This is a genomic window from Ramlibacter sp. (genome assembly GCF_035554825.1).
Lineage (GTDB): Bacteria > Pseudomonadota > Gammaproteobacteria > Burkholderiales > Burkholderiaceae_C > Ramlibacter.
In genome coordinates this window covers 1-54,080 of sequence record NZ_DATMHS010000072.1, presented here as the reverse complement: position 1 = coordinate 54,080, position 54,080 = coordinate 1, and the positions used below count along the sequence as shown (strand labels likewise).

General features: G+C 70.5%; 57 protein-coding genes and 1 tRNA gene (1 of these 58 running past the window's edge). 18 read left to right on the top strand and 40 right to left on the bottom strand.

Features of this window, described 5'->3' with window-relative positions; all coding sequences use genetic code 11:
- Window positions 1–364: the 3' portion of an NUDIX hydrolase gene (locus VNT59_RS08530; RefSeq protein ID WP_325497897.1), read on the top strand. Its footprint begins 182 nt before the window's first position; 364 of the gene's 546 nt are visible here — the last part of the coding sequence; its start codon lies off the left edge, out of view; the stop codon is at window positions 362–364.
- Between the two features lie 18 nt (window positions 365–382).
- On the opposite strand, the gene VNT59_RS08525 is transcribed toward VNT59_RS08530, so the two are convergent.
- The 12 genes from VNT59_RS08525 to aceA all read right to left on the bottom strand — a co-directional run bounded on the left by VNT59_RS08525 (window position 383) and on the right by aceA (window position 13,223).
- On the bottom strand, window positions 383–2,386 hold the full coding sequence (locus VNT59_RS08525; protein WP_325497896.1) for a serine/threonine-protein kinase: 2,004 nt from the start codon (window positions 2,384–2,386) through the stop codon (window positions 383–385).
- Window positions 2,387–2,515: 129 nt separating this feature from the next.
- Window positions 2,516–3,403 carry an adenylate/guanylate cyclase domain-containing protein gene (locus VNT59_RS08520; RefSeq protein WP_325497895.1) on the bottom strand — a complete coding sequence of 296 codons (888 nt, stop codon included), beginning with the start codon at window positions 3,401–3,403 and terminating at the stop codon, window positions 2,516–2,518.
- A 203-nt stretch (window positions 3,404–3,606) separates the two neighbouring features.
- Window positions 3,607–3,683, bottom strand: a tRNA-Pro gene (locus tag VNT59_RS08515).
- A gap of 45 nt (window positions 3,684–3,728) precedes the next feature.
- Window positions 3,729–4,178, bottom strand: coding sequence for a MerR family transcriptional regulator (locus VNT59_RS08510; protein WP_325497894.1), 450 nt, complete (start codon window positions 4,176–4,178; stop codon window positions 3,729–3,731).
- Between the two features lie 100 nt (window positions 4,179–4,278).
- Window positions 4,279–4,608: an integration host factor subunit alpha gene (locus VNT59_RS08505; RefSeq protein ID WP_325497893.1), complete on the bottom strand. Its 330-nt coding sequence runs from the start codon at window positions 4,606–4,608 to the stop codon at window positions 4,279–4,281.
- Window positions 4,609–4,650: 42 nt separating this feature from the next.
- On the bottom strand, window positions 4,651–7,068 hold the full coding sequence (gene pheT, locus VNT59_RS08500; protein ID WP_325497892.1) for a phenylalanine--tRNA ligase subunit beta: 2,418 nt from the start codon (window positions 7,066–7,068) through the stop codon (window positions 4,651–4,653).
- Window positions 7,069–7,086: 18 nt separating this feature from the next.
- Window positions 7,087–8,232, bottom strand: coding sequence for a phenylalanine--tRNA ligase subunit alpha (locus VNT59_RS08495; protein ID WP_325497891.1), 1,146 nt, complete (start codon window positions 8,230–8,232; stop codon window positions 7,087–7,089).
- Window positions 8,233–8,336: 104 nt separating this feature from the next.
- Window positions 8,337–8,696, bottom strand: a complete 360-nt coding sequence (gene rplT / locus VNT59_RS08490; protein WP_141511532.1) for a 50S ribosomal protein L20 — start codon at window positions 8,694–8,696, stop codon at window positions 8,337–8,339.
- A 26-nt stretch (window positions 8,697–8,722) separates the two neighbouring features.
- Window positions 8,723–8,926 (bottom strand): 50S ribosomal protein L35, encoded by a 204-nt coding sequence (rpmI, locus tag VNT59_RS08485; protein ID WP_325497890.1) that lies wholly within the window; start codon window positions 8,924–8,926, stop codon window positions 8,723–8,725.
- 135 nt (window positions 8,927–9,061) lie between these two features.
- Window positions 9,062–9,661 carry a translation initiation factor IF-3 gene (gene infC / locus VNT59_RS08480; RefSeq protein ID WP_325497939.1) on the bottom strand — a complete coding sequence of 200 codons (600 nt, stop codon included), beginning with the start codon at window positions 9,659–9,661 and terminating at the stop codon, window positions 9,062–9,064.
- A 111-nt stretch (window positions 9,662–9,772) separates the two neighbouring features.
- Window positions 9,773–11,680 (bottom strand): threonine--tRNA ligase, encoded by a 1,908-nt coding sequence (gene thrS, locus VNT59_RS08475; protein ID WP_325497889.1) that lies wholly within the window; start codon window positions 11,678–11,680, stop codon window positions 9,773–9,775.
- A gap of 217 nt (window positions 11,681–11,897) precedes the next feature.
- Window positions 11,898–13,223: an isocitrate lyase gene (gene aceA / locus VNT59_RS08470; RefSeq protein ID WP_325497888.1), complete on the bottom strand. Its 1,326-nt coding sequence runs from the start codon at window positions 13,221–13,223 to the stop codon at window positions 11,898–11,900.
- 414 nt (window positions 13,224–13,637) lie between these two features.
- On the opposite strand from aceA, the gene VNT59_RS08465 reads away from it, so the two are divergent.
- A complete protein-coding gene (locus tag VNT59_RS08465; protein WP_325497887.1) occupies window positions 13,638–14,537 on the top strand; it encodes a DMT family transporter in 900 nt (299 codons plus the stop codon).
- A gap of 351 nt (window positions 14,538–14,888) precedes the next feature.
- Complete coding sequence (locus VNT59_RS08460) at window positions 14,889–15,329, top strand: SWIB/MDM2 domain-containing protein (RefSeq protein WP_325497938.1); 441 nt, start codon at window positions 14,889–14,891, stop codon at window positions 15,327–15,329.
- 111 nt (window positions 15,330–15,440) lie between these two features.
- Here the strand turns inward: VNT59_RS08460 and VNT59_RS08455 are convergent, their stop codons facing one another.
- On the bottom strand, window positions 15,441–17,162 hold the full coding sequence (locus tag VNT59_RS08455; protein ID WP_325497886.1) for a thiamine pyrophosphate-binding protein: 1,722 nt from the start codon (window positions 17,160–17,162) through the stop codon (window positions 15,441–15,443).
- A gap of 40 nt (window positions 17,163–17,202) precedes the next feature.
- On the opposite strand from VNT59_RS08455, the gene VNT59_RS08450 reads away from it, so the two are divergent.
- The 4 genes from VNT59_RS08450 (at window position 17,203) to VNT59_RS08435 (ending at window position 21,212) form a co-directional block, all read left to right on the top strand.
- Window positions 17,203–17,853 carry a TetR/AcrR family transcriptional regulator gene (locus tag VNT59_RS08450; protein ID WP_325497885.1) on the top strand — a complete coding sequence of 217 codons (651 nt, stop codon included), beginning with the start codon at window positions 17,203–17,205 and terminating at the stop codon, window positions 17,851–17,853.
- A gap of 113 nt (window positions 17,854–17,966) precedes the next feature.
- The gene (locus VNT59_RS08445; protein WP_325497884.1) at window positions 17,967–19,130 is read left to right on the top strand and encodes a Gfo/Idh/MocA family oxidoreductase; all 1,164 of its coding nucleotides are present in this window, start codon (window positions 17,967–17,969) and stop codon (window positions 19,128–19,130) included.
- 7 nt (window positions 19,131–19,137) lie between these two features.
- Entirely contained in the window at window positions 19,138–20,322 is a 1,185-nt protein-coding gene (locus tag VNT59_RS08440; protein ID WP_325497883.1) for a dihydrodipicolinate synthase family protein, read from the top strand.
- A complete protein-coding gene (locus VNT59_RS08435) occupies window positions 20,322–21,212 on the top strand; it encodes a sugar phosphate isomerase/epimerase family protein (protein WP_325497882.1) in 891 nt (296 codons plus the stop codon). Before VNT59_RS08440 ends, VNT59_RS08435 begins: the two co-directional genes overlap by 1 nt.
- Window positions 21,213–21,248: 36 nt before the next feature.
- On the opposite strand, the gene VNT59_RS08430 is transcribed toward VNT59_RS08435, so the two are convergent.
- Window positions 21,249–21,776 carry a polymer-forming cytoskeletal protein gene (locus VNT59_RS08430; protein ID WP_325497881.1) on the bottom strand — a complete coding sequence of 176 codons (528 nt, stop codon included), beginning with the start codon at window positions 21,774–21,776 and terminating at the stop codon, window positions 21,249–21,251.
- A 222-nt stretch (window positions 21,777–21,998) separates the two neighbouring features.
- On the opposite strand from VNT59_RS08430, the gene VNT59_RS08425 reads away from it, so the two are divergent.
- A complete protein-coding gene (locus VNT59_RS08425) occupies window positions 21,999–22,709 on the top strand; it encodes a hypothetical protein (RefSeq protein WP_325497880.1) in 711 nt (236 codons plus the stop codon).
- A gap of 10 nt (window positions 22,710–22,719) precedes the next feature.
- Here VNT59_RS08425 and VNT59_RS08420 read toward each other — a convergent pair whose 3' ends face one another.
- The 13 genes from VNT59_RS08420 to hutG form a co-directional block, all read right to left on the bottom strand.
- Entirely contained in the window at window positions 22,720–23,721 is a 1,002-nt protein-coding gene (locus VNT59_RS08420; protein WP_325497879.1) for a tripartite tricarboxylate transporter substrate binding protein, read from the bottom strand.
- 124 nt (window positions 23,722–23,845) lie between these two features.
- Window positions 23,846–24,715, bottom strand: coding sequence for a general secretion pathway protein GspB (locus VNT59_RS08415; RefSeq protein WP_325497878.1), 870 nt, complete (start codon window positions 24,713–24,715; stop codon window positions 23,846–23,848).
- Window positions 24,716–24,717: 2 nt separating this feature from the next.
- Window positions 24,718–26,406: an ExeA family protein gene (locus VNT59_RS08410; RefSeq protein WP_325497877.1), complete on the bottom strand. Its 1,689-nt coding sequence runs from the start codon at window positions 26,404–26,406 to the stop codon at window positions 24,718–24,720.
- A gap of 57 nt (window positions 26,407–26,463) precedes the next feature.
- Window positions 26,464–27,693, bottom strand: coding sequence for an MFS transporter (locus VNT59_RS08405; protein ID WP_325497876.1), 1,230 nt, complete (start codon window positions 27,691–27,693; stop codon window positions 26,464–26,466).
- A gap of 63 nt (window positions 27,694–27,756) precedes the next feature.
- Window positions 27,757–28,539: a sulfite exporter TauE/SafE family protein gene (locus VNT59_RS08400; RefSeq protein ID WP_325497937.1), complete on the bottom strand. Its 783-nt coding sequence runs from the start codon at window positions 28,537–28,539 to the stop codon at window positions 27,757–27,759.
- 30 nt (window positions 28,540–28,569) lie between these two features.
- Window positions 28,570–29,007: a YeeE/YedE family protein gene (locus VNT59_RS08395; RefSeq protein ID WP_325497875.1), complete on the bottom strand. Its 438-nt coding sequence runs from the start codon at window positions 29,005–29,007 to the stop codon at window positions 28,570–28,572.
- A 10-nt stretch (window positions 29,008–29,017) separates the two neighbouring features.
- Window positions 29,018–29,449: a YeeE/YedE family protein gene (locus VNT59_RS08390; protein ID WP_325497874.1), complete on the bottom strand. Its 432-nt coding sequence runs from the start codon at window positions 29,447–29,449 to the stop codon at window positions 29,018–29,020.
- Window positions 29,446–29,784: a metalloregulator ArsR/SmtB family transcription factor gene (locus VNT59_RS08385; RefSeq protein WP_325497873.1), complete on the bottom strand. Its 339-nt coding sequence runs from the start codon at window positions 29,782–29,784 to the stop codon at window positions 29,446–29,448. Before VNT59_RS08385 ends, VNT59_RS08390 begins: the two co-directional genes overlap by 4 nt.
- A 200-nt stretch (window positions 29,785–29,984) precedes the next feature.
- The gene (locus VNT59_RS08380) at window positions 29,985–30,275 is read right to left on the bottom strand and encodes a metal-sensing transcriptional repressor (RefSeq protein ID WP_325497872.1); all 291 of its coding nucleotides are present in this window, start codon (window positions 30,273–30,275) and stop codon (window positions 29,985–29,987) included.
- 124 nt (window positions 30,276–30,399) lie between these two features.
- Window positions 30,400–30,624: a DUF2892 domain-containing protein gene (locus VNT59_RS08375; protein ID WP_325497871.1), complete on the bottom strand. Its 225-nt coding sequence runs from the start codon at window positions 30,622–30,624 to the stop codon at window positions 30,400–30,402.
- Window positions 30,625–30,667: 43 nt separating this feature from the next.
- Window positions 30,668–33,949: an efflux RND transporter permease subunit gene (locus VNT59_RS08370; RefSeq protein WP_325497870.1), complete on the bottom strand. Its 3,282-nt coding sequence runs from the start codon at window positions 33,947–33,949 to the stop codon at window positions 30,668–30,670.
- A 13-nt stretch (window positions 33,950–33,962) separates the two neighbouring features.
- The gene (locus VNT59_RS08365) at window positions 33,963–35,057 is read right to left on the bottom strand and encodes an efflux RND transporter periplasmic adaptor subunit (RefSeq protein WP_325497869.1); all 1,095 of its coding nucleotides are present in this window, start codon (window positions 35,055–35,057) and stop codon (window positions 33,963–33,965) included.
- Window positions 35,058–35,217: 160 nt separating this feature from the next.
- Complete coding sequence (hutG, locus tag VNT59_RS08360; RefSeq protein ID WP_325497868.1) at window positions 35,218–36,021, bottom strand: N-formylglutamate deformylase; 804 nt, start codon at window positions 36,019–36,021, stop codon at window positions 35,218–35,220.
- Between the two features lie 210 nt (window positions 36,022–36,231).
- Between hutG and VNT59_RS08355 the strand changes: the two genes are divergently transcribed.
- Genes VNT59_RS08355 through VNT59_RS08345 form a run of 3 tightly spaced genes read left to right on the top strand, consistent with a single transcriptional unit; the run spans window position 36,232 to window position 37,089 of the window.
- Window positions 36,232–36,417, top strand: a complete 186-nt coding sequence (locus tag VNT59_RS08355) for a hypothetical protein (protein WP_325497867.1) — start codon at window positions 36,232–36,234, stop codon at window positions 36,415–36,417.
- Window positions 36,414–36,602, top strand: coding sequence for a hypothetical protein (locus VNT59_RS08350; protein WP_325497866.1), 189 nt, complete (start codon window positions 36,414–36,416; stop codon window positions 36,600–36,602). Before VNT59_RS08355 ends, VNT59_RS08350 begins: the two co-directional genes overlap by 4 nt.
- Window positions 36,603–36,624: 22 nt before the next feature.
- Window positions 36,625–37,089 (top strand): NUDIX domain-containing protein, encoded by a 465-nt coding sequence (locus VNT59_RS08345; RefSeq protein ID WP_325497865.1) that lies wholly within the window; start codon window positions 36,625–36,627, stop codon window positions 37,087–37,089.
- Here VNT59_RS08345 and VNT59_RS08340 read toward each other — a convergent pair.
- Both VNT59_RS08340 and VNT59_RS08335 read right to left on the bottom strand, forming a co-directional pair.
- A complete protein-coding gene (locus VNT59_RS08340; protein ID WP_325497864.1) occupies window positions 37,086–37,553 on the bottom strand; it encodes a PaaI family thioesterase in 468 nt (155 codons plus the stop codon). The genes VNT59_RS08345 and VNT59_RS08340 overlap by 4 nt on opposite strands.
- Window positions 37,554–37,618: 65 nt before the next feature.
- Window positions 37,619–38,050, bottom strand: a complete 432-nt coding sequence (locus tag VNT59_RS08335) for a hypothetical protein (protein ID WP_325497863.1) — start codon at window positions 38,048–38,050, stop codon at window positions 37,619–37,621.
- 206 nt (window positions 38,051–38,256) lie between these two features.
- On the opposite strand from VNT59_RS08335, the gene VNT59_RS08330 reads away from it, so the two are divergent.
- Window positions 38,257–39,030, top strand: coding sequence for an SDR family oxidoreductase (locus tag VNT59_RS08330; protein WP_325497862.1), 774 nt, complete (start codon window positions 38,257–38,259; stop codon window positions 39,028–39,030).
- A 5-nt stretch (window positions 39,031–39,035) separates the two neighbouring features.
- Here VNT59_RS08330 and VNT59_RS08325 read toward each other — a convergent pair whose 3' ends face one another.
- Window positions 39,036–39,173, bottom strand: a complete 138-nt coding sequence (locus tag VNT59_RS08325; RefSeq protein WP_325497861.1) for a DUF3096 domain-containing protein — start codon at window positions 39,171–39,173, stop codon at window positions 39,036–39,038.
- A gap of 119 nt (window positions 39,174–39,292) precedes the next feature.
- On the opposite strand from VNT59_RS08325, the gene VNT59_RS08320 reads away from it, so the two are divergent.
- A complete protein-coding gene (locus VNT59_RS08320) occupies window positions 39,293–39,556 on the top strand; it encodes a hypothetical protein (protein ID WP_325497860.1) in 264 nt (87 codons plus the stop codon).
- 11 nt (window positions 39,557–39,567) lie between these two features.
- On the opposite strand, the gene VNT59_RS08315 is transcribed toward VNT59_RS08320, so the two are convergent.
- Window positions 39,568–40,548, bottom strand: coding sequence for an MDR family oxidoreductase (locus VNT59_RS08315; RefSeq protein ID WP_325497859.1), 981 nt, complete (start codon window positions 40,546–40,548; stop codon window positions 39,568–39,570).
- A 190-nt stretch (window positions 40,549–40,738) separates the two neighbouring features.
- Between VNT59_RS08315 and VNT59_RS08310 the strand changes: the two genes are divergently transcribed.
- The 3 genes from VNT59_RS08310 to VNT59_RS08300 all read left to right on the top strand — a co-directional run bounded on the left by VNT59_RS08310 (window position 40,739) and on the right by VNT59_RS08300 (window position 44,078).
- Entirely contained in the window at window positions 40,739–41,239 is a 501-nt protein-coding gene (locus VNT59_RS08310) for a hypothetical protein (RefSeq protein WP_325497858.1), read from the top strand.
- A gap of 197 nt (window positions 41,240–41,436) precedes the next feature.
- Entirely contained in the window at window positions 41,437–42,519 is a 1,083-nt protein-coding gene (locus VNT59_RS08305; RefSeq protein ID WP_325497857.1) for a glycosyltransferase family 2 protein, read from the top strand.
- Window positions 42,516–44,078 carry a glycosyltransferase family 39 protein gene (locus VNT59_RS08300; protein ID WP_325497856.1) on the top strand — a complete coding sequence of 521 codons (1,563 nt, stop codon included), beginning with the start codon at window positions 42,516–42,518 and terminating at the stop codon, window positions 44,076–44,078. Before VNT59_RS08305 ends, VNT59_RS08300 begins: the two co-directional genes overlap by 4 nt.
- On the opposite strand, the gene VNT59_RS08295 is transcribed toward VNT59_RS08300, so the two are convergent.
- Window positions 44,026–44,412 carry a GtrA family protein gene (locus tag VNT59_RS08295; RefSeq protein WP_325497855.1) on the bottom strand — a complete coding sequence of 129 codons (387 nt, stop codon included), beginning with the start codon at window positions 44,410–44,412 and terminating at the stop codon, window positions 44,026–44,028. The two genes, VNT59_RS08300 and VNT59_RS08295, sit on opposite strands and share 53 nt — an antisense overlap.
- A 17-nt stretch (window positions 44,413–44,429) precedes the next feature.
- On the opposite strand from VNT59_RS08295, the gene VNT59_RS08290 reads away from it, so the two are divergent.
- Window positions 44,430–45,257, top strand: a complete 828-nt coding sequence (locus VNT59_RS08290) for a ChbG/HpnK family deacetylase (RefSeq protein ID WP_325497854.1) — start codon at window positions 44,430–44,432, stop codon at window positions 45,255–45,257.
- On the opposite strand, the gene VNT59_RS08285 is transcribed toward VNT59_RS08290, so the two are convergent.
- Together VNT59_RS08285 and clpB are read right to left on the bottom strand one after the other, a co-directional pair.
- Window positions 45,254–45,535, bottom strand: a complete 282-nt coding sequence (locus VNT59_RS08285) for a hypothetical protein (RefSeq protein WP_325497853.1) — start codon at window positions 45,533–45,535, stop codon at window positions 45,254–45,256. The genes VNT59_RS08290 and VNT59_RS08285 overlap by 4 nt on opposite strands.
- A gap of 80 nt (window positions 45,536–45,615) precedes the next feature.
- Complete coding sequence (gene clpB, locus VNT59_RS08280) at window positions 45,616–48,249, bottom strand: ATP-dependent chaperone ClpB (protein ID WP_325497852.1); 2,634 nt, start codon at window positions 48,247–48,249, stop codon at window positions 45,616–45,618.
- Between the two features lie 99 nt (window positions 48,250–48,348).
- Between clpB and VNT59_RS08275 the strand changes: the two genes are divergently transcribed.
- Window positions 48,349–48,927 (top strand): hypothetical protein, encoded by a 579-nt coding sequence (locus VNT59_RS08275; protein ID WP_325497851.1) that lies wholly within the window; start codon window positions 48,349–48,351, stop codon window positions 48,925–48,927.
- A gap of 3 nt (window positions 48,928–48,930) precedes the next feature.
- Here the strand turns inward: VNT59_RS08275 and VNT59_RS08270 are convergent, their stop codons facing one another.
- The 6 genes from VNT59_RS08270 to VNT59_RS08245 form a co-directional block, all read right to left on the bottom strand.
- On the bottom strand, window positions 48,931–49,404 hold the full coding sequence (locus tag VNT59_RS08270) for a molybdenum cofactor biosynthesis protein MoaE (RefSeq protein WP_325497850.1): 474 nt from the start codon (window positions 49,402–49,404) through the stop codon (window positions 48,931–48,933).
- A gap of 1 nt (window position 49,405) precedes the next feature.
- Window positions 49,406–49,657 (bottom strand): molybdopterin converting factor subunit 1, encoded by a 252-nt coding sequence (gene moaD / locus VNT59_RS08265; RefSeq protein ID WP_325497849.1) that lies wholly within the window; start codon window positions 49,655–49,657, stop codon window positions 49,406–49,408.
- The gene (gene glp, locus VNT59_RS08260) at window positions 49,654–50,883 is read right to left on the bottom strand and encodes a gephyrin-like molybdotransferase Glp (RefSeq protein ID WP_325497848.1); all 1,230 of its coding nucleotides are present in this window, start codon (window positions 50,881–50,883) and stop codon (window positions 49,654–49,656) included. Before glp ends, moaD begins: the two co-directional genes overlap by 4 nt.
- A 70-nt stretch (window positions 50,884–50,953) precedes the next feature.
- A complete protein-coding gene (mobB, locus tag VNT59_RS08255; protein WP_325497847.1) occupies window positions 50,954–51,487 on the bottom strand; it encodes a molybdopterin-guanine dinucleotide biosynthesis protein B in 534 nt (177 codons plus the stop codon).
- A gap of 7 nt (window positions 51,488–51,494) precedes the next feature.
- Window positions 51,495–52,913, bottom strand: a complete 1,419-nt coding sequence (gene thrC, locus VNT59_RS08250) for a threonine synthase (protein ID WP_325497846.1) — start codon at window positions 52,911–52,913, stop codon at window positions 51,495–51,497.
- Window positions 52,914–52,925: 12 nt separating this feature from the next.
- Window positions 52,926–54,080 (bottom strand): homoserine dehydrogenase (locus VNT59_RS08245; RefSeq protein ID WP_325497845.1); only part of this gene is annotated, 1,155 nt, incomplete at its 5' end.

The window sequence follows — 54,080 nt, the reverse complement described above, 5'->3', positions numbered from 1 at the left end:
GCGCAACATCGAGCCGCGCTGGGGCAAGTGGACGCTGCCGGCCGGCTTCATGGAGCTGGGCGAGTCCACCGCCGAGGGTGCGGCGCGCGAGACGGTCGAGGAAGCCGGGGCGCACATCGCGATGGAGGACCTGTTCACCGTCCTGAGCGTGCCGCGGGTCGGACAAGTGCACCTGTTCTATCGCGCGCGCCTGCTCAGCGACCACTTCGCTCCCGGCCACGAGACGATCGAGGCGCAGCTGTTCACCGAGAGCGAGATCCCCTGGGACGAGATCGCGTTCCGCACCGTGCGCGAGACGCTGCTGTGCTACTTCGCCGACCGGCGCGCCGGCCGCTTCGAGGTGCACAGCCTGGTGATCACCTGAGCGCCGCAGCCGCGGGCCTCAGTTGCGCACGCGGCTTTCTTCCCGCAGCTTGGCGTCCTCGCGCCGTTTCACGCAGAGCGGATGATTGCGCGCGCCGGCCTTGTCGCATTGCTCGGCGAGGCACAGCTCCAGCGCGATGAAGACCTTGTCCTTGCAGACGTCGGCCGGGTTGTTGGCGGGCGGGCGGACCGCGGCGGGTGCCGGGCGCACCGGCTCACGCGCCTCCGGCCCCGGCGCGGATGCCTGCTGGATGGGCCGGAGCGGCTCGGCGGCCGGCGCCGCGGCAGCAGCCTTCGGCAGCGGCCGCCTGGCGGCGCTGGCCGGCGGCCGCGCATGCGGTGCACTGGCCGCCGCCCGGCGGGTGGCATCCGCGGGCCCCGCTGCGGATGCTGCGGCCGGCGAGACGGCTGCGAGCGCAGCGGAGGCGGCGTCGGAAGGGGCAGCGACCGGCGCGGATGCGGCGCCCGAAGGTGATGCCACGGCCACCTCGTTGCCGCCGCGTCCGGCCAGGAACAGGGCGGCGAGCGCGCCGATGGCCACGGCGCCGAGTCCTGCCAGCAGCGGCGCCGGCACGGGCCGGCGTGCCGCTGCCGGCGCCGCAGCGGCGGCCCGCGCCGCGTCGGCCGGCGGGTCGGCCGACGCGTCGAGCGCGGGCGCCGCCGTCCCCACGGGCACCGTCGTTTCGTCGACCGCGGCGGTCGCGGCCCGCTGATTGGCCACCGAGACCGACAGGTCGACCGCCTTCACCGGCGCGTGGCGCGGGTCGGGCATCGTGGGGGTGAAACTTTCTTCGGCCGCCAGCCGTGCCGGGCTCGCGTCGCGGGCGGGCGCCGCGGTGGTCCGTGGCAGCGGCATGGTGTCGGACCCGCCGCGCGCCGCAGCCACGCCAGCGGCGATCGCCCTGGCCGCCTCGGGCAGGCCGCTGAGCACGGTCTGGTCGGGCGCCGGTTCGCTCGCCAGCTTGCGCAGGCGGCGCCGCGCGAGGTCGGCATAGATCCCGGCCGGGAACTTGGCGAGGAACACCTCCAGGTCTTCGCGGTCGGTGGAGTCCTTGACGTCCTTCCAGTAGACCAGTTCCAGCTCCTGCGTCACCGTGGAGTTCCCCATTGGCGAGGTGCCCGGGCTGGTCACGAGGTAGATGCCGCCGGCAGCCGCGCGGGCCGGGTTGGCGGGCGGCACGATCGTCGGGTCCTCGGCCTGCCGCATCGCCGCCCGCAGCGCGGCCGCGAACTCCGCCGCCGTCGGATAGCGCTGCTCCGGCTTCTTGGCCAGCGCGCGCGCCACCACGGCGTCGATGGCTGCCGGCAGCCGCGCATTCACCGCGCTGGGCGGCGGCGGGGTGTGGCCGACGATCTGGTGGATGATCGCGAACTCGTTCTCGCCGTCGAACGGCCGCTGGTCGGTCAGCAACTGATAGAGCAGCACGCCCACCGAGAAGAGGTCGGCCCGCGTGTCGACCTTCTGGCCCTGCACCTGCTCCGGCGACATGTACTTCAAGGTGCCGACCATCGCACCCTGGGTGCGCGTGGCGTCCTGCGAATCCTGGATCCGCGCCACGCCGAAGTCGGTGAGCTTGACGCGCCCGCCGGGCTCCATCAGGAGGTTGGCCGGCTTGATGTCGCGGTGCACGATGCCCTGCCGGTGCGCGTAGTCGAGCGCCGAGAGCAGGTCGTCGATGATCCGCAGCGCCTGCTCGAGGGTGTAGCGCTCGCCGTTGTCCAGGTGGTGCTTCAGGTCGTCGCCGTGGATGTACTCCATGACGAGGTACGCCACGTCCTCGTGCCGGTCCGAGTCGTAGACGCTAACGATGTTCGGATGCTGCAGGCGGGCCGCGGAGCGGGCCTCGGTGCGGAAGCGCCCCTCGTACTCGTCGGCCGCCTCGGGCGAAAGGTTTTCGACCTTCACCGTCTTGATCGCCACCCGGCGATCGAGATTCGGGTCGCGGCCTTCGTAGACGATCCCCATCGCGCCTTTGCCAAGAACGCGAACGATGTCGTAGCGGCCAAGTTTTCGAAGACTCACAACAACAACTCGCGACTCCAGGCGGGGGTGAACGGATTCTAGCGGCGGGGCCAGCCGCCCCGTCGCGCGGCGCCGCGGCGTGGGGTCAGGGATTTTCTGAATGCCCGCCGGCCGGCAGCGGGCGGCGCCTCAGGCCCGCACGGCGAACTGCACGGCCGGTGCGCTGCCCGGTCCCCGTTCGCCGCCGAGCGAGATCTGGCCGTGCCCGACCAGGTAGCACTCGGTGCGGCGCAGCACCAACGGCTCGGGCTGGTCGCCGAAGTACACCCACGACCCGAAGCTGGAGGTGTCGCTGAGCACGAAATGGCCGCCGCGCCATTCGACCGTGGCATGCACCCGCGAGACGCGGGCATCGTGGATCGCCAGCGACGCCGTGGTGGAGCGGCCCAGGGTCACCTTCTCGCCGCGGGGGAGCGCCCGCACCACCTGCCCCGGCGCCGACAGCTCCAGCCAGCCGGCATGCGATCCGGTGAAAAGCGACGCGCCCATGACGGTGGCGTCCGCGTCGGCATCGTCCTGCCACTCGACGCGAAAGACCTCGGTGGCTTCCGACTTGCCGCGCAGGTACATCGGCCCGAGGCTGCGCAAGGGGGCGCGCTGTCCGGGCGGCAGCGCATCGCGCACGTGCTGGGTGGTGAGGATCTGCTCGCCGCCGGCAAGATCGGCGAGCCGGGCCGCGCTGTTCACCGCGTCGCCGTAGCAGTCGCCATCGATCTCCACCACCTCGCCGGATTCCACGCCCATCTGCAGCTGCACGGCGGTGCCGCCGCCGGCGCGCACCGGCTCCTCGCGCAACCGCTGCTGGATCGCGATGCACGCGGCGATCGCATCGCCCTCGGCGGGGAACACCACCAGCAGCCCGTCGCCCAGCAGCTTCACGACGCGGCCGCGGTGCTGCTCGAAGGTCTTGGCGAGCGCCCCGGTGAGCTTCGTGACGAAATGGCCGGCGGTCTCGTCGCCGAGGCGCTCGAAGAGTCCGGTGCTACCGACCAGGTCGGCGAAAACGACGGTGGCCATGGATCGGCGCGCTGTGCAGTGTTGGTGGAGGGCTGCGCCGATTCTATTCGGGGCGACCGCCAGCTCTCTTGCGCCAACTCGTCGGTTGACGACGCCGAGAGGATCCGGGCGGCTCCCATGGCCTCGAGCGCGACCTCAGCCGCAGCGGCTGCCCGAAAAAAGAAAACGGGTTGCACCAGAAGGTGCAACCCGTTGCTTTTTATTGGTCGGCGTGGCGGGATTCGAACTCGCGACCCCTTGCACCCCATGCAAGTGCGCTACCAGGCTGCGCTACACGCCGGACAAGCCGCAGATTATAGCGCGAGCGTCGCCCTCGCCCGACGCATCAATAGGTCGTCGACAGCAATTCGCGGATCTCGAACAGCTCGCGGCGCACCAGCAGCAGTTTCTGCGACACCAGTTCCCGCTCTTCGGGCGGCACGCTGTCCTCGAAATCGGGGAACGCCGAGTCTTCCATTTCGATGACCTCGACGCCTTCGAGCATCACCTCGCCGGCCCGGCGCTTGTCGCGCTCCACCTGGACCAGCTCCTGCAGCTTGTTGCGGGCACCGCTGATCGTGAATCCCTGGTCGTACAGCAGGTCGCGGATGCGGCGGATCATCAGAACCTCGTGGTGCTGGTAGTAGCGCCGGTTGCCGCGCCGCTTCATGGGCCGCAGCTGCGTGAATTCCTGCTCCCAATAGCGGAGCACGTGCGGCTTGACGCCGCACAGGTCGCTGACCTCACCGATCGTGAAGTAGCGCTTCGCCGGGATGGCTGGGAGGGCTTTCTCCATTGAAAATCAACGCTCTGCGGGAGAAAGCTGTTAGGTTACTCTAACTGGGGCGGGGGCGCAAAGCCTGTTCGCGCCGAGCCGCCCCAATGTTTGTTTCAGGTCACCCGGCGTGGCTGCCGTGCGACTGGATCTGTTCCTTGAGCTTGTGGCTGGCGTGGAACGTGACGACCCGCCGCGCCTGGATCGGAATCGCTTCGCCGGTGCGCGGATTGCGGCCGGGCCGGGGCGCCTTGGTGCGGATCTGGAAGTTGCCGAAGCCGGAGATCTTGACGTCCTTGCCTTCGACCAGGCTGTCGGAGATGAGATCGAAGAACGCGTCGATCATGTCCTTCGACTCGCGCTTGTTCAGGCCGATCTGCTCGAACAGCAGCTCCGACAGCTGCGCCTTGGTGAGCGCCGGCGTCTCCAGGCTCTCGACTGCGAAGTCCATGCTCTCCTCGTGCTGCATTGTTCTGGCGAGCGCCGACATCATTCAACCCCTCAATCGTCCGCCGAGCTGGCTGGCAACCCGGTCCAGCACGGCCTGGACGGCCGCCTCGATCTGCTGGTCTGTCAGTGTGGCTTCGCTGCTGGCCAGCGTCAAGCGAACGGCCAGGCTTTTTTCATTGGCCGACAGGCCGGTGACCGGCTGCTTGGGTTTGTAGACGTCGAACAGGAACGCGTCACGCAACAGGCCGCCGGTCGCGGCGGAACGCACCGCGCCGAGCACGGCGTCGTGCGTGACGTGGTCGGCCACGATGATCGCGATATCGCGTTCGGCCGGCTGGAAGCGCGGCACGGCCTGGAAGGCCGGCACCGGCCGGCTCATCACCGCGTCGAGATCGAGTTCGAACAGCACCGGCGCCTGGGCCAGCTCGCGCTGCTGGCGCCACTTGGGATGCAGCTCGCCGACGAAGCCGATCTCGCGGCCGCCGAGCCACACCGAAGCGCAGCGGCCAGGGTGCATGGCCGCATGCGAGGCGGGCTTGAATTCGGGCTTGCCCGGCACCAGCAGCGCCTCGACGTCGCCCTTGACGTCGTAGAAGTCCACGGCGGCGCCCTTGCGGCCCCATTGCAGGCCCTCGGACTCGCCGTAGGCCAGGCCCGCCACCCGCATCGGCTGGCGGATGCCGCGCACGGTGGTGTCGGTGGTGGCCACCGAGGCGTCGCGCATGAACACCCGGCCCAGTTCGAACAGGCGCACGCGCTCGGCCTTGCGGTCGAGGTTGAACCTGAGTGCCTGCAGCAGCGATCCCAGCAGCGACGAACGCATGACGCTCATCTGGCTGGCGATCGGATTGAGCAGCTTGATCGGGTCGGCGTTGCCGGCGAGCTCGCGCTCCCAGCTTTCCTCCACGAAGCTGAAGTTGATCGTCTCCTGGTAGCCCAGCCCCGCCAGCAGGCGGCGCACGGCAAAGCGGCTGCGGCGCGACTCGGGCGGCAGCTTGGCCGTGATCGGCGCGAGCGGCGGCGTCGTGGGCAGACGCTCGTAGCCGATGATCCGGGCGACCTCCTCGATCAGGTCTTCCTCGATCGCGAGGTCGAACCGGTAGGCCGGCGGCCTGACGGTCAGCGTGCCGTCAGTCGCCTGCACCTCCAGGCCCAGGCGCGCCAGCGCGTCGGCGCAGTCCTCGCGCGTGAGCGGCATTCCGATCACCTTCGCGGCGCGGGCGACGCGCAGCGTCACCGGCTCTTGCTCCGGCATGCGCAGCACCTGGTCGTCCATCGGCCCGGCCTCGCCGCCGCAGATCTCCTGGATCAGCCGGGTGAGGTGCTCGATGTGTTCGACGGTCTGGCTCGGGTCGACGCCGCGCTCGAACCGGTGTCCCGCGTCGGTGGCGAAGTTGTAGCGGCGCGACCGGCCCTGGATCGCCTGGGGCCACCAGAAGGCGGCCTCGACATAGACGTTCCTGGTGTCGTCCGACACCGCCGTCGCCTCGCCGCCCATGATGCCGGCGAGCGACTCGACCTGGCGGTCGTCGGCGATCACGCCCACCTTCTCGTCCACCGTGACGGTGGTGCCGTTGAGGAGCTTGAGCTGCTCGCCCGGCTGGCCCCAGCGCACGTCGAGGCCGCCGTGGATCTTGTCGAAGTCGAAGATGTGCGAAGGCCGGCCGAACTCGAACATCACGTAGTTGGAGATGTCGACCAGGGCCGTGACGCTGCGTTGGCCGCAGCGCGCGAGGCGGTCCACCATCCACTGCGGCGTCTTGGCCTTGGTGTTCACGTTGCGCACGACGCGTCCGGAGAAGCGGCCGCAGAGGTCGGGCGCCTGCACCTTCACGCGCAGCCTGGTGTCGTGGGCCGGCTGCACCGCGGCGAAGGTCGGCTCCCGCAGCGGCGCGCCAGTGAGCGCCGACAGCTCGCGCGCCACGCCGTACACGCTCAAGGCGTGTGCCAGGTTGGGCGTGAGCTTGAGCGTGAACACCATGTCGTCGAGCTCGAGCACCTTGCGCACGTCGGCGCCCACCGGCGCGTCGCCGGCGAGTTCGAGCAGTCCCGCGTGGTCATCGCTCAACTGCAGTTCGCGCGCCGAGCACAACATGCCCTGGCTCTCGACGCCGCGCAGCTTGGACAGCTTGATCTGGAACGGCTTGCCGTCCTCGCCCGGCGGCAGTTCGGCGCCCACCAGCGCGCACGGCACCTTGATGCCGACCCGGGCGTTCGGCGCACCGCACACGATGTTGAGCAACGCGCCCTGCCCCACATCCACCTGGCACACGCGCAGGCGGTCGGCTTGCGGGTGCTGCACCGCCTCCTTGATCTCGCCGACGACGATCTTGGCGAAAGGCGGCGCCACCGGCCGCAGCTCCTCGACCTCGAGCCCGCCCATGGTGAGGGTGTCGGCGATCTGTTGCGTGGTCAGCGGCGGGTTGCAGAACGCGCGTAGCCAGGACTCTGGGAATTGCATAGCAGGATTCGATTCGGTTTAGCGGAACTGCTTGAGAAAGCGGATGTCGCCGTCGAAGAACAGGCGCAGGTCGTTCACCCCGTAGCGCAGCATGGTCAGGCGGTCCGGGCCCATCCCGAAGGCAAACCCGATGTAGCGCTCGGGATCGAGCCCCATGTTGCGCACGACCTGGGGATGCACCTGGCCGGAGCCGGCCACTTCGAGCCAGCGGCCGGCCAGCGGCCCGTGCTGGAACTGGATGTCGATCTCGGCGCTGGGCTCGGTGAACGGAAAGAAGCTCGGCCGGAAGCGCAGCGCGAGGTCGTCGCTTTCGAAGAACGTGCGGCAGAAGTCGGTGAAGACGACCTTCAGGTCCTTGAAGCTCACGTTCTCGCCGAGCCACAGCCCTTCGCACTGGTGGAACATCGGCGAGTGGGTCGCGTCGCTGTCGACGCGGTACGTGCGGCCGGGCGCGATCACGCGAATCTCCGGCATCGTATCAGGGCCCCCACGCTGCCCCACTGCCTGTGGGTCGGTGCCCCCCGGGGGGGCGTTCGGCGCCAGGGGCGGCCCGTCGCGCCTCAGGCCGGCCCTGATGGCATCGGCGTGCTTCTTGATGTGCTGGTGGGCGTAGCGCACCTGCATCGGGCTGGTGTGCGGCCGCAGGTTGTAGGGGATGCCGTCGTCGCCGTTGATGTCGACGTAGAACGTATCCTGCATCGACCGCGCCGGGTGGTTGGGCGGATTGTTCAGGGACGTGAAACTGTGCCAGTCGCTCTCGATTTCGGGGCCGTCGGCGACGTCGAAACCCATGCTGGCGAAGATCTGCTCGATCCGCTCCATCGTCAGGCTGACCGGATGCAGCCCGCCCGGCTCGCGCACCCGGCCCGGCAGGGTGACGTCCAGCGCCTCGGCCTCCAGTTGCGCCTCGAGCTCCCGGTCGGCCAGGGCCTGGCGGCGGTTCGCCAGCGCGGCCTCGATCGCCTGCTTGGCGGCGTTGATCGCCGCGCCGCGGGCTTTCTTTTCGTCCACGCCGAGCGCCGCCAGCCCCTTCATCAGCTCGGTGATGCGGCCGGACTTGCCGATGAACTGCGCCTTGGCGTTCTCGAGGTCGGCCGGGGTCGCGGCCCGCGCGAATGCTTCGCGCGCGCCGTCGACAATGGAATCGAGTGTCTTGTCGGTCATAGAAAAACAGGCGGAACAGACGGAAACAGGGGCTAGCGCCTGTCAAGCTCTAGCCCCTGTCCTTTGGTGCACCGCACGCCGCCGGTGGGCGGCGTGTGCCGAACTCAAGCAGCCAGCTTGGCCTTGACTTGCTCCACGATGCCGGCAAAGGCGGCCTTGTCGTGCACGGCGATGTCCGCCAGCACCTTGCGGTCGATCTCGATGCCGGCCTTGCGGATGCCGTTGGCGAACTGGCTGTACGTCAGGCCGCACTCCCGGGCCGCCGCGTTGATACGGGCGATCCAGAGCTGGCGGAAGACGCGCTTCTTGGTGCGGCGGTCACGGTAGGCATATTGCCCGGCCTTCATCACCGCTTCTTTGGCGATGCGGAAGACGTTGCCGCGGCGGCCGCGGAAGCCCTTGGCCAGGGCGAGTACTTTCTTGTGGCGGGCGCGAGCCGTGACACCACGTTTGACGCGAGGCATGTGTTCTCTCCTTGTTCGTCAGTGGATCAGATGCCGGCAAACGGCAACATCTGCGCCATGTGACCCATGTTGGTCTCATGGACGGCCGTGGCACCGCGCAGGTGGCGCTTGTTCTTCGTGCTCTTCTTGGTCAGGATGTGACGCTTGAAGGCCTGGGCGCGCTTGACGGTTCCGCCGGGACGAACGCGGAAGCGCTTCTTGGCCCCGCTCTTGGTCTTCATCTTGGGCATTGCTGCTCCTTCATTTGTGCTCGTGAGGCGCCGCGAAAATGCTTCGCGTCTTGATGGCCCCGAGCCACTTGTGCGGCGGGTCGTGAAACCCGCCTCCATCGCCCCGCCGGCGACCAGCCGGTGGAGCGGTGATTCTTACGCCGAAGCCTGCGAGGCCTCGGCCGGCGCCGGCTGCCGGGGCGCCGCCGGCTTCTTCTTGCCCGGCGCGATCATCATGATCATCTGCCGGCCTTCGAGCTTCGGAAACTGCTCGACGAGGATCAGGTCGCCCAGCTCGTCGCGGATGCGATTGAGCAGGGCCATGCCGATCTCCTGGTGCGTGATCTCGCGGCCGCGGAACCGCAGCGTGATCTTGCACTTGTCGCCTTCCGCCAGGAAGCGCCGGATGTTGCGCATCTTGATGTTGTAGTCACCGTCGTCGGTGCCCGGGCGGAACTTGACTTCCTTGATTTCGATGACCGTCTGCTTGGCCTTCGCCTCCGCCGCCTTCTTCTGCTCCTGGTACTTGAACTTGCCGTAATCCATCAGGCGGCACACGGGTGGATTGGCCGTCGCGGCAATCTCCACCAGATCAACGTCCAGCTCACCGGCCATGCGCAACGCCTCCTGCAGACTCACGATGCCAAGCGGCTCGTTTTCAGGCCCGGAGAGGCGAACTTCCGGGGCCATGATTTCCCGGTTCAGGCGGTGCTTGCGTTCCTCGCGTTGGCGACGGTCGCGAAAATCAGTAGCGATGGTTCAAATCCTTTTCAACGTTGCCGCCTTGCGGCGGCGAAAACTGCCTCGATGCGGCGTCGGGACAAGCTGCCGGAATTCCTGGGGAATCTGGCGGGCCCGTGGCGGCCCTCAGCGCTTGTTGGCGATGTCCGCCGCGATCTTCTGGGAGAACGCCTCGAGGGACATCACGCCGAGGTCCTGGTTGCCCCGCGCACGCACCGCGACAGCACCTGCGGCCTTCTCCTTGTCTCCTACAACCAGGATGTACGGCAGCTTTTGCAGCGAATGCTCCCGTATTTTATACGTAATTTTCTCGTTCCGCAGATCGAGCTCCACCCTAAGCCCTTGATTTTGCAGAGCTTTGGCAACGTCCCTGGCGTAATCGGCCTGGGCGTCGGTGATATTGAGCACCGCGACCTGCACCGGCGCGAGCCAGCTGGGCAATGCGCCGGCGTGCTGTTCGATCAGGATGCCGATGAAGCGTTCCATCGAGCCGACGATGGCCCGGTGCAGCATCACCGGACGATGCCGGGCCCCGTCTTCGCCCACGTACTCGGCGTCCAGCCGCTCGGGCATCGAGAAGTCGACCTGGATCGTGCCGCACTGCCACTGGCGGCCGATCGCGTCCTTGAGCGTGTATTCGATCTTCGGCCCGTAGAAAGCGCCCTCGCCGGGCGAGATCTCGAAGTCGCAGTCCGAGGCGCGCAGGCTCTCCATCAGCGCATGCTCGGCCTTGTCCCAGCTCTCGTCCGAGCCGATCCGCTTCTCCGGCCGGGTCGCGATCTTGTAGATGATGTCGGTGAAGCCGAAGTCGCGATACACCTTCTGCAGCAGCGCCGTGTAGGCCGTGCACTCCGGCAGGATGTGCTCTTCGGTGCAGAAGATGTGGCCGTCGTCCTGGGTGAAGCCGCGCACCCGCATGATGCCGTGCAGGCCGCCGGTCGGCTCGTTGCGGTGGCACGCCCCGAACTCGCCGTAGCGCAGCGGCAGGTCGCGGTAGCTCTTCACGCCCTGCTTGAAGATCAGGATGTGGCCGGGACAGTTCATCGGCTTGAGCGCGTACTCGCGCTTCTCCGATTCGGTCGTGAACATGTTCTCGCGGTACTTGTCCCAGTGGCCGGTCTTCTCCCACAGGGTCTTGTCCAGCAGCTGCGGCCCCTTGACCTCCCGGTAGCCGTTGTCGCGGTAGACGCGGCGCATGTACTGCTCGACTTCCTGCCAGATCGACCAGCCCTTGGGATGCCAGAACACGACGCCGGGCGCGTGATCGTCGATGTGGAACAGGTCGAGCTCGCGGCCGAGCCGGCGGTGGTCGCGCTTTTCGGCCTCCTCCAGCATCCGCAGGTACTGCTGCAGCTCCTCCTTGCTGGCCCAGGCGGTGCCGTAGATGCGCTGCAGCATCTCGTTGCGGTGGTCGCCGCGCCAGTAGGCGCCGGCCACCTTCATCAGCTTGAAGTGCTTCAGCTTGCCGGTGCTCGGCACGTGGGGGCCACGGCACAGGTCCTCGAAGCCGCCTTCGCGATACAGCGACACGTCCTCGTTTTGCGGAATGCTGCCGATGATCTCGGCCTTGTACTGCTCGCCCTGGCCCTTGAAGTACGCCACCGCCTCGTCGCGCGGCAGCACGCGGCGGGTGACCGGCTCGTCCCTGGCCGCGAGCTCCGCCATCCGCTTCTCGATCGCGGCCAGGTCTTCCGGCGTGAAGGGACGCTTGTACGCGAAGTCGTAGTAGAAGCCGTTCTCGATCACCGGGCCGATGGTCACCTGCGCGTCGGGAAACATTTCCTTGACGGCGTAGGCCAGCAGGTGGGCCGTGGAATGGCGGATGACGTCGACGCCCTCCGGGTCCTTGGCCGTCACGATGGCCACCGGCGCGTCGTGGTCGATGGTGAAGCTGGTGTCGACCACCTTGCCGTCGACCTTGCCGGCCAGGGCTGCCTTGGCCAGGCCCGGCCCGATCGAAGCGGCGATGTCGGCGACCGTCACCGGGCCGGGGTATTGACGCTGGGAGCCGTCTGGAAGCGTGACTTGGATCATGTTCTGCGAAGCGTTGAGGCAAGAAAAAAGCGCGGGACAAGCCGCGCTTTTCTGGGGGTCCCGGAAGACTTCAGTGCACGCGCGCGCCGCCCGACCTGCGGGAGGTCTTGGTGGGGTGCGTTCGCGGTGTCATAACCAGGATGCCTTTCTCGCTCTTGTGAGGCCGGGGGAAGGACGCCATTCTACCCGGCCGGCGGTGCGGTCGGAACCGCCCGCCTCACGCGGCCTTGCGCTCGTCCAGGAACTGTGCGTCCTCGGTGGAGCCCTTCAGCGCCGCGGTCGAGGCCTGGGCCTCGATCGTGGTGGTCACCGCATCGAAATAGCCGGTGCCCACCTCGCGCTGGTGCTTGACGGCGGTGAAGCCCTTGGGCGCGGCGTCGAACTCGGCCTGCTGCAGCTCCACGAAGGCGCTCATCTGGTTGCGCGCGTAGCCGTAGGCCAGGTTGAACATCGAGTAGTTGAGGCTGTGGAAGCCGGCCAGCGTGATGAACTGGAACTTGTAGCCCATCGCGCCCAGTTCCTTCTGGAACCGGGCGATGGTGGCATCGTCCAGGTTCTTCTTCCAGTTGAAGGACGGCGAGCAGTTGTAGGCCAGCAGCTTGCCCGGGAACTTGGCGTGGATCGCGTCGGCGAACTGCTTGGCGAACGCCAGGTCGGGCGTGCCGGTCTCGCACCAGATCAGGTCGGCGTACTCGGCATAGGCCAGGCCGCGGCTGATCGCCTGTTCGATGCCGTTGCGGCTGCGGTAGAAGCCTTCCACCGTGCGCTCGCCGGTGAAGAAGGCCTGATCGTTGGCGTCGACGTCGCTGGTCACCAGGTCGGCGGCCTCGGCGTCGGTGCGCGCCAGCAGGATGGTGGGGGTGCCCATGACATCGGCGGCCAGGCGGGCGGCGACCAGCTTGGACACGGCCTCCCGGGTCGGCACCAGCACCTTGCCGCCCATGTGGCCGCACTTCTTGGCGGCGGCCAGCTGGTCCTCGAAGTGGACGCCGGCGGCGCCGGCCTCGATCATCGCCTTCATCAGTTCGAAGGCGTTGAGCACGCCGCCGAAACCCGCTTCGGCATCGGCCACGATCGGCGCGAAGTAGTCGACGAAGCCCTCGTCGCCGGGGTTCTTGCCCTCGGCCCACTGGATCTGGTCGGCGCGGGTGAACGTCGCATTGATCTTCTTGACCACCTTCGGCACCGAATCCACCGAGTACAGCGACTGGTCGGGATACATCTCGCCGTTGCTGTTCGCGTCGCCGGCGACCTGCCAGCCGGAAAGGTACACCGCCTTCAGGCCGGCCTTCACCTGCTGCATCGCCTGGTTGCCGGTGAGCGCGCCCAGCGTGTTGACGAAGGGCTCGGTGTTGATCAGGTTCCACAGCTTCTCGGCGCCGCGCCTGGCGAGGGTGTGCTCCACCTGCAGCGAGCCGCGCAGCCTCACCACGTCGGCGGCACTGTAGCCGCGCTTGATGCCTTTCCAGCGCGGGTTGTCGGCCCAGTCCTGTTCGAGCTGGGCGATCTGCTGTTCGCGCGAGAGTTGGGTGCGAGAGGTCATGAGGCTTGCTCCGAAGGTTGTTGAAAACTGATCCAGCCCGGCGCGTTCGCGCTTCGCTGCGTTGCAACAACTTTAAGTCTTCTAGAAGACCGGGTGCGCCTCTTGTGTCTTATACAAGAGATAAATTTTCTTGTTGTTTTTCAACAGGTTAAATGAGTCATTCCTCGATGCGGAATTTTGTTTCTCATATCGAGAAATTGAACGCATCCACGCACCCCCGCCAATTCACATCGCAAAATGCCGTTTTCGTCAGACGAGACTGCATCCAGCGTCCATTCGGCGCCGGCGTGGGTGCCGCTTCGCCGGGGCCTGGCACGGCGCCGCCCCGCGGCCGCCCGTGCGCGCAGCCGGCCGGGCCAGCGGCGTGAGCGCCGGCGGCTGGGGCATGATCGCCCTTTCACGCATGAACCGTCCATGAGCCCCGGGCCCCAGCGCCTCATCGCCTGCGCCTGTCTTGCGCTGAGCATGTCGCTCGTCGGCAGCTACGTCGCGCTGTCGAAGCCGCTCGTCGCCGCCATCCCCGTGTTCCTGCTGGCCTGGCTGCGCTTCGGCATCGGCGGCCTGGCCATGCTGCACTGGCTGCGCAAGCCCGCCAGCGAGCCGCCGCTGGCGCCGCGGACGCGGCAGTTGCTGTTCCTCGAGTCCTTCCTGGGCAACTTCCTGTTTTCGATCTGCATGCTGTTCGGCGTCAGCCTGACCAGCGCCGTCTCCGCCGGGGTGATCATGGCCGCCATTCCGGCCGTGGTCGCGCTTCTGAGCTGGCTGTTCCTGCGCGAACGCATCGCCCCGCGGACCTGGGCCGCCGTGGCGTGCGCGGCCGGCGGGATTGCGCTGCTGGCGCTGTCCGGTCCGGCACGGGCTGGCGCCGGCGACCGGGCGTGGCTCGGCAATCTGCTGGTGTTCGGCGCCGTCGTCTGCGAGGCCTCCTACGCCGTCATCGGCAAGACGCTGACCGGTGCCCTGGGTCCCAAGCGGATCACGGCGCTGATCAACCTCTGGGGCTTCGCGCTCGTGACGCCCTTGGGCGCCTGGGCCGCGCTGCGCTTCGATTTCGCGGCGGTGGGCACCGGCACCTGGCTGCTGCTGCTGTTCTACTCGCTCGCGGCCAGCGTGTGGACGGTGTGGCTCTGGATGACCGGGCTCAAGGCCATTCCGGCCGCGCAGGCCGGCGTCTTCACCGTGATGCTGCCGGTGTCGGCCGCGCTGGTGGGCGTCTTCGCGCTGGGCGAAGCGCTGGCTCCGCTGCAGCTGGCGGCCTTCGTGCTGGCGCTCTGCGGCGTGCTGCTCGCGACGCTGCCGGCCGGCTCACGCTAGCACCGCATCGCCTGCGGCGGCGGCCGACCGCGGACGCGAATTGCCTGTGGCGACGCGACGTTGATGCGTCTTCCTGCGGCACTGCGTGAGCAGCCGGGCGCGCTCCCCGGCGTGCGCCAGCGAGCGGGCAGCGACGCGCAGCGACTGCCGCCGCGATGCATCGAAGCGCGCGCCGAAGGCCGCTCCAGAGGGAAAACGCCCCTGAAAGCGCGTGCAAAAAACGCACAACCACGAGTGGAAAAAGCGATTTTTCGCTTGGAAACGCGTTTTTTCTCCAGTAGCATCCGCAGTGCCAGTGGGGAATGCAGGTTCCCATTGGTGATTAATCAACTTCTAGAAGGAAAGATCATCATGGCAACTGCGAAAAAAGCCGTCGCGAAGAAGGCACCGGCGAAGAAGGCTGCAGCGAAGAAGGCTGCACCGGCGAAGAAGGCCGCCGCCAAGAAGGCCCCGGCGAAGAAGGCCGCCCCCGCGAAGAAGGTCGTCGCGAAGAAGGCCGCTCCCGCCAAGAAGGCGGCTGCGAAGAAGGCGCCCGCCAAGAAGCGCACGCCGAACGCGGCGTTCATGAAGCCCCTGACCCCCGATACCGTGCTGGGTGCGGTGGTCGGTGCGGCCCCCCTGCCGCGCACGGAAATCGTGAGCAAGCTGTGGGCCTACATCAAGAAGAACAAGCTGCAGGACCAGACCAACAAGCGCATGGTCAACGCCGACGACAAGCTGAAGGTCCTCTTCGGCAAGAACCAGGTCTCGATGTTCGAGATGGCTGGCCTGATCGGCAAGCACGTCAAGTGAGGCGCCGGGCGCGGGCCCTGCGTGCCGCGCCCCCCGCCGTACCGCAAGGGCCGCTCGCGCGGCCCTTTTTCGTTGCTGCCGGCAATCGCTGGGCCGCATCCGCGGCCCCTGTCACTTCTGCAGCGCGTTCTGGCGGATCGCGCTGAGCGTGCCGCGGGTCGAGATCACCTCGGGGTCCAACATGACCTCGATCAGGGTGCCTTGCGGCCGCTCCAGCGCCGCCAGCAGCTGCGCCTCGAACTCTTCGGTCTTCGTGATCCGCACCCCCGCGTAGCCGTAGGCCCGCGCCAGCGCGGCGAAATCGGGATTGGCCAGCGGCGTGCCGCTGACGCGTTCCGGATACTCGCGCTCCTGGTGCATGCGAATGGTCCCGTACATCCCGTTGTTCAGCAGGATGACGATGCTCTTGCCGCCGTACTGCGCCGCCGTCGCGAGCTCCTGGCCGTTCATCAGGAAGTCGCCGTCGCCCGTCATGGTCACCGCGACGCGGCCGCTGGCCAGGCTCGCGGCGATGCCGGCCGGCACCCCGTACCCCATCGCGCCCACGGTGGGCGCCAGCTGCGTGCGATGGCCCTTGGCGAGGCCGTGGTGCCTGAAGAAGCGGTGCATCCAGCTCGCGAAGTTGCCGGCGCCATTGGTGTGCACCGCGTCGGCAGGCAGGTGCTTTTGCAACAGCGCGACGATCGCCGGCATGTCGACGCTGCCCGGCAGCGCCTGCGGCACCAGGTTGGCTTCGTAGTCGGCGTGCGCGGCTTGCGCCCAGTCACGCCACGGCACCTGCGCCGGCGCCTCCAGCGCCTCGAGCGAACGTGCGGCGCACGCCATCGAGGCATTGATCGCCAGGTCGGCGTAGTAGACCCGGTTCAGCTCCTCCGGCCCGGCGTGGATGTGCACCAGCTTCTGGCTGGTGCGCGGCGCCTTCAGCAGCGTGTAGCCGCCGGTCGTCATCTCGCCCAGCCGGGCGCCCAGCGCGATCACGAGATCGCACTCGCGGATCCGGGCGGCCAGCTTCGGGTTGATGCCGATGCCCACGTCGCCGGCGTACAGCGGATGGTGGTTGTCGAAGGTGTCCTGGAAGCGGAAGGCGTTGCCCACCGGCAGCGACCAGTTTTCGGCGAAGCGCTGCAGTGCCTGCGCCGCCTCGACGGTCCAGCCGCCGCCGCCGGCGATCACGAATGGCTTGCGCGCCGCCACCAGCAGCTCGCGCAGCCGGCGCAGCGAGTCGGGATCGGCCCACGCCTGCACCGGCTCGATGCGCGGCAGCGGCCGGGCCCGCGTGGTCCTGGTCAGCATGTCCTCGGGCAGCACCAGCACGACCGGCCCCGGCCGGCCGTTCATGGCGGTGGCGAACGCGCGCGCCACGTATTCCGGGATGCGATCCGGCTCGTCGATGCGCTCGACGCGCTTGGCCAGGCCCTTGGTGCTGGGTCCGAAGAAACTGCTGAAGTCGACTTCCTGGAACGCCTCGCGGTCGCGCTGGTCGCTGGCGACGTCGCCGACGAACAGCACCATGGGCGTCGAGTCCTGGAACGCCGTGTGCACGCCGATCGAGGCGTTGGTGGCCCCGGGGCCGCGCGTCACGAAGCACACGCCGGGGCGGCCGGTCAGCTTGCCGTGCGCCTCGGCCATGAAGGCCGCACCGCCCTCCTGCCGATTGATGACGAAGCGGATGCGGTCGCGGTACGCGTGAAAGCCGTCCAGCACCGCCAGGTAGCTTTCGCCGGGAACGCCGTACACCTGCGGCACTCCTTGCGCCACGAGGCACTCGACGATCAGGTGACCGGCCAGTTGGCCCGGGTCGGCGGCAGGAGCGATGGGCGGCGGTGTAACCATTGGACTTGACTTTATTAACTGATCGGTGAATTATTTGAAGATGCGAAGAGACGCTGTCCCCGCGGTCGAAGAGCGCCAGCGCGATGCCGACCGCTCCCAGAGCACCATCTTAGCGGCGGCCCGCGACGAGTTCGCCCAGCATGGGCTCGGCGGCGCCCGCATGGACCGCATCGCCGAGCGCGCCGGCGTGAACAAGCGGCTGATCTACTACTACTTCGAGGACAAGGACCGCCTGTTCCAGGCGGTGCTGGAGCAGGCGTACCGGCAGATCCGCGACGAGGAGCGGCAGCTGAACCTGCTGGCGCTCAAGCCGGCCGAGGCGGTCCGCCGGCTGGTCGAGTTCACCTGGGACTATTACCTCGCCAACCCCGAGTTCCTGTCGCTCCTGAACAGCGAGAACCTGCAGGCCGCGCGCCACCTGCAGAACTCGCAGCGGGCCCGCGAGATGAATTCGCCACTGATCGCCACCCTGGGCGAAATCCTGGAGCGCGGCCGCAAGGAAGGCAGCTTTCGCGGGGGCGTGGACCCGCTGCAGCTGTACGTGTCGATCGCCGGGCTGGCCTACTTCTACCTGTCGAACCACCACACGCTGTCGGCGATCTTCGGCCGCGACCTGATGACGGCCAAGGCACGCAACGAGCGGCTCACCCACATGTGCGACGTGATCCTGGGCTATGTGCTGCGCAACTGAGGACCGAACCCGCTGGCTTGCGCCGCGCCGGGTGGCCCCGCATAATTCACTATCCAGTTAATTAACGCCGGCGCAGCGCACGCGGGCTCCACCCATTCCCACCGGAGGAACGAATGACCACCCAACGGCTTGGACTCATCATGCACGGCGTCACGGGACGCATGGGCATGAACCAGCACCTGATCCGCTCCATCGTGGCGATCCGCCAGCAGGGCGGCGTGACGCTCGCCAATGGGGACAAGGTGGTGCCCGACCCGATCCTGGTCGGCCGCAATGCGGACAGGATCAGGGCGCTCGCGCAGGCCCACGGCATCGAACGCTGGAGCACTGATCTCGACGCCGCCCTCGCCGACCCGCGGGACACGGTCTTCTTCGACGCCGGCACCACCCAGATGCGCCCGGCGCTGCTGGCCAAGGCGATCCGCGCCGGCAAGCACGTGTACTGCGAAAAACCGGTCGCCACCAACCTCAACGAGGCGGTGGAGATCGCCCGGCTGGCCCGGGGCTCGGGCCTGAAGCACGGGGTCGTGCAGGACAAGCTGTTCCTGCCCGGCCTGCGCAAGCTGGACATGCTGCGCCGCGCCGGCTTCTTCGGCCGCATGCTGTCGGTGCGCCTGGAGTTCGGCTACTGGGTGTTCGAAGGTGACCTGCAGCCGATCCAGCGCCCGAGCTGGAACTACCGCGCGGAAGAAGGCGGCGGGATGATCCTCGACATGATGTGCCACTGGCGCTACGTGTTGGACAATCTGTTCGGCGCGGTGAAGTCGGTGTCCTGCCTGGGCGCCACGCACATTCCGCAGCGCTGGGACGAGGCCGGCAACCCGTACCGGGCCACCGCCGACGATGCCGCGTATGCGATCGCCGAGCTGGTCGGCCACGACGGCGAGCCGGTGATCGCGCAGATGAACATGTCGTGGGCCACCCGGGTGCGGCGCGACGACCTGGCGACCTTCCATGTCGACGGCACGCATGGCTCCGCGGTGGCGGGCCTGCAAACCTGCCGGGCCCAGAGCCGCGTCACGACGCCGCGCCCGGTCTGGAATCCGGACGTCAAGCAGCCGATGAACTTCTACGACCAATGGCAGGAAGTGCCGGACTCACAGTTCTACGACAACGGCTTCAAGATCCAGTGGGAACACTTCATCCGCCACGTCGCCGAGAACGAGCCCTATCGCTGGACGCTCGAGGAAGGCGCCAAGGGCGTGCAGCTGGTCGAGGCCGCGCTGCAAAGCTGGAAGGAGCGGCGCTGGATCGACGTGGCGCCGCTGGCGCTTTGAGGCGGCCATGGCACTGACGCTGCAACTGCCGGCGGCCGACGGCCGGCTCGCGCCCTACACGCTGCGCGGCTCCGCACCCGCGCGCCCCGCCGCCGGGGTTCGGTTCAACCGCGTCGCCTACTCGGCAGCCCACGTCGTGGCCGACCCGCTGGCCGCGGTCGATCCATGGCTGCAATGCGCCGTCGACTGGGACGCCACGATCGGCTACCGCCGGCACCTGTGGTCGCTCGGCCTGGGCGTGGCCGAGGCCATGGACACCGCGCAGCGCGGCATGGGGCTGGACTGGCCCACCTCGCTGGAGCTGATCCGCCGTTCGCTCGAGGCCGCGCGCGATGTCCCCGGAGCGCTGGTGGCGTGCGGCTGCGGCACCGACCACCTCGCGCCGGACGTGAACTCGGTCGATCAGGTGATCGCCGGGTACGAGGCGCAAATGGCCGCCATCGAGCGGCTCGGCGGCAGGCTGATCGTGATGGCCAGCCGCGCGCTGGCGCGGGTGGCGCGCAGTCCGGCCGACTACGAACGCGTGTACGACCGCATCCTGTCGCAGGCGCGTCAGCCGGTGATCCTGCACTGGCTCGGCGACATGTTCGACCCGGCCCTGGCCGGCTACTGGGGCAGCAGCGACATCGACAGCGCCATGGACACCGCGCTGGGCATCATCGCCGCCCACCCCGACAAGGTCGACGGCATCAAGATCTCGCTGCTGGACAAGGACAAGGAGATCGCCATGCGCCGGCGCCTGCCCGCCGGCGTGCGCATGTACACCGGCGACGACTTCAATTACGCGGAGCTGATCGCGGGCGACGGCGCGGGCGCCGAGCCGACCCACGGAAGGAGCGACGCCCTGCTGGGCATCTTCGACGCCATCGCACCGGCGGCCAGCGCGGCCCTGGCCGAGCTGGCGCAGGGCCGCCTGGAGCGCTTCCACGCGATCCTGGGGCCGACGGTGCCGCTGTCGCGGCACATCTTCGCGGCGCCGACCCGCTTCTACAAGACCGGCGTCGTCTTCATGGCCTGGCTCAACGGACACCAGCGCCACTTCACGATGGTCGGCGGGCAGCAGAGCGCGCGCTCGCTGCCGCACTTCGCCGAGCTGTTCCGCCTCGCCGACGCGGCGAACCTGCTGGAACGGCCGGAGCTGGCGGCGCGGCGGATGCGGACCCTGCTGGCGCTGCACGGGGTCGACGCCTGATGCGCGACTTCTCGCAGGACCATCGCTGGCTCTCGATCAACACCGCGACGGTGCGCCGGTCGCGCGGCGTCGAGCTGCCGCTGCCGCGGATCATCGAAGCCTGCGCGCGGCGCGGCATTCGCGCGATTTCGCCCTGGCGCGACCAGGTCGCGGCCGCCGGCCTCGGCCCGATCTCCAGGCTGGTCAGGACGCACGGCCTGGAGCTTTCCGGCTATTGCCGTGGCGGCATGTTCCCGGCCGTGGACGCGGCGGGACTCGCGGCCGCGCGCGACGACAACCGCCGGGCGCTCGACGAGGCCTGCGAACTGGGCGCCGCCTGCCTGGTGCTGGTGGTGGGCGGCCTGCCCGGCGCGCTCGCCGGCCGGGCGGCGCACAAGGACATCGCGCTGGCGCGCTCGCAGGTGCGCGACGGCATCGGGCAGCTGCTGGAGGAGGCGCGACGAGCGAACATGCCGCTCGCCATCGAGCCGCTGCATCCGATGTATGCCGCCGACCGGGCCTGCGTGAACACGCTGGAACAGGCACTGGACCTGTGCGACGAGCTCGATCCGTCGGGGGCGGCGGCCGCTCGCGCGGCGCTGGGCGTCGCCGTGGACGTCTACCACGTCTGGTGGGACCCGAAGCTGCGCCAGCAGATCGAGCGCGCCGGCCGCAGCCGGCTGCACGCGTTCCATGTCTGCGACTGGCTCACGCCCACCACCGACCTGCTCAACGACCGGGGGATGATGGGGGACGGGGTGATCGACATCGCGCGCATCCGCAGCTGGGTCGAGGCCCAGGGCTGGGCCGGCTACAGCGAAGTCGAGATCTTTTCGACCGGCAACTGGTGGCGGCGCGACCACGAAGAGGTGCTCGACACCTGCATCGCGCGGCACCGCAGCGCGGTGTGAGCGGGGCGGCGGTACGGCCGCCCGGCGAGGCCTGCGTCAGGCGACCTTGACGACCCGCGGCGCGGCGGCGGTGCCGCTGGCGGCGCTGGCACCGACTTCGATTTCGCCGGAGAGCTGGCCGCCCTCCTCGATCACGATCTTGCCGTAGCGCACGCGGCCGGTGACCTTGCCCGTGGCGTGGATCACGAGCTTCTGGCGCGCCGTCAGCGTGCCGTCGAACGTGCCGCGGATCTCGGCGATGTCGATCTCGGCGGAACCCTTGAAGGAGCCGCGCTCGGAGATCTGGATCACGCGCGAGTCCATCGTGGCCTCGACCGAGCCTTCCACCACCAGCGTGTCGCAGTCGGTGATCTCGACGCCCTTGAGCTTGATGTTGGGGCCGACGGTCAGCTTGCTCTCGCCGTCCTGCGTGACCGGCGCCGTGTGCACGGCCGGCGCAGCGGCCGCGGGAGCCGGTGCAGTCGCGGCAGCGCTGGTGCCCGTCGCCGCCGCATTCGGGCTGGTCTGGCGCTGGGCGTACGTATCGGGTTCGCGCTTGTTGAAGAACGGGGACTGCAATGCCATGGTGACTTCCTCTGAGTGGCGTTGAAAGAGCTGCCGATGCTACGGACGAGATCACTGGCGATCCAGACGGGTTCACGCAAGATCGGTAACAAACATCGTGGGACGATTCCGACGCGACCTGCACAGGGGCGCGACTTTTTTCGCGCCGGCGCGGCCGCTCGCTTGCGACATCGTGGCAGCGCGGTCACCATGTGTGTTCGGCAGGACGGAGGGGAACGGACAATGACCAGGCTCGGTCAAGGTGCGCGGGCGCTCGTCGCGCTCGCACTGGCGGGCGGCGGACTCGCCGCGCAGGCCGCCGGCGCGCTGCCGGCGGAAACCATAGACACCAGCGCGGCCAACCTGATGGTGGTGCTGCGCGAATCCGCCGGCGCCAACAAGCAGGACGAAGCGCTGGCGCCGTACGGCCGGCTGCAGGGCACGACCGCCGACGGCCGGCGGGTCGAGTTCGAGACCAGCTGGTACCAGTACCTCGGGGACATGCACATCCGGCTGGTGTTCGAGGGCAGCAAGACCTTGCAGAGCGCCTCGCCCGACGATCTCGCGCGGCTGCGTCTGAGTCCCGACCAGGCGCTGCGGCTGGCGGTGGCCAACCTGCGGCGCCTGCACGGCGCGCCGGTGGTGCAGCCGTGGACGGCCGGCCTGATGGAAGTGCGCACCGCCGCCCCCGAGCTCACCAGCAGCTACTTCCTCGATCGCGAGTTCTGGGCGTCGCTGCAGGCGGGCCATCCCGAGGGACTGGTGGTGGCGGTGCCGCGGCGCGGCGGCCTGGTGTACGCATCGGCGCACGACGAGGCCGCCGTCGCCAGCCTGCGTTTCAGCGTCGCCGCGCTGTATGCCGGCGGGCCCGGGGCGCGGCTGTCATCGGGCCTGTACCTGTTCAAGGACGGCCGCTGGTCGGTGTTCCAGGCGCCGCAGCCGGCCGTCGATTAAAGCCGCGCGCTCACTCCGGCTTGGCGCCGGAGATCTTCACGGCGCGGCCCCACTTCTGGATCTCCGCCGCGACGAAGGCGTCGAACTCGGGCCCCGTGGTCGGCGCCGGCACCGAGCCGCGCTCGGTGATGAAGCGCGCCATGCCTTCGCTGCGCAGCACTTCGTTCACCTCGCGCTGCAGGCGCGCGACGATCTCGGCGCTGGTGCCGCGCGGCGCCATCAGGCCGAGCCAGCCCACCGCCTCGAAACCCTTCACGCCCGCGACGCCGCTTTCGGCCACGGTGGGCACGCCGGGCAGCAGCGAGGTTCGGGTCGAGGAGGTCACGGCGAGTGGGATGGCGCGCTTGGCCTGGATGTGGGGCAGCGCCGCGGTGACCGAGTCGACCATCAGCGGCACCTGGTTGCCCAGGAAGTCGGCCTGCGCCGGCGCGCTGCCCCGGTAGGGGATGTGGGTGACGTACACGCCGGCCATCGACTTGAACAGCTCGCCGGACAGGTGCTGCGTGCCGCCGATGCCGGCGCTCGCGTAATTGAGCTGGCCCGGCTTCGCCTTGGCCTGTGCGGCCAGTTCCTTCATCGACGTGATGCCCGACTGCGGCGTGGCCAGGAACACCAGCGGCACCTTCGCGATCAGCGAGATGCCGACCAGGTCCCTGGTCGGATCGAAGCTCACCTTCGGGTACAGGGTCTGGTTCACGGCCATCGCGCTGCCGGCGACCAGCAGCGTGTAGCCGTCGGGCGCCGAGCGCACGACGAATTCGGTGCCGATGTTGCTGCCGGCGCCCGCCTTGTTGTCGACGACGACCGGCTGCCCCAGCCGCTTGGTGAGCTGGTCGGCGAGCGCCCGCGCAAAGATGTCGGTGGCCTGGCCGGCCGGGAACGGCACGACGAACTTGATCGGCTTGTCCGGCCAGTCGGCACGGGCGGGATGGGACAGGAGGGCCGCCAGCGCGACGGCCGTCAGCGCCGCCTTGGCGACGCGGCGACGGAGAGGATTCTTGGGAGTGTTCATGGGGAGGGGGGACTACGGGTGTTCGACGGCCAGCGCCGCTCGCGCGGCGATGGCTCGCGCGGCCCCGAGCATAGCCTCAACGCTCGCGGCGCCGAGCCGGATCATCGCGGCCACGTGCGCGGGATCAGAACCCGACGCTGTAGCGGGCGCCGCGGAACCGCAGCACCGCGGCCTTGGGCCGAATCTCCTCGAGCAGGATGCCGGAGCCGAGATCGGCGCCTTCGTTCACGACCTGGCCGTTGACGATCAGCATGCGCTGGGCGCGGTTGGCCGAGTACACGCCACCGTTGATGGCGAGCTTGGGCGCGTCCGGCGGCAGGCCGTTGACGATCGCCGCGTCGGCCGCTGCGGCCGCCGCCGCAGGTGGCGCAGCGGCCGGGGCGACGCCGGGGCCCGTCCCGGATGGCGTGGCGACTGGCGGTGCCGCGTTCGCCCGGGCTGGGGCCGCGGTCGTCGTCGCGACGGCTGGCGCCGCGCCCGACGGCGGCACCGATGGTGCCGCGGCCGCGGGGGCGGCCGCCTTCGCCGGCGCCGCGCCCGGTGCGGCCGCGGCCAGCGTCCGGCTGCGCCCGACCGGCGCCGCCGTCGTCCTGGCGTCCGGTGCCGGCGCAGCTGCGGCGGCCGGTGCCGGGGGCGGCATCACCGCTGCTGCGACGCGCTCTTGCGCCGGGGGCGCGCTGGCCGCCTCCGGCGCGACCGGGCTGACGGTCGCGGCCGCCGGCGCCGGTGCGGGCGTGGCGGCCACGGCCGGTGGCCGCGCCTGCTCGCTCGCTGCCGGCGGCATCGTTCCCGCGCCGCGGTCTTCGTAGAGAGACCAGCCGGCCCAGGCCAGCGCCGCGACCGCCGCCGCCGACGCGGCCCACAACCACGGCCGGGCGCCCGGCGTGGCCTGCCGCGGCCCCGGCAGCGGCGCCGGTTGCGCGTGGATGCCGCGCGCGGGATCGCGCTCGCGCTGGGCGTCGGCTTTCTTCAGGGCGTCGAGGATGTACGACATGGTCAGGATCCGGTGCGCAGGCGGGGCTCGTCGAGCCCGGCTGCGCGATTGAGTTGCATGAAGGTGAGCGGCCCCGGCTGCCCGTCGGCGGCCAGCCCCTGGGCCAGCTGGAAGGCTCGCAGCTGGCCGCGCAGCGCCGGGTCGAGACCGCTATGGGCGACCGGCGCCGCCGCGCCGTTCGCCTTCGCGAGACCGGCTGCCATCCAGTCCAGCGTGGCGGCGTCGGCGCCACCGCGCGCGCTGTATCCGGGCGGCACCCGCCACAGGGTCGCGAAGCTGCCTTGCCAGCGTTTGGCCAATGCGGCGAGGGTCACCGTCTGTTCGGTGCCGGCGGCACGCAAGGTCGCCGTGTCGCGCGTCAGGCCCGTCAGCAAGGCATACCGCGGGGCCCCGCCGTCCGCATCGAGCGTGATGATGCCGGGCCGCGCCAGTTCGCGAATCAGGGCGACGCTCAGGGCGCGGCTGAAGCACTGCAGGCCCTCCTTCTGCACCGCGCGGCAGGGGTCGCCGTCCGGCGGCAGGTCGACCTTCCAGGCCTTGGCCAGTTCGCGCCAGGCTTGGTCCTGGTCGCGCAGCAGCGTGGGCGCAGCGGTCGCCAGCGGCGCGCTGGCGGCCAAGGCTGCGGCGGCCGTCGGCAGCGGCGCGCTGGCGGCGAGCGGTGCGGCCCCGGGTGCCGCGCTCGCCGACGCCGCTGCCCCCTGGACGGCGCGGGTGGCGGGGGCCGATGCGGCCGGCGCCGGCCGGCGCGCCGCGAGCTGGGCGGGCGCCTGCGGCTCGAGCCAGCGGCTGGCGGCGGCGTACAGGCCGGCGCCGGCGGCGAGGCCCAGCCCCAGCGCCGCCACCGCGCGCGGCCAGCGCGCGGGCGCGGCCGGCGCCGTGCCGAACACCTCGGCCGCCGCCTTGTCCACCGTGCGCCGGTCGACCGTCCCCTGCCCGGTCGCGAACGCGCCGAGCAGCGAACGGTCGCACAGCAGGTTGACCCGGCGCGGCACACCGCGGGCCCGCTGGTGCACGCGTTCCAGGGCGGCGCGGTCGAACGGCAGCGGCCGCGAGAGCCCGGCCACTTCCAGCCGGTGCTGGATGTACTGCGCGGTCTCGGCGGCGCTCATCGCATCGAGGTGGTAACGGGCGATCACGCGCTGCGCCAGTTGCTCCAGCTCGGGGCGCGCCAGCATGCTGCGCAGCTCGGGCTGGCCGATCAGGATGATCTGCAGCAGCTTGCGCTCGCTGGTCTCGAGGTTGGTCAGCAGCCGCAACTGCTCCAGCACCTCGGCCGAGAGGTTCTGGGCCTCGTCGATGATCAGCACGTTGTTGCGGCCGGCCGCGTGTTCGCGCAGCAGGAACTCGTTGAGCGGGTCGAGGTATTCCTTCACCGTCCGCGGATGGTCGGGCGCCGGCACCGGGATGTGGAACTCGTCGCAGATCGACTGCAGCAGCTCGATCACCGTCAGCTTCGGATTGAAGATGTAGGCGACGTTGCAGTTGGCCGGAATCTGCTCCAGGAACAGCCGGCATACGGTGGTCTTGCCGGTGCCGATCTCGCCCGACAGCAGCACGAAGCCGCCGCCGGCGCCCAGCCCGTACAGCAGGTGCGCGAGCGCTTCGCGGTGGCGCTCGCTCATGTACAGGTAGCGCGGATCGGGAGCGATCGAGAACGGTTCCTGGGCGAGGCCGAAATAGGCTGCGTACATGGGTCCCAAGCATACCCCGCGGGGTGGGCGGGGGAGGCGCCGGGGCCCGGCCTGCCCTCAGGCGGCGGCGCGCACGGTGCGGCGCACGCGCTGCACCCGGAACGCGCTGGTGATCAGCACGGCCTGCATGGCCACCAGCACCAGCCAGACGCCCGCGTACTGGCCATGGTCGATCAGGCGGCCGAAGGCGAGCGGCGCCAGCGCCTGGCCGATGTCGAGCCCGGAATACACGACGCCATAGACGCGGCCGGTCGCGTTCTCGGGGGTCGAACGCTTCACGAGCAGGTCACGCGAGGGACCGGCGATGCCGCTGCCGAACCCCATCACGCCGAACAGCGCCGGAACGGCCAGCGCCGGCAGCGGCAGGGTGGCGACCAGCAGCGCGACGATCGCGCCCAGCCCGAAGCCGGCGCCGACGACCCGCTCGCAGCGGGCGGGATCGGCCGCCAGGAAGCCGCCCAGCACCATGCCGCCCGCGCTGCAGACCATGTAGACCGTCACGCACATGGCCCCGAGCGCCACCGGCACGCCGTGCAGCTGGCGCGCTGCTTCCGGCGCATAGGCCTGCACGCCGCTGAGGATCACGGCCCAGAACAGGAAGAACGCGAAGCACATCCAGACCGCGGGGATGCGCAGAAACTCGAGGCCGCCGTGGCTCGCTGCCGCCTGGTGCGGCGTGGCGCGCGGCAGCGCCAGCCGCCGCCGGTTCAGTGCCAGCACCACGAGCACGGCGAGCACCAGCGCGCCGGCCGCCGCCAGCGCGGCGCGCCAGGAGAAAGCGATCGCGATCGGCACCACCAGCGCCGGCGCCAGCGCCCAGCCGAGGCTGCCGGTGATACCGTGGAAGCTGTAGGCGTGGCCGAGCCGCCGCGCGCTCACCTTGCGATTGAGGAGCGTGTAATCGACCGGGTGAAAGACGCCATTGCCGATGCCCGCCACGATCGCGCACAGCGCCATCGTCCAGTAGTTGGGACTGGCCGCGAAGCCGAATGCCGCCAGGCCCACCAGCCCGAGGCCGCCGAGCAGGATCGGCCGCGGCCCGTAGCGGTCGACGAGGAACCCGGCCGACGCCTGCACCGCGCAGGAGACGACGAAGAACAGCGTCATCAGGAACCCGAGCTGGGTGTAGTTCACCTCCAGGGCATCCCGCAGCCAGGGGAACAGGGGCGGCAGCAGCAGCTGGCTGAAGTGGCTGATCATGTGGGCCAGGCCGACCAGGCCGATCACGCCCGCGTCCTGGCGCAGGCTGGCCGGGGCAGGCGCCTGGGCGCCGAAGGTGCTGCTCATGGCCGCGATGGTAGCGGCGCCGCGCCGCCCCGGGCGCACCGACCCTGCGGCGCGGCGGCGCTTTCAGCGCGCGATCTTGACCAGCAGCCCGGCGGCGATGCCCAGCGCCAGCAGCGCGAAGCCCTGCTGCAGCCGGGGCCCGGCCAGCCGGCCGGCGAAGCGGCGGCCCAGCAGCAGTCCGGCGAGCGCGCCGCCGGCGAACGGCCAGCCGACCTGCCACTGCATGTGGCCGGCGATGCTCGCACCGACGACGCCGACCGCGGACACCAGCGCCAGCACGCCCATCGACGTCGCGATGATCGCCTTCATCGGCAGGTCGCTCGCCGCCAGCAGGCTCGGCACCAGGATGAAGCCGCCGCCGACGCCCAGCAGGCCGGACAGAAATCCGGCCGCGGCGCCCGCGACGGCCAGGGCAGCGGCACAGGGAGTGTTCCAGCGCAGCCGGCCGGCGGCCGGGTCGAGCCGGCACGGCGGCGCGTGGGCCGCGGCCGGTACGGCGCCGTGCTGCTCCAGCCAGGCTTGCCGCAGCATGCGCACGGCGACGATCGTGAGCACCATCGCAAAGACCGCCGTGAGCGGCGCGTTGGGCACCCGCTGCGCCACCCACAAGCCGATGGGACTCGCCACGCCGCCGGCCAGGGCCATCAGCCCGGCGGCCCGGTAGCGCAGCACGCGCGAGCGCAGTCCGAGCATCGCGCCGGTGGACGCGGCCAGCGCCACGGCGAGCAGTCCGACCGGCGCCGCTTCGGCCAGCGTCAGGTGCAGCCCGAAGACCAGCAGCGGCACGGCGATGATCGCGCCGCCGGCGCCGGTGAGCGCCAGCACCAGGCCGACGAGCACGCCCATCCCCGGCGCCAGCCACGCGGCCGCCACCGGCTACTCCAGGACGGGGCTGCGTCGCGCCGCCGGCTGCGCCGAGAACTCGTGGACCGCCATGCCGGCGATCATGGCCAGCACGAAGACGAGGGCCGGCTGGAAGCCGGCGCCGGCAGCGACGATCGCCGGACCCGGACAGAAGCCCGCCAGACCCCAGCCGACGCCGAACACCAGGCTGCCCACCAGCAGCCGCTTGTCGATCGGCGCGTTGCCCGGCAACTGCATGGCGCCGCCGAGCAAGGCCGTGCCGCGCCGGCGGGCCGCCGCGAAGGCAAACACCCCGACGCCGATCGCACCGCCCATGACGAACGCGAGGGAGGGGTCCCAGGCGCCGGCGATGTCGAGGAAGCCGATCACCTTGCCGGGGTCGGTCATGCCCGAGAGGATCAGGCCGAGGCCGAACAGCAGGCCCACCAGGAATTCGACGAGTCGGTTCATGGACGCTCCCTCAGGCCAGCAGATGGCGCACGACGTACACCGTGGCGAAACCGGCCGCCATGAATGCCAGCGTCGCGGCCAGCGACCGCGGCGACAGCCGCGACAGGCCGCACACCCCGTGCCCGCTGGTGCAGCCGGACCCGTACCGGGTGCCCCACCCGACCAGCAGGCCGGCCACCAGCAGCACGGCGCCGCCGGCGTGGACGCGCGGCACGGCCGGCGGCGCGAACAGGGCCCAGACGGTCGGCGCCACCAGCAGCCCCGCCAGGAACGCGAGGCGCCAGCGGGCGTCGCCGGCGCGCGGTGCCAGCAGCCCGCCCAGGATGCCGCTGATGCCCAGCAGCCGGCCGCTCAGCAGGACGAACAGCGCCGCGGCCAGGCCGATCATCAGGCCGCCGGCCAGCGACGCCCACGGCGTGAAGTGGTTCCAGTCGATGGTCATGGGCGGTCCTCCCCGGCGGCGGTGCCCGGGCAGAACTGGGCGTGCAGCACCTGCATCACCGCCAGCGCCTGCGGGCTCGCGATGCGGTAGTACACGTGCTTGCCGTCGCGGCGGGTGTCCACCAGGCGGGCCTCGCGCAGCACACCGAGCTGTTGCGACAGCGTCGGCTGCACGATGCCCAGCGCCTGTTCGAGCTGGCCGACGTTGCGCTCGCCCTGCGCCAGTTCGCACAGCAGCAGCAGCCGGTCCGGGTTGGCGAGGCTCTTGAGCAGGGCGCAGGCCGCGTCGGCGGCCTGGCTCAGCTCCTCCAGTTCTGGGGCTGCTTCCTCGATCATGTTCCGGACTCCCGTGCGTTGACGCCGATCAATTTCGCGTCACTTCAAAAGATACTCTTTTTATATATTATCGTTTTCTATGCCGTTGGGGGAGATGAGCGCCGCGCTCCGGCAGCGGCCGGGACATGCGGCCGCAGCGGGGTGAGGACAGGCGAATGAGACGCGCGCCCGCTGGCGCTGCGGGATCGGGAGGCGAGGATTCAGGTGATGCGGCCGATCAGCCGTTCCATCTCGGCCATGATCGGCTCGAGCTTGGCCTGGGTCTTGGTGTCGGCGCCCAGGCGGGCCTCCACTTCCTGCTGCACCAGGCAGATCGTCATGTGGACGTAGGTGCTGTCGAGGGCCTTGCGCACCGCGGACAGCTGCTGCGCGACCTTCACGCAGGGCTCGCCCTCCTCGATCATGCGCTGCACGCCGCGCAGCTGGCCCTCGGCGCGCTTCAAGCGGTTGACGATGTCGGCGCGGGCGGCCGGGTTGTCCAAGGAAGCCATGGGTCGGTTCTCCAGGATGCGTCCCAGCGCCGGGCCGAGATGGTCCGGCGCAAAGCCCTGCATGATGCCAGCAGCGCGCCGGGCCGGGCCCGCCCCGGGATCGCCCGCCGCTGCGTCCGCGCGTTCAGCGGGCGCAGCTGGCGGCCGTTTCAGAGACACCCAGTTTCTTCAGGAAGAAGGCCAGCGGGCAGACGTTGGTGAACCCCGACTGGAGCAGGTTCGCGCCGACGAAGGTGGTGAAGGCCAGCGCCCACCTGCTCACGAAGAGCGGGCTGCCCTCGATGCCCAGGGCGAGCGAGACGAGGATGAACAGGCCGGCAAAGACGCGGATGTAACGGTCGACGGTCATGGTGGTCTCCAGGGGTTGAAAGTGATGGACGCGCGGATGAAGCTCAGGCGGCGGCGGGCGGCGCGGGATGCCGCCCCTGGTACAGGGCGAAATAGAGCACCGGGATCACCACCAGCGTGAGCAGCGTGGAGACCAGGATGCCGAAGATGAGGGACACCGCCAGCCCGTTGAAGATCGGGTCGTCCAGGATGAAGAAGGCGCCGATCATGGCGGCCAGCCCGGTGAGCGCGATCGGCTGCGCCCGCACCGCGGCCGCGTCGATCACGGCGTCGCGCAGGGGCCGGCCCTGGGCCACCTGCAGCTCGATGAAGTCCACCAGCAGGATCGAATTGCGCACGATGATGCCGGCCAGCGCGATCATGCCGATCATGCTGGTGGCGGTGAACTGCGCGCCCAGCAGCGCGTGCCCAGGCAGCACGCCGATCAGCGTGAGCGGGATCGGCGCCATGATCACCACCGGCGTCAGGTAGCTGCGGAACTGGGCCACCACCAGCAGGTAGATCAGGATCAGTCCCACCGCATAGGCGGCGCCCATGTCGCGGAAGGTCTCGTACGTGATCTGCCACTCGCCATCCCACTTGATCGCGTAGTGGCGCCAGGCGTCCGCCGGCTGGCGGATCCAGTATTCCTGCAGGCCGCCGGTGCCCGGCAGCGCCGCCGTCGCGAGCCGCTCGCGGATCGCGAACAGGCCGTACAGCGGCGAGTCGAGCCGGCCCGCCATGTCGCCGAAGACGTAGCTCACCGGCAGCAGGTCCTTGGTGTGCAGCGGCTTGTCGATCACGTCGCGCTCGACCTGCACCAGCTCCGACAGCGGCACCACCTGCCCGGACGCCGCGCGCACCGGCAGCGCCAGCAGCGCGTCCAGGCCGACCTGCGATTCGCGCGGCAACTGCAGCCGCACCGGGACCGGATACTTGCTGCGGCCGTCGTGCAGGTAGGCCGCGTCGGCGCCGGCGAGCGCGCTCTGCACCGTCTGCGCCACCGTGGCGACCGGAATGCCCAGCGACTCGGCGCGCTGGCGCCGCACCGTGAGCCGGGCGCGCGGCGCGTCTTCCTTGAGCGTCGTGTCGATCGCCACGATGTCGGGCGTCGCGCCGAAGGCATGCGCCAGCCGCCCGGCCAGGGCCTGGCGCCCGGCTTCGTCGGGGCCGTAGACCTCGGCCACCAGCGGACTCATGACCGGCGGCCCCGGCGGCACCTCCACCACCTTGATCCGCGCCTGGTGGCGCGCGGCGATCCGCTCCAGCTCGGGGCGCAGCCGCTGCGCGATCGGGTGGCTCTGCTGCGAGCGGTGGTGCTTGTCGACCAGGTTCACCTGCAGGTCGCCCTGCTCCGCGTCGGCGCGCAGGTAGTACTGGCGCACCAGACCGTTGAAGGTGATCGGGCTGGCGCTGCCGGCATAGCCCTGCAGGTCGCGCACCTCGGGCTGGCGCGCGAGGAACGCGCCCAGGTCGTGCAAGGCGGCCGCGGTGCCCTCCAGCGGCGTGCCCGCCGGCATGTCGACCACCACCTGGAACTCGCTCTTGTTGTCGAAGGGCAGCATCTTGAGCACCACCCACTGCACCACCGTCAGGCCGGCCGACAGCAGCAGCGCGGCCACGATGCCGGCCAGCAGCAGCCAGCGCTTGCGCGCGCTCGACAGCAGCGGCCGCAGCAGCGCGCCGAACAGGCGCTGCAGCCGCGGGCCCAGGCCGCGCTGCGACGCCAGCGGCTCGGCAGCGTGCTCGTGCTTCTTCAGCATCTTGAGCGCCAGCCAGGGCGTGACGGTGAAGGCGATCGCCAGCGAGATCGCCATGCCGAGGCTCGAGTTGATCGGGATCGGGCTCATGTACGGCCCCATCAGCCCGGTCACGAACGCCATCGGCAGCAGGGCCGCGATCACGGTGAAGGTCGCCAGGATGGTCGGACCGCCGACCTCGTCCACCGCGCCGGGGATAATGGCGCGCAGCGGCTTGTGCGGTTCGAGCTGCTGGTGCCGGTGGATGTTCTCCACCACCACGATCGCGTCGTCCACCAGGATGCCGATCGAGAAGATCAGCGCGAACAGCGACACCCGGTTGAGCGTGAAGCCCCAGGCCCAGGAGGCGAACAGCGTCGCCGTGAGCGTGAGGATGACGGCCGCGCCGACGATCACCGCCTCGCGCCGGCCCAGGGCCAGTCCCACCAGCAGGATCACGGAGCCGGTGGCGAAGGCCAGCTTCTGGATGAGCTTGTTCGCCTTCTCGGCGGCAGTCTGGCCGTAGTCGCGCGTGATCGTGCTCTCGATGTTGGCGGGAATGACCGTGTTGCGCAGCAGCTCCAGGCGCTCGCGCGCGCCCTGCGCCACCGACACGGCGTTTTCGCCGGGCTTCTTCGTCACGGTGAGCGTCACGGCCGGATAGACCTGTCCGGCCGGGGCCGCCTGGCCCGCCGCGGCCTCGCCGGCCGCGGCACCCGGCGTGAACCACACGTAGCGCTGCGGCAACTGGGCGCCGGCTTCGACCCGGGCCACTTCGCGCAGATAGACCGGCCGGCCCTGGCTGACGCCCACCACCAGCGAGGCGACATCTTCGGCGCTGCGCAGGAACTCGCCGGTCTCCACCGCCAGCATCTGCGAGACGCCGCCGTCGCCATCGAGGACGCTGCCCGAAGGCATGCGCAGGTTGGCCGCGGCCAGCGCGTTCTTGAGCCCCGGCAGGTCCACCTGCCGCTCGCGCAGCCGCTGCGGATCGAGCCAGACGTGGACGGCGCGGCCGGGGCCGCCCGTGCTCTGCACTTCGCGCGCGCCGGGCACCGACTTCAGCTCGGCCTCCAGCGTGCGGGTCACGCGCTCCAGATCGTTGGCCGGCAGCGCCTCGCGGCTCCACAACGTGACGCCGAACACAGGCACGTCGTCGATGCCCTTGGGCTTGACCAGCGGCGGCAGCACGCCGAGGTCGCGCGGCAGCCAGTCCTGGTTGGCGCTGAGCACGTCGTGCAGGCGCACCAGCGCCTCGGTGCGCGGCACGCCCACCTTGAACTGCACCGTGAGGATCGCCATGCCGGGACGCGCGACCGAATAGGTGTGCTCGATGCCGGCGATCTGCGCCAGCACCTGCTCCGCCGGACGCGCCACCATGTTCTGCACGTCCGCGCTCGAGGCGCCGGGGAACGCGATCAGCACGTTGGCCATGGTGACGTTGATCTGCGGCTCCTCCTCGCGCGGCGTCACCATGACGGCGAACGCGCCGAGCAGCAGCGCGACCAGCGCCAGCAGCGGCGTGATGGCATTGGCCTGGAACGCCGCCGCGATCCGGCCGGACAGGCCCAGCCGCCGCTCGCCGCCGTCGTGGGGGGTGGATGCCATGGTCTGGCTCACCTCAGCGCGTCCCCGCCCGGGCGCCGGCCAGTCCCGCCCGCACCGGGTCGATCGCCACCCGGTCTTCGGGCCGCAGGCCGGCCACGATCTCGACGCCGGCGGCGCCGTGGTCCGCGCCGAGGCGCACCGCCTTCAGCACGAACGCGCCTTCGGCCGAGGCGACGTAGACCGCGGTGAGTTCGCCGCGACGCAGGATCGCCGATGCGGGCACCAGCATGCGCACCGCCTCGCTGCCGCTGAAGCGCACCCGCACCTGCTGCCCCGGGGCCAGCTGGCCCGCCGCGGCCGGCGGCAACTCGAGCCGCCATTCGACGGTCTGGGCGACCGCGTCGGCCACCGGGAGCACCTCGCGCTGCACCGGCTTGATCCAGGCCGCTTGCCCGTTGCCGCCGGGAAGACGCACTTCCACCTGTCCCGCCGCGCGGGCGGCGGCGCCGCGCGACATCGGCACATGCACCACCGCCCGCAGCGGCTGCGGCGCGTAGACGGTCAGCAGCGGCTTGCCGGGCACGGCCAGGTCGCCGGCCTGCGCCAGCGTCTCGCGCACCCAGCCGTCGTACGGCGCGGTCACCCGCGTGAAGCCCTGGGCCAGGGCGGACTGGCGCTGCCCGGCGACCGCCTGCTCGCGGGCGGCCTGCGCCGATTTCAGGCCCGCCTCGGCGGTGTCGAGCGCCGCCTTGCTCACGAAGCCCTTGGACTGCAGCTCGCGGGTGCGCCGCTCGTTGGCTTGCGCGTTGCGCAACTCCGCTTCCGCCTGCGCCACCTGGGCCTGGCTGCGCTGCAGGCCGGCCTGACTTTCGCGGTCGTCGATGGTCGCGAGCAGCTGGCCGGCGCGCACCCGGTCGCCGGCCGTGACGGCCAGCTGGATCACGCGTCCGCTCGCCTGCGCCGATACCGTGCTCTGCTTCACCGGTTCGATCACGCCGTCGAACTCGAAGCCCACGGCCACCGCCTGGCCGGCGGCTTTCACGACCGGGACCTCGGGTCCCGGCGCGTCGGCGGCCGCGGCCGCGGCCAGCGCGGGCGCGAGCACCAGTGCCAGCGCCGCGAGGCGGCGGCGCAGCGGGTCAGGATGGCGGGGGCGATGGTCCGGCATGGCAGGTTCGTGTCTGTACTGCCTGGAGTATACAACATACCCCCAGGAGTACAACGTCGACCTCCTGCCGCCGACGGACTGGCCCGCGCGCCGGCCAGGGCGCTCAGCAGCCGCTGGCGCTCATGAGCTCATCCTGCCCGCGCGCGGCGCCGGTCAGGCCTCAACGACCGTAGAGCGCGCGGCAGGCACCGATGGCGGCTTCCATCATCGAGCGGACGACCGGCTGTACCCGGCGGGCCGCCGCCTCGTCGTAGCCGAACGGCGCGGTCTCGCTCATGTAGGTGCATTGGCACATTTCCAGTTGCACCGCCTGGACCTGGCGCTGCGGCGCGCCGTAGCGGCGCGTGATGTAGCCGCCCTTGAAACGCCCGTTCAGGGCGTGCGTGAAGGCGCCGGCCGCCGCCGCGGCCGCCGTTCGCACGGCCTCGCCCACCGACGGATCGGCCGCGGTGCCGCCGGCCGTGCCGATGTTGAGGTCCGGCAGCCGGCCTTCGAACAACCAGGGGATCACCGAGCGGATGCTGTGGGCGTCCCACAGCAGCACGTAGCCGTGCTCGCCGCGGATGCGATCGAGCTCGGCGGCCAGGGCGTCGTGGTAGGGCTGCCAGTAGCCGGCCCGGCGCCGCAACCGCTCTTCCGGGCCCGGCTCCTGCCCCGGCCGGTACAACGGGGTGCCGTCGAAGAAGCGCGTCGGGCACAGCTCGGTGTTGGACGCACCGGGATACATCGGTGCGTCGTCCGGCGGCCGGTTCAGGTCGATGACGTAGCGCGCATAACGGGGCCGCAGCACGCTGGAGCCCAGCGCCGGCAGCCAGTCGTAGAGCTGGTGCAGGTGCCAGTCGGCGTCTTCGACGGCAAGGGCGCGGGGGAGGTAGCGCTCGCGCAGGTCGGCCGGGATCTCCGTGCCGACGTGGGGCATGCTCACCAGCAGCGGCGAGCTGCCGCGGTGCAGATCGAAACTCATCTCAAAACATCCGGAAGAAACAGCAGCCGCGGTTGTACCCCATCCGGCCCGCCCGATCGCCGGCGCGGCGCCAACGAGCGCGGCGCGGCTGTCGGAATCATTCCTACAGCTGCCTCAGCCGTAGTCCGACCGCTGAGCTGGCGGCCGCGGCCCACAATGCGGGTGCCTGCGCAGGGTCGACCCCGGCTGCAGCGGATACGGGGAACAATCATGAGCGGTTCGGACAACACCAAGGACGATCGAAGCGAGGAGCAGCCATCCTCGGGCGAGCAGCACGAATCGGGCACCACGGGCGAAGGCGCGGCCAGCGCCCTGGCGCACATGATCTCGCAGGGCCAGCGGCAACGCCGCCACAGCGGCGACGCGGACGACGCAGCCGGAGGCCAGCGCTCGTGAACCGCGACCACACGCCCGAGGACCCTGCCGAAAGCGGCGGCCAGCACCAGCAGTCCGGCGACCCGGCGCGCACCGGTTCGGGCGCGGACGCGGCCTTCCGCGCCATGGTCAAGAAGCGCCGGCGCGATCCCCTGCCGCAGGACCCGGCGCCACCGGACGACGGCGGGGCCGACCCGGAACCCTGACCGCGGCCGCCGGCCCCCTCCCATGAAGCGCAGCGCCGGTCTTCTGATGTTCCGCCGCACTGGCGGCGGCCTGGAAGTGCTGCTGGCGCATCCGGGCGGCCCCTTCTGGCGCCACAAGGACGAAGGCGCCTGGAGCATTCCCAAAGGCGAATACGGCGATCCCGAGCAACCGCTCGCAGCCGCCCAACGCGAGTTCGGCGAGGAGACCGGGCTGGCCGTCGTGCCGCCGCTGCTGCCGCTGGGCGAGGTGGTGCAAAAAAGCGGCAAGCGCATCAGCGCCTGGGCCTTCGAAGCGGACTGCGATCCGGCCCAGCTGCGCTGCAACGAGTTCGAACTGGAATGGCCGCCACGCTCCGGCCAGCGCCAGCGCTACCCGGAGGTCGACCGCATCGGCTGGTTCGGGCTGGCCGAGGCCAGGCGCAAGCTGCTGCGGGCGCAAGGGGAGTTGCTCGACCGGCTCGAGCAGGTGCTGGCCGGGCGAAGCTAGGCTGCCGCTCGCAGCCGCAGCGGGTCGCCCTCGGCACCGTCGCCGATCAGATTGCCCAGCTTGAAGATGCCGCTCACCCGCATGGCGGCCTGGCCATCCGCGCTGACCACGCCCTGGGCGAACACCATGCTGCGGGTGCGCCGCAGCACCTGGCCCTCGCCCTGCACCCAGGCGCCCAGCGCGGCCTGCGCCAGGTAATCCACCTGCAGGCTGATCGTCGGCAGAAAGCGCCGCTCGTGGCCCGGCTCGTACAGGATCACGCACGGCAGCAGCATGTCGGCAAAGGTGGCGAGCATGCCGCCGTGGCAGATGTTCAAGGGATTGGTGTGCCGCGCCTCGACCCGGAACCCCAGCTGGACGCCCTCCCCGGCGAGCCGCGCGTACAGGGGGCCGTTGTGCGCCAGGAAAGGGCCGCCGATGGCGACGGGGCGAAAGCCGGCGGGAATGGATGCTGGTTCGGTCACGCGCGGATGCTAGCCGCGCACGGGCCGCCGCGCCGGTCCGTTCGGCGACAGGGCGCGCCAGGGGCTCAGGCGGCCACCGCCTGCGCCGCGTCCGCCGTTTCGACGGCCAGCGCCCGCCGACTCGCGCCGGCCGCGAAGCTCGCGTCGTTCATCGCCGGCTGCAGCCGGCGCTGGCGCAGCCGCGCCGTCCGCTCCCAGGCTGCGCGGATCGCCGGCAGCGCCTGGTCCAGCGACAGCCGCGAATCGCCCTTGATGCGTTCCCAGTTGGCGCACAGGCAACGCTGCGCGTCCGCGAAGGCGCCGCCGTACTGGGCGCAACCGGCATAGCCGACGCAGTACGCGGGCGCGTAGTCCTCGTAGTCGAACGACGGGTCGAAATAGCGCTCCTGCCAGAACGTGCGGCTCCAGTACGCATCCTCCTGTTCGGCCTCGCGGCGGCTGATGGCGGTGGGCCGGTCGGCCGGTGCTGCTTCGAAGTGTTGTGCTGTGGCTTGCATGGGGCTGACCCTTGTCGATCGGATGGCGCATCCTCGGTCACGGCGCGTGCCCGACCTGTAGGACGCCTCGCTCCGCCGCCGTGGGAGCCGCGACCGAACCGCAGCCGGCAAAATCCGGCGGCAGCGCCGGCGGTCTTGCGCGCTGTCGCGTCGGCGGCTGGCTGCCGCCGGGGCCGCGTCGATACTGCTGCTTCTCGGAGAAGCTCATGGACATTCAAGGCAAGGTCGTCATCATCACCGGGGCCGCCAGCGGCATCGGCGCCGCGCTCGCGCGCCGCATGGCCGCGGAGGGCGCCGCCGGCGTGGTCGTGGCCGACATCAACCTCGAGCGGGCGCAGGGCGTGGCGCGCGAGTGCGGCGGCGTGGCCGTGCGCTGCGACGTGGGCCGCGAAGCCGACATCCAGGCGCTCGTCGCCGCCTGCCGCGAGCGCTTCGGGCGGGTGGACGCCTATCTCTCCAACGCCGGCATCATCGGCCGCATGGGCGGCTTCGAGCTCGAGGACGCGATCTGGGACCAGATGTGGCGCGTGCACGGCATGGCCCATGTCTGGGCCGCCCGGGCGGTCGTGCCGGAAATGGTGGCCCGCGGCGAAGGCTATTTCCTGGTCACCGCTTCGGCCGCCGGCCTGCTCAACATCGTCGAGACCGCGCCCTACGGGGTCACCAAGCACGCGGCGCTGGCGTTCGCCGAATGGCTGCGCATCGCGTACGGCCGGCGCGGCGTGCGCGTGTCGTGCCTGTGCCCGCAGGCCGTGCAGACGGACATGATCACGGCCGGCGGCGGCTCGGCGGGCCTGAACGGCGTGCTCGCGCCCGAGCAGGTGGCGGCCGAGGTCGTGTCGGTGATGCGCGACGAGAGATTCCTGGTGCTGCCGCACCCCGAGGTGGCCCGGTACTTCCTGAACAAGGCGCAGGACTACGACCGCTGGCTCGGCGGGATGCAGAAGCTCTACGCGCAGCACATGGGCAGCGCGCCTTGACCGGTCTACTTGCCGAACAGGCCGACCGCGCCGACGATGATCAGGTAGATCGCCACGATGAAGTTGAGCAGTCTGGGCATCAGCAGGATCAGGATGCCGGCCACCAGCGCCGCGACCGGGCCGATGTGCGGAATGAGGTTCATGCAAGGACTCCCCGATGGAACGCGCCTGCGGCGCAGGCCGGTGACACGCAGTATCGCGCGGCCACCGCTTCCCGTGGGCCCGGCGCACAATCGGGCCTGTCAACCCGAGGTGACGCGACGTGGCGCAGTTCTTCCGGACGAGCAAGGTGTGGGTGGTCGAGTTCGCCTACGACGGTCATCCGCGCCGCTGGCTGAAGGCACTGCCGCAGTCGGCTGACGCCCGCGCCGAAATCGAAGCGCAGCTTGGCGATCTCTACGGTGGCCGAGCCAAGGTGGTGGCCGTGCGGCCGGCCTCGCCCGAAGAAGAACTGCAATACATCCGCGGCGACTTGCCGCTCAACGTCATGTGTCCGACCGGTCGCGCGCCGCCGCGCCGCACCTGAAGGGTCGCGCCTCAGTCGCGGGTGCGCACGACGATGCGGCCCCGCACCTGGCCCTGCATCAGCCGCGCTGCCGCGTCGACGGCCCCGGCGAGCGGGATCTCGGTGGTCATGGCCGCCAGCCGCCCCGGATCCAGGTCGCGCGCCAACCGGTTCCAGGCCAGCTCGCGCAGGCCCAGCGGCGCCATGACGCTGTCGACGCCGAGCAGCGCGACGTTGCGCAGGATGAAGGGCATCACGGTTCCCGGCAGGTCCGGCCCCTGCGCCAGCCCGCAGGCCGCGACGGCGCCGCCGTAGCGCGTCTGCGCCAGCGCATTGACCAGCGTGTGGCTGCCGACGGCATCGACCACCGCGTGCCAGCGTTCCTTCTGCAGCGGCTTGCCGGGTGCGGCCAGCTCCGCGCGATCGATGACGGCCGCGGCGCCGAGCGAGCGCAGGTAGTCCGCCTCGGCTGCCTTGCCGGTGGCGGCCACCACCTTGTGCCCCAGCTGCGACAGCAGCGCGACGGCCGTGGAGCCGACGCCGCCGGTCGCCCCGGTCACCAGCACCTCGCCGTCGCCGGGTTTGACGCCGTGCCGCTCCAGCGCCAGCACGCACAGCATCGCGGTATAGCCGGCGGTGCCGATCGCCATCGCCTCGCGCGCGCTGAAGCGCGAAGGCCGGCGGATCAGCCAATCGCCCTTCAGGCGGGCGCGCCCGGCCAGGCAGCCCTTGTGGGTCTCGCCGACGCCGAAACCGTTGAGCACGACCTGGTCGCCCGGCTTCCACGCCGGCGACGAGCTCTCGATCACGGTCCCGGAGCCGTCGATGCCGGCCACCATCGGCCAGCTGCGCACGACCGGCGAGCGGTTGGTGATCGCCAGCGCATCCTTGTAATTGATGGTGGAGTACGCAATGTCGACCGTGACATCGCCTTCGGGCAGGAAGGTATCGTCCACCTCGCGCACGCTGGCGCTGAACTCGGGATTCTTCTCCAGGACAAGTGCGTTGAACATGCGATTCCTTTCGCGCGACCATGCGCCGGGGCGGCATGCATTCTGCACCGGCGCCGCGACCGCCGGTGTCGCCCCCGTCACGCGGAGCGGGGCACCCCGGACCGGGCACGGGGTGCCGCCCTGGCCGGCGGCACCGCCGGCTTGCGGTTGGTCAAGCCGCCGGCCGGCGCGGGCGGCGAGACTCGCAGCCATGACGCGCCGCCACGCTCCCCGTTGTTCCAGCACGCTGCCCAAGCGCCTGGTCGCCTGCTGCCTGCTGCTGGCCGCGGCCGCGGCCCCGGCCGGCTCCCTGCAGACCGGCGAATCGCTGCCGGCCCTGGCGCTGCGTGACCAGCATGCCAAGGCGCTGCCGGTCGCGCCCGACACCAGGATCATCTTCTTCGCCGCCGAAATGGCATCGAGCCAGGTGATGGCCAAGGCGCTGGAGGGGCTGCCGCCCACCGCGCTGCGGGACCGCAAGGCGATCTACATCGCCGACATCAGCCGCATGCCCGAGCCGATCAGCACGATCGTGGCAATGCCGCGCATGCGGCAGCTGCCCTACCCGGTGGCCGTCGTGCGCCATGCCGCGGACGCCGCGCTGCTGCCGCGCCGGCATGGCGCGGTGACCGTGCTGCGCAGCGAGGGCGGCCGCATCAGCGCGGTCGATTACGCGCAGACCCCGGCACAGGTGAGCCACTACCTCAAGTGACGCCGCCAGCAGCGGCCGCGCTGGAAAAGCGGCCGGCGTGACCTAGGATGAAGGTGTCGGGATTCTGGGTGCGCCAGCGTCGCCGGCCGGGATTGCGAACCATCGCCAGTTGCAACCGCCGGTCGCGCTGCGCCATCTTCAGTCGGGCTTAAGCCAGTCCCGGGGAGACTCGCAGCTCCCTTGCAACGAGCGCCGCCGTGAACAGACCGCAAGACTTCCGGGCCTTCCTCGACCGCGAGCCGGCCACGGGCCCCAGGCCATCCCGGATCGCGCCGCCGCGGCCGTTGGCGCGCGAAGCCGTGGGCCGCGAACCCGGAAGCGGCCATCGCCCGCGACTGCCGACCCTCTCGTGCGTGGTCCCCTGCTGGAACGAGGCGCGCAGCCTGGTGCAGCTGCTGCCGCAGCTGTGCGAACTGCTGCCGACGCTGAGCGCGGCCTGGGAGATCGTGCTGGTCGACGATGGCAGCACCGACGAGACGCCGCAGCTGATGGCGCAGTGGGGCCGGCGACCGGGCGTGCGCGCGCTGCAGCTGTCGCGCAATTTCGGCAAGGAGGCGGCGCTGACCGCCGGGCTGCAGGCGGCCGCCGGTGAGGTGGTGGTCATGATGGACGCCGACCTGCAGCATCCGCCGGCGCTGATCCGCACCATGGTCGAACGCTGGCAGGCCGGCGCCGACGTGGTCTACGCCGTGCGCGCCAGCCGCGCCGGCGAAAGCCTGCTCAAACGCCTGGGCGCCCGCATGCTCTACGGCCTGATCAACCGGACCGACCGCTTCCGCGTGCCGGCCGATGCCGGCGACTTCCGGCTGCTGGACCGGGCCGCCGTCGATGCCTTGCTGGCCCTGCCAGAACGCAACCGGTTCATGAGCGGCCTGTATGCCTGGATCGGCTTCGACAGCGTGGCCCTGCCCTACGTGCCCGATCCGCGCGCGCATGGCCGCAGCCGCTTCAGCATCGGCCGGCTGATCCAGATGACGGTGGATGCACTCACCTCCTTCACCACCTGGCCCCTGCGCGTGGCCAGCGCGGTCGGCGTCGCGATGGCCCTGGCCGGTTTCGGCTACGGCGCCTGGCTGACGCTCGCCTACCTGCTGTATGGCAGCCATGTCTCGGGCTGGACGACCATCGTCGTCAGCTTGCTGCTCTTCATGGGCGTGCAGCTGATCTGCCTGGGCATCATGGGCGAATACGTGGCCCGCATCTTCCTGGAGGTGAAGGCGCGGCCGCTGTACGTGATCAAGCGCGACCTCGGCCAGGGCCTGGCGGCCCCCGATCTGTGAAGGCCGGGCCGCCCGGTGGCCGCGCCGGCGTTGCCGCGGCGCTGCTGACGACGGTGTTGTGGCTGACGGCGACGGCCTGGATGCGGCCGTTGATGCTCCCCGACGAAGGCCGCTACGTCGGCGTCGCCTGGGAGATGCTGCGTTCGGGCGACTGGCTCACGCCGACCCTCAACGGCCTGCCCTATTTCCACAAGCCGCCGCTGTTCTACTGGATCACCGGCGCGGCGCTGTCGGTGCTGGGGCCGCACGAGTGGGCGGCGCGCACGGCGCCGTTGCTGGGAGGCGTGGTGGCCGCGACGGCGCTGTTCCTTTTCGTGCGGCGCTGGCGCGGCCCGGCGCTGGCGTGGCTGTCGCTCGCCGTGTTGCTGACGCAGCCGCTGCTGTTCGCAGGGGCCCAGTTCGCCAACCTCGACATGCTGGTGGCCGGCTGCATCGCGGCCACGCTGCTGTCGTTCGCGAACGCCGCCCTCGCGATCGAGCAAGGGCTGCGGCCGCGCGCCTCGCTGCTGGCCGGCTACCTCTTCGCGGCCCTCGGGTTGCTCGCCAAGGGCCTGATCGGCGTCGTGCTGCCGGGACTGGTCCTGGTGGCCTGGCTGGTCGTGCGCGGCCGGCCACGGGTGCTGCTGGCGCTGGCGTGGCTCCCCGGCCTGGCGGTCTTCGCCGCCGTCGCCGCGCCGTGGTTCGTCGCGATGCAGTCGCGCTTTCCCGACTTCCTGCACTACTTCTTCGTGGTGCAGCATTTCCAGCGCTACACGGCCGGCGGCTTCAACAACCCGGCCCCGTTCTGGTTCTACCTCGCCGTGCTGCCGCTGGCCACGCTGCCGTGGAGCGCCTGGTTGCCGGCGGCGGCGCAGCGTGCCTCCCGCGGCGATGCCGACGGCGCCCGGCTGCGCCAGCTGATGTGGCTGTGGCTGCTGCTGGTCACCGTGTTCTTCTCGCTGCCCCGGTCGAAGCTGGCCGGCTACATCCTCCCCGTCACCGTCCCACTGGCGTTCCTGGTGGCCGACGCGGCCCTGGCCGCCGCGCAGTCAGGGCGCGGGCGCCGCCTGCTGGCGGCCAGCGCCGCGGCCGCAGCGCTGGCCTGCCTGACGGTGGTGGTCGCGGTCACCGCCGCGCCGAGCAAGTCGCTGCGGGAGGTCGGCCGCACGCTGGCGCAACGACGGACGCCCGAGGAGCCGGTGGTGTTCCTGCACGGCTACTACTACGACCTGCCGTTCTATGCCCGGCTGGCGGCGCCGCCGCTCGTGCTGGACGATTGGGACCGGCCGGCGCTGGCCGCCCGCGACGACTGGCACCGGGAACTGCTGGATGCACAGCGCTTCCGGCGCGGCCAGGGCGATCCCGTGCTGCTGCTGCCATCGCAGCTGGCCGGCGTGCTGTGCGCGTCGCGTGCGACCTGGCTGGTCGGCGGGGTGGCGATGCTGGAGCGCTACCCGCTGCTGGCGCAGGCCGCGGTGATCGCCCGCCAGGGCGACACGCTGCTCTGGCGGCTGCCGGCGGGCGCGGTCACGGCCGCGCCGTGCCCAGGAACGCCCAGCGCGAGCTCAGCAGGTATGTGAGGACCGCCATGCCGACCAGCACGATCGCCAGCAGCACGTCGTACCGCCAGCCGCTCAGGTGCAGCAGGACCGCATATGCCGCCTCATTGACCGCGAACCCGGCCAGCGAGATCGCGAAGAAGCGCGGCGCCGCCTGCCGCCAGGGGGCGCGCTCGTGACGGAACGTCAAGCGCCAATGGCCAGTGAACGACACCAGCAGGGCAACCAGCCAGCCGGCGACGTTGGCGGCCAGCGGCGCCAGCGCCGTTGCGGTCACCAGCCGCACGACGATGGCGAAGTGCACGGCGGCGGCGGCGCAGCCGACGGCAAGGAACCAGCCGATCCTCGCCTTCATGCGAGCGGCCGATCGCGATGACTTCGACGGCGCCGCTGCCCAGATCCATCGCGCTGTGCGTGGACGATTTCGGCCTGCATCCAGGCGTCAACGAGGCGGCCCTGCGCCTGGCGGCGCTCGGCCGCGCGACGGCGGTGAGCTGCATGACCGGGGCGCCGGCCTGGCAGGGCGGCGCGGCGGCGCTGCGGCCGCTCGCGCCGCAGCAGCTCGACGTCGGACTGCACCTCGACCTCACGCAGCACCCGGTCGATCGGGCGCTGCAGCGCTCGTTGCCCTCCTGGTGGGCGCGCAGCGCGGCGCACCTGGTGGGCCGCGAGCGGCTGCGCCGGGAGCTCGACGCCCAGCTCGATCGGTTCGAGGCTGCCATGGGCCAGCCACCGGCGCACGTCGATGGCCACCAGCATGTCCACCAGTTTCCGGTGATCCGCGACGTCCTGCTGCGGACGCTCGAAGCGCGGTATCCGCCGCCGCTGCGGCCCTGGCTGCGTTCGACGCGCCCGCCGGCCGGCGCCATGGGCAAGCCGTGGCTGCTGCAGCGGCTGGGCGGGGCCGCATTCGAGCGGCTGGCGCGCGCGCACGGCTTCGCCTGCAACCGGCGGCTGCTCGGCGTCTACGGTTTCGGCGGCACCGCGCCCGGCTACCAGGCGCTGCTTTCGCAATGGCTGGACGCGGCGCGCGATGGCGATCTGCTGATGTGCCATGCGGGACTGGGTTCGCCCGAGGGCGATCCGATCGCGGCCGCGCGCCGGCGGGAATACGAGGTGCTTGCCGGCGACGCCTTTGCCGCGCTGCTGGCACGGCTGCACGTGCAGCTGGTGCCGCTCAGCCGGTTGGCGCGCGGCTAGCGTTTGGCCTCCACGTCGGTCACGTCGGCGATGGGCCGACCCGGCGCCACGGCATCGGCACGCGGCGTGCGGCTCGCCGGCGCGTTGCGGCGCACCATGTCGTCGAAGGCGCCGAACGGATGCATGCGCACCACGAACGGGGCGATCGGACGGCCGGTGAGCCGGGCCCAGGCGGCGCGCAGCCCCCAGAGCGCGAACATCAGGGCGACCACCAGGGCCAGCGAGGCGGCAAACACGAGACCGGCCAGCACCAGCACGGCCCGCAGCAGGAGATTCATCAACACCAGGCGCTTTCAGCAAAGGAATGGCCGGAGTATCCGCTCCGGCCATGAGGGGAATCTTAAGGCGACCGCGCCGCTCAGGCGGACGCCTCTTCGGCCACCGGCTCGGCGTTGCCGAAGTGGAAGACGCCGGGCTCGCGCACCGGATCGACTTCCACCGGGATCACGCTCTTGGGCGGGAAGCGCCCCTCCAGGATCAGCCTCGACAGCGGGTTCTCGATGCGCTGCTGGATCGCCCGCTTGAGCGGCCGCGCGCCGAACACCGGGTCGAAGCCGACCTTCGCCAGCTCCTCCAGCGCCGCCGGCGACACCTCCAGCTTGAGGTCCATCTTGGCCAGCCGCTGCTCCAGCACCCGCAGCTGGATGGCGGCGATCCGCTCGATGTGCTGGGCGTCCAGCGCGTGGAACACCACCGTTTCGTCGATCCGGTTCAGGAACTCGGGGCGGAAGTGGTTCTTCAGCTCGTCCCAGACAGCGTCCTTCACGTCCTCGTAGGGCCGGCCGACCATGGCCTGGATCATGTGCGAGCCGATGTTGCTCGTCATCACGATCACGGTGTTCTTGAAGTCCACCGTACGGCCCTGGCCGTCGGTCAGGCGGCCGTCGTCGAGCACCTGCAGCAGCACGTTGAACACGTCGTGGTGGGCCTTCTCGACCTCGTCGAGCAGGATCACGCTGTAGGGCTTGCGGCGCACGGCTTCGGTCAGGTAGCCGCCCTCCTCGTAGCCGACGTAGCCCGGCGGCGCGCCGATCAGCCGCGCCACCGAGTGCTTCTCCATGAACTCGCTCATGTCGATGCGGATCAGGTGCTCCTCGCTGTCGAACAGGAAGTTCGCCAGCGCCTTGCACAGCTCGGTCTTGCCCACGCCCGTCGGCCCGAGGAACAGGAACGAGCCGGTCGGGCGGTTCGGGTCGGACAGGCCCGAGCGCGAACGGCGAATCGCGTTGGCCACCGCAGCGATCGCCTCGTCCTGGCCGACCACGCGCTCGTGCAAGCGGTCTTCCATCAGCAGCAGCTTCTCGCGCTCGCCCTGCATCAGCTTGGACACGGGGATGCCGGTGGCCCGCGCCACCACCTCGGCGATCTCCTCGGCGCCGACCATGGTGCGCAGCAGCTGCGGCCGGCCGCCGTCCTTGGCGGACCTGGCCTTGCCCGATTCCTTGGCCTGCGCTTCCTTGAGCTTCTTCTCCAGCTCGGGCAGGCGCCCGTATTGCAGCTCGGCGACCTTGTTGAAGTCGCCCTTGCGGGTGTAGCCCTCGATCTCGCGGCGCAGCTTCTCGATCTCTTCCTTGACTTCGGCGCTGCCCTGCGCGGTCGCCTTCTCGGCCTTCCAGATCTCCTCGAGGTCGGCGATCTCCTTTTGCAGCCGCGCCACCTCTTCCTCGATCAGGGCGAAGCGCTTCTGCGACGCCTCGTCCTTTTCCTTGCGCACGGCCTCGCGCTCGATCTGCAGCTGGATCAGGCGGCGATCGAGCCGGTCGATCGCCTCCGGCTTGGAATCGATCTCGATCTTGATCTTGGACGCCGCCTCGTCGATCAGGTCGATCGCCTTGTCGGGCAGGAAACGGTCGGTGATGTAGCGGTGCGAGAGCTCGGCCGCTGCCACGATCGCCGGGTCCGTGATCTCGACGCCATGATGGACCTCGTACTTCTCCTGCAGCCCGCGCAGGATGGCGATGGTCGCCTCGACGCTCGGCTCGCCCACCAGGATCTTCTGGAAGCGGCGCTCCAGCGCGGCGTCCTTCTCGATGTACTTGCGGTATTCGTCGAGCGTGGTCGCGCCCACGCAATGCAGCTCGCCGCGCGCCAGCGCCGGCTTGAGCATGTTGCCGGCATCCATGGCGCCCTCGGCCTTGCCGGCGCCGACCATGGTGTGCAGCTCGTCGATGAAGACGATGGTCTGGCCCTGGTCCTTGGCCAGTTCGTTCAGCACGTTCTTCAGGCGTTCCTCGAATTCGCCGCGGTACTTGGCGCCGGCCAGCAGCGCGGCCATGTCCAGCGACAGCACCCGCTTGTTCTTCAGCGTCTCCGGCACCTCGCCGGCGACGATGCGCTGGGCCAGGCCCTCGACGATGGCGGTCTTGCCGACGCCGGGCTCGCCGATCAGCACCGGGTTGTTCTTGGTGCGCCGCTGCAGCACCTGGATCGCGCGCCGGATCTCGTCGTCGCGACCGATCACCGGGTCGAGCTTGCCCTGGCGCGCCCGCTCCGTGAGGTCCAGGGTGTACTTCTTCAACGCCTCGCGCTGGCCTTCCGCCTCGGGCGAGTTCACGTTCTGGCCGCCGCGCACGGCGTCGATCGCGCTCTCCAGCTGCTTGCGCGTCAGGCCCTGCTCGCGGGCCATGCGCCCGATGTCCTGCCTGGTCTCGGCGACGGCCAGCAGGAACAGCTCGCCGGCGATGAACTGGTCGCCGCGCTTGATCGCCTCTTTCTCGGCCGCCTGCAGCAGGCCCACCAGGTCGCGGCCCACCTGCACCTGCTCCTGCCCTTGCACCTGCGGCAGCTTGTGCATCGCGCTTTCGGCCGCGGCCAGCAGGCCCGGGACGTTCACGCCCGCGCGCTGCAGCAGCCCCGCCGGCCCGTCCTCCTGGCGCAACATCGCCACCAGCAGGTGCGCCGGCTCGATGTAGGCATGGTCGTTGCCCAGCGCCAGCGTCTGCGCCTCGCCCAGGGCTTCCTGGAATTTGGTCGTGAGTTTGTCTAGTCTCATAAAGAGCCTCCGGTCACCTCCCCAGCTTAGGCTTGCCCACAGGTTTTCAAGGGCCAACGCCGGGCAGCGGCTGCCAGCTCAGCAACTAGAATTCGCTGCATGCAGATCCACCAGTTGTCCGTGACCTACCTGGCCGAACAGGATCGGATCCTGGTGCGCATCAAGAGCTCCAGCGCCGACGAGATCAGGCTGTGGCTGACGCGCCGCCTGATGCTCGGACTGTGGCCCCTGCTGTCCAAGCTGCTGACCAGCCATCTGCTCAAGCTGGAAAACGCCGGCCGCTCGCTCGACAGTGCGGACGACAGCCTCAAGCAGATGCTGGCCGATTTCCGCAAGGAAGAGTTCCTGCGCCAGGCCGATTTCGAGACGCCCTACCAGGAGGGCGAAGCCCAGATGCCGCTCGGCCCCGAACCGCTGCTGATCACGGACGTGGACGCCACCCCGCTGGCGGATGGCCGCTTGCGCCTGAGCTTCAACGAGCGGCTGCCGAACGCCGAGGAGCCGCGCGTGTTCCAGGTGGAATTGCAGCCGGCCCTGATGCAGGGCCTGATGCACCTGCTCGAGCAGTCGCTGGCCCGGGCCCAGTGGGCCGAGCCGTTCGGCTCGCATGTCCCGACGGAAGCGGGCGGCCTGCTCGAGGACCACCAGGCGCTGCGGCGCCCCCGCTACCTCAACTGAGTCTCAGGCGTTGGCCCGGGTGATGCCCCAGCGGGCCAGTGCGGCGTCGTCGCTGACGCGGGCATCGACCCAGCGCGCGCCCTGCGGCGTCTGCTCCTTCTTCCAGAACGGCGCCTGCGTCTTGAGGTAGTCCATCAGGAACTCGCAGGCCTGGAAGCTTTCGCCGCGATGCGCCGAGGTGACGGCCACCAGGACGATCTGGTCCAGCGGCTGCAACAGCCCGACCCGGTGGATGACGCGGGCGCCGTGGATGTCGAAACGGCGGTGTGCCTCGTCGATCATCGACTCGATCGCCTTTTCGGTCATGCCCGGATAGTGCTCGAGTTCCATCGAGCTCACCGGAGCGCCGTCGCTGCGGTCGCGAACGGTGCCGACGAAGGCGCAGACCGCGCCGACGCGCGGATCCGCCGCCCGCAATGCCGCCACTTCCTGCGACAGGTCGAAGTCGGCGGTCTGGATGCTCACCCGCGCGGCCATGTCAGCCTCCCGTCACCGGTGGGAAGAACGCGACCTCGCAGCCCTCGCGCAGCGGCTGCGCCTCGTCGCTCATCACCTGGTCCAGCGCGACGCGCACCGCCTTGCCCCGCGCGAGGCTCAGCGCATGGGCGCCGCCGCGGGCGATCAGTTCGTCGCGCAGGCCGCCCAGCGTGGCGGCGCCGGTGTCCAGCGCCTCGCTGCCCTGCCCCACCGCCTCGCGGATCGACGCGAAGTAACGCACCCGCACCTTCATCCGACCAGCTCCGCGAGCGACAGGAAGCGCACCGCATCGCCGCGGGCGATGGTGCGGCCCGGGGGGTTGTCGACCAACCCGTCGGCCCAGACGGCCGAGGTCAACACGCCGGAACTCTGGTTGGTGAACAGCGCCAGCGCGCCCTGCGCGTTGCGGCGCACGCGCAGGAACTCGCGCCGCTTGTCCGCGCGCGGCCACTCGAAATCGGCCGGCACCGCGGTCGAGCGCGGGACCAGATCGGTCGCGCCCTGCAGCTTCAGCAGGAACGGCCGCACCAGCAGCAGGAAGGTGACGAAACTCGACACCGGATTGCCGGGCAGTCCCATGAAATGGGCCCCGTCCACGCGGCCATGGGCGAACGGCTTGCCGGGCTTGATGGCGATTTGCCACAGATCGAGCGAGCCGAGCGACTGCACCGCCGGCTTCACGTGGTCCTCCTCGCCCACCGACACTCCGCCGCTGGTGAGGATCAGGTCGTGCTCGCGCGAGGCCAGGTCGAGCGCCCGCACGGTGGCATCGCGCTGGTCCGGCACGATCCCGAAGTCGCTGACCTCGCAGCCCAGCCGGCGCAGCAGCGCCTGCAGGAAGAAGCGGTTGGAGTTGTAGATGGCGCCGGGGCGCATCCGCTCTGGCGGCACCTCGCCCGGCATGACCAGTTCGTCGCCGGTGGAAAACAGGGCCACCCGCGGGCGCCGTGCCACGGCGAGATGGTCCAGCCCGATGCTGGCGGCCAGCCCGAGGGCCCCGGGATCGAGCCGCTGCCCGCGCGCCAGCACGATCGCGCCGCGCGTGACGTCCTCGCCGCTGCGCCGAATCCACTGGCCCGCGGCCGGCGCGCGCAGGATGCGGACGGCGTGTTCGCCCGCCGCCTCGGTTTCCTCCTGCATCACGATCGCGTCCGCGCCGGCCGGGACGGGCGCCCCGGTGAAGATGCGCGCGGCGCTGCCGGGGACGAGCGGCTGCGGCGCGCTGCCGGCGGGAATGCGTTGCGACACCGGCAGCACGATGCCTTCGTCGGCGATCTCGCTGCTGCGAACGGCGTAGCCGTCCATCGAGCTGTTGTCGTGCGGCGGCACCTGCAGTTGCGAGACAAGGTCCTGCGCGAGCACGCGGCCGTCGGCGTCGAAGGTGCGCACGCGCTCGGCGCCGTCGAGCGGCCGGGCCTGCGCCAGCAGCTCGGCGAGCGCGTCGTCGAGGGGGCGCAACGGGGCGCGAGGCGCGTTCATGGCTGACTCCGGGTTGCAGCGGGACCGGCAGCGCCCACCGGCGCGTCGCTGCGGCGGCACCGGTGGCGATTCACGAATACCTCTCGGGGTGGTACTCGAAGCGATCCCCATTGTCAACGAGCCACTGCGCCACCGCATCCGCATCGTTGAGGTCCAGCACCGGCCGCAAGGTCTCTTGCGGCAGCGCGCCGGGCGAGTCGGTGGCCACGGCGACGATGAACGCGTCGTCCGGATACAGTGCCGGCTTGCCCGCCGCCGGCCGCCACACCTCGATCTTGAGCAGGTCGCTGTCCTTGAAGCCTTCGACCAGCACCCAGTCCACGGCCGGGTACAGGTCGGCGATCACATGGTGCGCCGTGAGGTTCGCCGGCTGCTCGAACTCCCGGATCAGGGCGAGCCGGCGCGAGGATGCGACGAGCGTCTCGAAGGCTCCCGCCTGGCGATGGCGCCAGCTGTCCTTGCCCGGGTAGTCGATGTCGAACTCGTGGTGGGCGTGCTTGATCACCGAAACCCGCAGTCCGCGCAGCTTGAGCGCCGAGATCAGATGCTCGACCAGCGTCGTCTTGCCCGAGCCCGAGAAACCGGCGAAGCCCACGACTTTCATGCCGTCCTCACGCGCAGTGCGCCGCGATGAAGTCCTTCACGGCCTGGACGCTGGCCGGCATCACGGTGACCCGGCGGGGCAGCCGCTCGATGCCCTCGAACTGCGGCGGCCGGTCCGGCTCGCGGCCGAGCGCCTCGACGATGGTCGCCGCGAACTTGATCGGCAGCGCCGTCTCCAGCACGATCATCGTCTCGCCGTCCCGGCGGCGCTCGCGCGCGACCTTCAGGCCGTCGGCCGTATGGGTGTCGATCAGGACCCCGAAACGCCGGTGCGTGTCGCGGATCGTCGCGAGCCGGTCGGCGTGGGTGCTCTTGCCGCTGACGAAACCAAAGCGCCGGGGCACATCGGCGAACGCCGGCTCGGCGCTCAGGTCGAAGCGGCCTTCGCGCGCGAGCTGCCCGCCGAAGAGCTGGCCGACCCTGGCGGCGTCGCGCCCGAGCAGGTCGAACACGAAGCGCTCGAAGTTGCTCGCCTTGCTGATGTCCATCGAGGGGCTCGAGGTCTCGTGGGTGTCGGCGCTGGAACGCACGCGGTAGACGCCGGTGCGGAAGAACTCGTCGAGGACGTCGTTCTCGTTGGTCGCCAGCACCAGGTGCTCGACCGGCAGGCCCATCATCCGGGCCACATGGCCGGCGCAGATGTTGCCGAAATTGCCCGAGGGCACCGCGAAGCTGACCTTGTGGCCCGGCCTGCCCGTCGTCGCCTGGAAGTAGCCGGCGAAGTAGTAGACGACCTGGGCCAGCAGGCGCGCCCAGTTGATCGAGTTCACCGTGCCGATGCGGTACCGGCGCTTGAAGTCGAGGTCGTTGGACACCGCCTTGACGATGTCCTGGCAGTCGTCGAACACGCCTTCGACCGCCAGGTTGTGGATGTTGGCGTCCTGCAGGCTGAACATCTGCGCCTGCTGGAACGGGCTCATCCGCCCCTGGGGCGAGGTCATGAACACGCGCACGCCGCGCTTGCCGCGCATCGCGTACTCGGCGGCGCTGCCGGTGTCGCCCGAGGTGGCGCCAAGAATGTTGAGCTCCTCGCCGCGCCGCGCCAGTTCGTACTCGAACAGGTTGCCGAGCAGCTGCATCGCCATGTCCTTGAAGGCGAGCGTCGGCCCGTTCGACAGCGCCTCCAGGTACAGCCCCGGTTCGAGCTGCTTCAGGGGCACGATCGCCTCGGTGCCGAACACCGCCTTGGTGTAGGTGTCGCGGCACAGCCTGCGCAGGTCCGCCGGCGGGATGTCGTCGATGTAGAGCGACAGGATCTCGAAGGCGAGCTCGGCGTACGGCAGGTCGCGCCAGCGCGCCAGGGTGGCCTCGTCCACCTGCGGATAGCGCTCGGGCAGATAGAGGCCGCCGTCGGGCGCCAGCCCTTCGAGCAGGATCTCGCAGAAATGCTTGCGGGCGGGATGGCCGCGGGTGGACAGGTACAGCATCGGTGAACCGGCTCAGGCGAGCTCTTCCTTGCGGATGCGCACGATCGGGGCCAGCACGGTCGTCAGGCCCTGCATCTGCGCGAGCACGTCGTTCATGGTGCCTTCGCGCACCTCGTGCGTGAGGATGATGAGGTCGGTCTGCGGCACGCCGCGCTCGCCGGCGACCTGGTGGTCATCGCCGGCCGGGCGCTGCAGCATGGCATCGATGCTGATGCCGGCCGCGGCCAGCAGGCCGGTCACCTTGGCCAGCACGCCGGCCTGATCGGCCACCCGCAGCCGCAGGTAATAGCTGGTCACCACCTCGCTCATCGGCAGCACCGGCAGGTCGCTCATCTGGTCGGGCTGGAACGCAAGGTGCGGCACGCGGTGCGCCGCATCGGCGGTGTGCAGGCGGGTGATGTCCACCAGGTCGGCGATCACCGCGCTGGCGGTGGGCTCGCTGCCCGCTCCCTTGCCGTAGTAGAGCGTGGGGCCGACGGCGTCGCCCTGCACCACCACCGCGTTCATCGCGCCCTCCACGTTGGCGATCAGGCGCTTGGCCGGCACCAGCGTCGGGTGCACCCGCAGCTCGACCCCCTTGAGCGCGCCGGTCGCCGGATCGCGGCTGCGCTTGGTCACGCCCAGCAGCTTGATGCGGTAGCCGAGCTGCTCGGCGTAGCGGATGTCCTGGGCGGCCAGCCTGGTGATGCCTTCGACGTAGGCCTTGTCGAACTGCACCGGGATGCCGAAGGCAATGGCGCTCATCAGCGTCACCTTGTGGGCGGCGTCGACGCCCTCGATGTCGAAGGTCGGGTCGGCCTCGGCGTAGCCCAGGCGCTGCGCCTCCTTCAGCACCACGTCGAAGTCCAGGCCCTTGTCCCGCATCTCCGACAGGATGAAGTTGGTCGTGCCGTTGATGATGCCGGCGATCCAGTGGATGCGGTTGGCCGTCAGGCCCTCGCGCAGCGCCTTGATGATCGGCACGCCGCCGGCCACCGCCGCCTCGAAGCCCACCGCCAGGCCGCGCTCGCGCGCCGCCTCGAAGATCTCGGTGCCGTGCACGGCCAGCAGCGCCTTGTTCGCCGTGACGACGTGCTTGCCGGCGGCGATCGCCTCGAGCACCAGCTGCCGGGCGATGCCGCAGCCGCCGATCAGCTCGATCACGATGTCGATGTCGGGGTTCGCGAT

What these genes read in the sequence shown, in the direction of transcription:
- VNT59_RS08400 (WP_325497937.1), bottom strand. Translation starts at nt 28,539, where the DNA reads ATGGGCGTGCTCGTCGGCCTGGTGCTGGCGCTCACCGGCGCCGGCGGC.
- VNT59_RS08335 (WP_325497863.1), bottom strand. Translation starts at nt 38,050, where the DNA reads ATGCAAGCCACAGCACAACACTTCGAAGCAGCACCGGCCGACCGGCCC.
- VNT59_RS08520 (WP_325497895.1), bottom strand. Translation starts at nt 3,403, where the DNA reads ATGGCCACCGTCGTTTTCGCCGACCTGGTCGGTAGCACCGGACTCTTC.
- VNT59_RS08495 (WP_325497891.1), bottom strand. Translation starts at nt 8,232, where the DNA reads ATGACCGACAAGACACTCGATTCCATTGTCGACGGCGCGCGCGAAGCA.
- VNT59_RS08425 (WP_325497880.1), top strand. Translation starts at nt 21,999, where the DNA reads ATGACCAGGCTCGGTCAAGGTGCGCGGGCGCTCGTCGCGCTCGCACTG.
- VNT59_RS08415 (WP_325497878.1), bottom strand. Translation starts at nt 24,715, where the DNA reads ATGTCGTACATCCTCGACGCCCTGAAGAAAGCCGACGCCCAGCGCGAG.
- VNT59_RS08285 (WP_325497853.1), bottom strand. Translation starts at nt 45,535, where the DNA reads ATGAATCTCCTGCTGCGGGCCGTGCTGGTGCTGGCCGGTCTCGTGTTT.
- VNT59_RS08460 (WP_325497938.1), top strand. Translation starts at nt 14,889, where the DNA reads ATGGCAACTGCGAAAAAAGCCGTCGCGAAGAAGGCACCGGCGAAGAAG.
- VNT59_RS08375 (WP_325497871.1), bottom strand. Translation starts at nt 30,624, where the DNA reads ATGACCGTCGACCGTTACATCCGCGTCTTTGCCGGCCTGTTCATCCTC.
- VNT59_RS08370 (WP_325497870.1), bottom strand. Translation starts at nt 33,949, where the DNA reads ATGGCATCCACCCCCCACGACGGCGGCGAGCGGCGGCTGGGCCTGTCC.
- VNT59_RS08385 (WP_325497873.1), bottom strand. Translation starts at nt 29,784, where the DNA reads ATGATCGAGGAAGCAGCCCCAGAACTGGAGGAGCTGAGCCAGGCCGCC.
- VNT59_RS08310 (WP_325497858.1), top strand. Translation starts at nt 40,739, where the DNA reads ATGACGCGCCGCCACGCTCCCCGTTGTTCCAGCACGCTGCCCAAGCGC.
- VNT59_RS08430 (WP_325497881.1), bottom strand. Translation starts at nt 21,776, where the DNA reads ATGGCATTGCAGTCCCCGTTCTTCAACAAGCGCGAACCCGATACGTAC.
- mobB (WP_325497847.1), bottom strand. Translation starts at nt 51,487, where the DNA reads ATGAAAGTCGTGGGCTTCGCCGGTTTCTCGGGCTCGGGCAAGACGACG.
- glp (WP_325497848.1), bottom strand. Translation starts at nt 50,883, where the DNA reads ATGAACGCGCCTCGCGCCCCGTTGCGCCCCCTCGACGACGCGCTCGCC.
- VNT59_RS08410 (WP_325497877.1), bottom strand. Translation starts at nt 26,406, where the DNA reads ATGTACGCAGCCTATTTCGGCCTCGCCCAGGAACCGTTCTCGATCGCT.
- VNT59_RS08270 (WP_325497850.1), bottom strand. Translation starts at nt 49,404, where the DNA reads ATGGCCGCGCGGGTGAGCATCCAGACCGCCGACTTCGACCTGTCGCAG.
- VNT59_RS08505 (WP_325497893.1), bottom strand. Translation starts at nt 4,608, where the DNA reads ATGGACTTCGCAGTCGAGAGCCTGGAGACGCCGGCGCTCACCAAGGCG.
- rpmI (WP_325497890.1), bottom strand. Translation starts at nt 8,926, where the DNA reads ATGCCCAAGATGAAGACCAAGAGCGGGGCCAAGAAGCGCTTCCGCGTT.
- hutG (WP_325497868.1), bottom strand. Translation starts at nt 36,021, where the DNA reads ATGAGTTTCGATCTGCACCGCGGCAGCTCGCCGCTGCTGGTGAGCATG.
- VNT59_RS08325 (WP_325497861.1), bottom strand. Translation starts at nt 39,173, where the DNA reads ATGAACCTCATTCCGCACATCGGCCCGGTCGCGGCGCTGGTGGCCGGC.
- VNT59_RS08315 (WP_325497859.1), bottom strand. Translation starts at nt 40,548, where the DNA reads ATGTTCAACGCACTTGTCCTGGAGAAGAATCCCGAGTTCAGCGCCAGC.
- VNT59_RS08405 (WP_325497876.1), bottom strand. Translation starts at nt 27,693, where the DNA reads ATGAGCAGCACCTTCGGCGCCCAGGCGCCTGCCCCGGCCAGCCTGCGC.
- VNT59_RS08440 (WP_325497883.1), top strand. Translation starts at nt 19,138, where the DNA reads ATGGCACTGACGCTGCAACTGCCGGCGGCCGACGGCCGGCTCGCGCCC.
- thrS (WP_325497889.1), bottom strand. Translation starts at nt 11,680, where the DNA reads ATGATCCAAGTCACGCTTCCAGACGGCTCCCAGCGTCAATACCCCGGC.
- VNT59_RS08355 (WP_325497867.1), top strand. Translation starts at nt 36,232, where the DNA reads ATGAGCGGTTCGGACAACACCAAGGACGATCGAAGCGAGGAGCAGCCA.
- aceA (WP_325497888.1), bottom strand. Translation starts at nt 13,223, where the DNA reads ATGACCTCTCGCACCCAACTCTCGCGCGAACAGCAGATCGCCCAGCTC.
- pheT (WP_325497892.1), bottom strand. Translation starts at nt 7,068, where the DNA reads ATGCAATTCCCAGAGTCCTGGCTACGCGCGTTCTGCAACCCGCCGCTG.
- rplT (WP_141511532.1), bottom strand. Translation starts at nt 8,696, where the DNA reads ATGCCTCGCGTCAAACGTGGTGTCACGGCTCGCGCCCGCCACAAGAAA.
- VNT59_RS08510 (WP_325497894.1), bottom strand. Translation starts at nt 4,178, where the DNA reads ATGGAGAAAGCCCTCCCAGCCATCCCGGCGAAGCGCTACTTCACGATC.
- VNT59_RS08395 (WP_325497875.1), bottom strand. Translation starts at nt 29,007, where the DNA reads ATGAACCGACTCGTCGAATTCCTGGTGGGCCTGCTGTTCGGCCTCGGC.
- VNT59_RS08365 (WP_325497869.1), bottom strand. Translation starts at nt 35,057, where the DNA reads ATGCCGGACCATCGCCCCCGCCATCCTGACCCGCTGCGCCGCCGCCTC.
- VNT59_RS08390 (WP_325497874.1), bottom strand. Translation starts at nt 29,449, where the DNA reads ATGACCATCGACTGGAACCACTTCACGCCGTGGGCGTCGCTGGCCGGC.
- VNT59_RS08465 (WP_325497887.1), top strand. Translation starts at nt 13,638, where the DNA reads ATGAGCCCCGGGCCCCAGCGCCTCATCGCCTGCGCCTGTCTTGCGCTG.
- VNT59_RS08445 (WP_325497884.1), top strand. Translation starts at nt 17,967, where the DNA reads ATGACCACCCAACGGCTTGGACTCATCATGCACGGCGTCACGGGACGC.
- VNT59_RS08420 (WP_325497879.1), bottom strand. Translation starts at nt 23,721, where the DNA reads ATGAACACTCCCAAGAATCCTCTCCGTCGCCGCGTCGCCAAGGCGGCG.
- moaD (WP_325497849.1), bottom strand. Translation starts at nt 49,657, where the DNA reads ATGAAGGTGCGGGTGCGTTACTTCGCGTCGATCCGCGAGGCGGTGGGG.
- VNT59_RS08380 (WP_325497872.1), bottom strand. Translation starts at nt 30,275, where the DNA reads ATGGCTTCCTTGGACAACCCGGCCGCCCGCGCCGACATCGTCAACCGC.
- VNT59_RS08455 (WP_325497886.1), bottom strand. Translation starts at nt 17,162, where the DNA reads ATGGTTACACCGCCGCCCATCGCTCCTGCCGCCGACCCGGGCCAACTG.
- clpB (WP_325497852.1), bottom strand. Translation starts at nt 48,249, where the DNA reads ATGAGACTAGACAAACTCACGACCAAATTCCAGGAAGCCCTGGGCGAG.
- VNT59_RS08275 (WP_325497851.1), top strand. Translation starts at nt 48,349, where the DNA reads ATGCAGATCCACCAGTTGTCCGTGACCTACCTGGCCGAACAGGATCGG.
- VNT59_RS08290 (WP_325497854.1), top strand. Translation starts at nt 44,430, where the DNA reads ATGACTTCGACGGCGCCGCTGCCCAGATCCATCGCGCTGTGCGTGGAC.
- VNT59_RS08345 (WP_325497865.1), top strand. Translation starts at nt 36,625, where the DNA reads ATGAAGCGCAGCGCCGGTCTTCTGATGTTCCGCCGCACTGGCGGCGGC.
- VNT59_RS08330 (WP_325497862.1), top strand. Translation starts at nt 38,257, where the DNA reads ATGGACATTCAAGGCAAGGTCGTCATCATCACCGGGGCCGCCAGCGGC.
- VNT59_RS08450 (WP_325497885.1), top strand. Translation starts at nt 17,203, where the DNA reads ATGCGAAGAGACGCTGTCCCCGCGGTCGAAGAGCGCCAGCGCGATGCC.
- thrC (WP_325497846.1), bottom strand. Translation starts at nt 52,913, where the DNA reads ATGCTGTACCTGTCCACCCGCGGCCATCCCGCCCGCAAGCATTTCTGC.
- VNT59_RS08435 (WP_325497882.1), top strand. Translation starts at nt 20,322, where the DNA reads ATGCGCGACTTCTCGCAGGACCATCGCTGGCTCTCGATCAACACCGCG.
- VNT59_RS08295 (WP_325497855.1), bottom strand. Translation starts at nt 44,412, where the DNA reads ATGAAGGCGAGGATCGGCTGGTTCCTTGCCGTCGGCTGCGCCGCCGCC.